This is a genomic window from Sphingobacterium sp. UBA865, assembly GCF_002295765.1.
In the GTDB taxonomy this organism is placed as follows: domain Bacteria; phylum Bacteroidota; class Bacteroidia; order Sphingobacteriales; family Sphingobacteriaceae; genus Sphingobacterium; species Sphingobacterium multivorum.
This window is the reverse complement of the sequence record NZ_DBGB01000002.1, coordinates 57,672-106,095: the sequence shown is the minus strand read 5'-3', so window position 1 is coordinate 106,095 and position 48,424 is coordinate 57,672. Positions and strand designations below refer to the sequence as shown.

Genomic DNA, 48,424 nt, shown 5'->3' with positions numbered 1-48,424 from the left:
CTTTTTGTAAAACAGGTGATCGCAGGGTTTGGAACGCCGGCTCCGGCAGCCCGGGCGAATGCGGGGAAGCCCAAGGCACCGTGAAAAAGGCTCCCCGGGGATTTCAGCACCGCCTGCAGCGGCAAACATAAGCAGCCAATACCGGGGACGAGATGCCGCGCGCAACTGATGGACGGAAGAATATCGGAAAATCCGGAAAACTGTGCCACCGGAAAGATCGCATCGGAAAGAAACCGCAACGCAGGATATAACAGGGGACGGACGGATATCGGTAAGGTCGAAAAGGTGGCAGCACACAGGTTTTGGAATACGCTCTTTTGCAACTATACTTTCTTACCTGTTTACTAGGTTTAGTTTAGGGTTTAGTTAGAGTTTGTTTAGGTATAGTATAGGTTAAAGCTAAACTAAACCTAACTTAATACTAAGCTAAATATAAACAAAAGCTAAACTAAAGAATAAAGCATCCTTAACTCTTCTTTATTTACTGGGGAAGCATGGCTCATTTAGGGAGAACTAGGGTTCCGCCTCGTGAAAATAACTCGGAAAAAGACGCTATAAAGGCACAAAAGAATGCTAGGGCTCAGCAACGCATAAATACACACTTAGAACTCGCCTCTCCCCTAAAAGTTTATGTCCTATCATAAGGTAGGTATCAAGGTATAATTGAATCACAGCTAAAAACATCTTATTCACTTTAAAAGAGGATAGAAAGAATTTCTCACAGGAAGTTCATTCAGTTTTTAAAACGTCAAGACAATAACGAGATCCACAAGCTATACTCACTAAACACAGAAGCTCCGAATCATTCACTGCGATTCGGAGCTTCATTTGCGCCAGTTTACCTATCCTAGTCTCTTAATGCTGTAAGATCAGCCTTAGGCTTGGGGTAGGTTCATGTTTTTAATTGCCAGACGACAGGCGTCAACCATTTCCTGCGTCATGGTATAGGTATACTTTCCATAATCGTCGTATTCCAAGGTACCAACGAAAAAGAATCCGTATTTATCAAAGAAATCCGTCAAATCCAATTTGGCCACTTCGCAGGCTGTTTTAACAAAATTCAGCTGATGGACGGCAGGATTACGCTCACCCATCATGCGATCTGAACTCCAATCTGAACGCTGTCTTCTTGGTTTATTCATATTCTGCTGACGGAAAGCCTCAAATAGATCAGCATAAAAATCGGGGCGTTTTCCCTCACTCTCAAAATAAAGCTGTAACTGCCAAAAAGGAATCAAACGATCGAATACATCCGGATCGGACAAATAAGAAATTCGTTTTTCAATAATATTGGTCCTCGCTTTCTAAAAATTGTTCTGCTCTGAAACCCGAGTTTTATTACCAAACGAACGTGTTACATATAAGGAGAACAGGTTGTTGCTCACCTCACCCAAACCACCCCAATTAAACATTGGACGTGTCTGGTGTACGTGGCCCACCTCATGACTGAAACCCCAGCAAGGATCTCCTTTAATCACCGATTCCGGCGTTACCACCATCTTCATCGCGTAACCAACTTTATCGCCCATATAGGCAACCCCATCACCATCACGAAACATGTAATAATTATAGTTCACCCGCGCGAGAATACGATTTTTCGGTACTTTATTATATTTCTCCAATCCCATTAAGCGATGTTGTCTATACACCAGTGAATCGTAATTACGAATTAGCTCCACGCCTTTTCCATAAGCATACTGCTTCAATGCCTCTATTGGATAAGCCGTCTGAATATGCTCACCTTTTGCGTCCATAATTGGATAAATAACGTTTGCAATAAATAATCTGCGAGAGAACAACAGTCAACCGATTGCGCAAAAATAACACAATCGATTGAGTAAATTTTGTGATGGAATTCGGCTACATCTGCTAGCTGCAAAATATAGTTAATGGATACCTTTAAAAATTCTATTCCAACGTATTTTGGAAAGTCCATTACCATCTGCATTCCAGCTCATCCAGGTAAACAATGCTTTTCCGACAATATGATCTTCCGGAACAAATCCCCAATCCCGAGCATCGAGCGAATTGTGCCTATTGTCGCCCATCATCCAATAATAATCCATTTTAAAGGTGTAGGAATCTGTTCGGTTTCCATTGATATAAATCCCATCCGATTTCTTTTCCAACTGGTTATTTTCATACACCCGGATAGCTCGTTCGTAGAGCGGAAAGGTCTGTGCATTTAGAGGAATAGTCATGCCTTTCTTAGGAATGACAAAGGGGCCAAAATTATCGTAGTTCCATTTGTATTGTGGATCGTTTGGAAAGGTGTTTGCTTGGGTAACTCCCGGTTTTTCCAAGTTCATTTGCATGGATTTGACATTGGACCAGGATTTCACCATTGCCGCCTGTTCTTGGGTTAAAAAGATGAGATAAGCGCCGGGCTGAATGGGAGAGACTTCTATTCCCATATCTTTCAAGCGCTGTTCGTCCAGACCAGTCTCATCGGTGGTCACAATATAATCCATTTGACTTTCCGGAGCAACAAAACCTGGCTTGTCGTTCACAAACAATACCCCTTCTTTCATACCGATTTTATCTCCCGGCATTCCCACACATCGCTTAATCAAATGTTCACGTTTATCTACTGGGCGGGTCTGAATCGTAAATTGTTGATGTACGGCTTCACGTCCCATGCTACGCACCAAATCATAATAGGGCAAATCCTGATTTTCCACAGCAACAGTATCACCTGCTGGTGCATTAAAAACGATTACATCATTCCGTTTGATCTCTTGAAATCCGGGCAATCGTTTATAGGGTAGTTCAATAAGTTCAGAAAAGGCTTTCCCTCCTATTAATGGCATCGTATGATGTGCAAAAGGAAAGGCTATTGGTGTATTGGGGATGCGGGGACCGTAATTTAGTTTACTCACAAAAAGATAATCGCCAATGAGTAAAGACTGCTGCATAGAACCCGATGGAATCATAAATGCTTCCAATAGAAATCCACGAATTAGCGTTGCAGCGACAGTTGCAAACACAATCGCGTCGGCCCATTCACGCACCATTGATTTTTTATAGGGATATTTCTTCTTATAATCCATATAAGATTGATGTGCGATCTCCAACTCAGCTTCCTTTGTCGCCCCGCGACCTTCGGCATGCGCTGCTTTCAGATTTTTGGTGTATAGCCCATTTAGAAATTGCACATTTTTATCTTTGCCCCAAAGTGGCAGAACGATGAAAGGGACCAGTACTGCGGCGCAGTTTTCCCAAAATCTTCTTTTACCAAAACAATGAATAAAATCGAGGTAGAGATTATAAAATACAAAAATATTAACGATCGGAACCAGCAAAAGGATCAGCTGCCAGGTCTTCTTGCCTAGGATACGTGATTGGATCCACTGACTATAGACGGGCACAACTCCCTCCCAGCCTTTGCGTCCTGCTTTTTCAAATAGCAACCAAAAGCCGTAAGCGGCGGCTATAGTCAGTACAATAAAGATTGTAAGTATCATAAATTCGTTTAATTGCAGAATCAGTAATTAAAAAAAATATCAATAAATAATAAGTTTCTTTCTCTCCTCGGAAGAGGTTTTGGAAAGTTGAAGCTCATTGTAGCGCATAACGTACTTTATAAAAAGATCATAATCGTACTTCTTTTCATTTTCAAACTCAGCAAATAGCTCCGGTTCGTCATTGATCAAACGCCCCAAAGCAATTGTCCGCTTCTTTTTGCTGTTGCTAAAAAGTCCATTCGTATTGCTATTTATTTCAATCACCTCACCGGTTGACTTTTTTAATGCATAGGCATATTTAGACTTACTGACTCCAATGGATAACATCGTACCTCCACCGCCTGTACCAAACATCATTCCGCCGCCACCACCGAGATTCAAATTAGACACATAATAAACCATTATTTCTCCATCAACCAACACTTCTGCAAAAGTTGGCTCCTCTGTATAATATCGACCTATTTGAAATACTTGTGGAGAAGTTCCCTGAACAGGTTCCAAGCCATTTTCGACATAAGAGGGTGCATAGACTTTTCTTTTTGATTCCCAGTAAGCACGAAATACCTGATCTGGGGTAAAAGTTAGTTTCTCTTTCTGTTGATTTTCAAATTTGAGTTTGTGATCCTTGATGGAGGAGATTTTTCCATAAAGGGTATCTGCGTTCATAAGCACTACGTAATCCAATTTTTTTGCGGCTTCCTGGGCACTGGCTGTCATTAGTATACTGGCGCAGGAAGACAAAATCAGAGCAGTTAAAATTGATATGGCTTTCATTGAAATCTGTTTTTGTCAATAGCTTTTGATCGCATAAACTCTTTGACTGTATTCACTTATACTTGGCACTCTCCGCCAAGCTTCACGTAAAACTACATAAAAATATGAAATTCAAGTTCAGCCTAAGGAGTTTTAACGTTTGTTAGCATTTTGTTTTGCTAGGTGCTGTCCTACGATACTGCGCAGAGATTTTAGGACCCCGTGTTTCTCAAGCAACAATAGCTGCACGGCAAAAAACAAAGCCACATCATTTTTGCTGATGTGGCTTACTGAACTGCGCATGCAATGATTTTAACTTTTATATTTACTTTCAAATGCTGTAGATGCTTTATTGACACCATTGCTCATATTTTCAAACGCTTTATTGATATTGTCAAGCAATGCAGACTCTTTGGTCGCATCTGGTGTTTTATTTTTTCGGAGCTCAATCAATTTGGGATAATCCTCCGTAACGATTTTCTTATACCCATTTAAGCCATCAAGCACTGCTTTTTGGAATGTCGCATCGCCTTTGAAATCTCCCAGATCTTCTACTTTCTTGATATCATCATTCAGAGATTTCTCCCAATCTGCACGTACCTTTTCGGCTTTCGTATAATCGGAACCATTCATTGCGGCATTCATCTCCGTCACATGTGTTTCACTACTGTTGATAACAGTAATGATCGAATTGTTGTACGCTGCAGGATCTTTTTCTCCCGAACTACAACTTGACATAGTCAATACCGCTACGGTCACCATGCCTGTAATAATTTGTTTAATCATTGTTGATCTATTTTTTCTTTATAATTCAGCATTAAATGCTCATTTACACAAAGATAATCTTCAAATCATCGGGATTTCATCACGGAAATCAGGGATTTCCGGGGCCATTCAAGCTAAAGGGACATTAACTGATTGCGAAAGTTGTGATTGCCATTGCGTTGATCAAAACGGTCTGCAAGTTGATCCGCTAGTTTCCCATAATGGGTCGCCAGTTCACTTGCGGTGTAGGTATTTTTCCCTTGAAAAAGATTATGCTGATTGCCGAGCTCAAGTATAAAAGGTTCGTCGGGACCGAAGTTCTTCATGGCTTCGGCGATGTAGCAGGCCAATTGAAACATGGATCTATTTTCGGGACCATCGGCCCAAGGTAAAAAACGTTCGATCCATTCCTTGGCTTTACCACTATCGGTATAGGAAAAATAGGTTGCTAGTTTAATTGTCGAGATCAAAATTGCGGAATCCTTTTCTTTCTTAAAAACCTCCTTTTCTGCCAGCAGCGCCATTTTATCCGCTTGTTCGGTATCACCTTGCTTAAGACCTTCATAAGCCAGGTTCACGGCCGTACGCAAAGGGACATGGGAACAGGTAAACTGGCCTTCAATTAAGGGCAAGGCTTTCTCGGCCGCAGGAGCATATCCATACTGTAATAGTGTTGCTGATACTTCGGCATCCATTTCACAGGCTTCACAGTCGCTCATGTCATCTCTCTGCACAGCATTTACATTCTTCAATGCGCGCTCGACAGCAGCTATATCCTTTTGCGCAAGGGCATCACTTAACTCCTCATTGTGTATGGCACGCTTTCCATAACCGTTACGAATCAAGCGTTTTTCAAAGTCGCCCAAAGCTGCTTCAATCTGCTCACGGCTGACAGCAGGATTATCGTATAATTCGGACATCATCCATTTGTATTGCCATAAGAAATCTTCTTCATTAAAGAGTTCCGGATTTTCATCGTAAGCTTGTAATATCCACGCAAATGCGGGTAACGACTCGGTTGAAAAAGCGAGGTCTATCTCTTCACTGATTAAATCTAAACGAAGGTCATATCCCCATTCAATATCTTGGTTTTCATCTGCAATCCGTATAGCCTGTGTCAATAGATTAACCTTCTCCAAGGTATTGTCTACGCGTGCAACCTGATTGCGCAGTTTCTGAATTTTAAGTGTATACATCTTCTTATTCTCTTCTTTTAATGAAATATTTCCTTTTTAAATAAGCTCTCTAAAAGGTAAAGGGAAATTCTGACCTGGTGTAGAAATCCCTCCACCGCGTTAAAGATTCACAAAATTATCCAGCCCCATTACAATGAGGCTCTTTAGGGCTTCGTTCATGACCTTCATTTCCCGTTCCTGGACCGGGTACTTTCCCAAAATGAGTGCCTGCACGTAAAGTACTTCAATGACTGAACGCAGCATGTAGGCATCTTTAATATCCATTAGGGTGCTGATCAGCTGATTATCCGCATTTAAACATAAGGTATTCTGGATCTTATTCGGCCTGGATGTCTTGAGGACCTGCGCAAAAGGATTTGCATTTTCCTTTAATTGGCTAATCGTACTCTCTACACTATTTTGGTCCATTTTTGTAAAAATAGCCGGTGTATCAATCGGTTTAAACCGCCTAATTTCCAAGATGCAGCTGTAATCGTCCAAAATGCGCTGCGCTTCTTTCTGAAAAGAAACATATTGATTTTGCTCATCCTCATGAATCGGCTGAAATGTTTCCAGGAGCTGATTTGGCGACATCTCTGTTATCTTATAGTCGGGGTATCGTTGTTTGATCTTGCGGAGCAACTCCGTATCAAAGGTATAAGAAGCATTCACAAGAATCATTCCCTGTGTATCGGCCATACGGTCAATCTGTTTGAAATCCTCAAAATCAGCACAGTAATAGAGCTGCTGTTGCTGATCGATGATATTTTGGAAACTCCGCTGTCCGCGATTGGTTTCAAACGGGATATCAGCTAAAAAAATAGCCAGGAAGTCGGGATCTTCGAGCGCAAAAGCTTTTAAATGGAGATAATGTGTCTGGATAATACGTATATAAATATCGAAGTCTATCTTCTTCAGTTGTTGCAGATACGTTTTGAGCACAGCTGCAATTTCTTTTCGCGCCTGCCGCAATAGATCATTTTTCATCAGAGACTCCCGTGAGGCAGTAGCACTAAGTTCCTCTGTATTGACAAGCATCCGGACAAAAAATGCCCAATTTGGCAAAATAGACTGATCTTCTTCGGCAAGAAACATGCGCTTCAAGTAAATTCGGTGACGCTGCTTACTGCTAAACTGCGTACGGAAAGGTAAAATATACAACACACCCTTTGCCTTGCCCGCCTTCGTTTCAAATGGAATTGCATCCAAAAAGTTGACATGAAAGAGTTCTTTGCCTATAGCAAGCAATTCCGTCTTCGAAACCGATGGAGCCAGCCATTTGGGTTCTTCTTTATGGATGACCTTTTCGGCACCTCCTACAACAATATAAATGGTTTCTCGCAGCGCATCTCCATAAAACTTGATTTTTTTCTCAAAATAATCCCCTTCAAAAATATAGTTGAATTGCTTTTTAGGGCTTAGGATAACCCGTGTCCCGACAGGAATATCTTCTGTCAGACGCTCGATTTTATAGTCCCCTTCAGCTCTGGCCGTCCAACGTAGAGGCAGTTGTTCTAGAGCGGACTTTGTTTCAACAATAATCTCATCGCTGACCACAAAACAAGAAAGCAATCCAATACCAAACTTACCGATAAAGTCCTGAGCATCCTTGATGTCCTTACTCTTTGAGCTCTCCCCGATAACCGACAAAAATTGATGAATATCGGCCTCTTTTAGGCCTATTCCATTATCGCTGAACAGAAACTTCGGTTGTTCAGTGCTTGGCAGCTCAATCGTTATTTTTCCTTGATGCTGTTCATCCAAGTGTTTCAATGCTGTAATTGCATCCACACCATTTTGAAGCAGTTCCCGAATAAATGTATTGGGATCGCTATACAGGTGTTCTGAGAGCAGTGCGATCATTCCTTTCAGATTGACCTGAAAGGAATAGGATTTTTCTTCTTGCATGTTTTTCTTACTTTCTCGTTTTCTTTGTCAATCGAATAGCATCATCATGTCCATTGTCTGCCGCCCGTTCAAACCACTCCAGGGCAAGATCTTCATTTTCTTCTATCCCGTCCCCCATGAGATAACAGTTGGCCAGTTTATATTGTGCGTCAGCATGATCGGCTTCGGCGGCCTTCATAAGCCATTCGACACCGTCTTGAAGGTCCATCGGTACGATATCTCCTTCCAGCAGTTGCACCGCAACAAAGTAAGTGGCATACACATTTCCTTGCTGCGCTACTTCCATAAAATACCCATAGGCGGCTGCTTTATCGATCTCGGTACCTATTCCAAAATAATAACAACGGGCCAATCGGTAGCTCGCTTGCTGATTTCCTCGCTCCGCAGCTTGTGTATAATATCCAAATGCTTTTGCTGGCTGTGCTTCCACGCCGATACCAAACTCATAGCACATGCCAATTCCCTCCGTCAGATAGCCAAGTTTTTCGGCACGCGTGTAGTAATCAAAACCTTTGTCGTATTCTTCCCGCTGATCATAGTCGAAGAAAAAGTAGTCGCCAAGCAGCACGAGTGCCTCAGCTACATTTTTTTGTGCGGCCTCTTCCAAAAGCTGAAGACCATGTGCTACATCCTGTTGCACCAAACCGGTCAAATAGTAACGTCCCAATACGTAAATTGCATAAGGGAACCCCAGATCGGCAGCTTTCTTAATGTTTTCCTGTGCTTTAAATGTATCTTGGTTCAATCCATAACCATACTCATAACAGAGACCCAGATCAGTCAAAGCCTGTACATGATTTCGTTCAGCAGCCTGTTGGTATAAAGCAATCATCCGGTCCAGATTTATCTCCGTACCTATGCCCCCCCGGTAACATCGCGCCAGTTCATATATACTATTTAGCTCCTGCATCCCGGCTCCGGTTTCAAAGGCAGTAAAAGCTGCTTTCGGTTGGGGAGCTCCGGACTGGTGATAATCATTTTCCAAGTAAATACCTTTTAAATAATAGGCATAGGGATAGCCAATATCTGCCGCACGCGAGAAATAATCAAAGGCCAATTTATAATCCGGTTCGGATTTTAATTCAGCAGCTAAACCCATTTCAGTCACCGCAGTAGCGTTATTATATACTGCCGCTTCCTCGAAGTAAGGCAATGCAGCTGCCAGATCAGGCGCATCATTATGGATTCCATACTTTAAGAATCTGCCGACTTGATATAAAGCTTGTGGCAGTTTATCTTTTGCGGCATCCTGATAATAATCAAAGGCGGCTTTATAATCCGGAGCCAAACCCTCGTAACCAGATTCGAGCATGTTGCCTAGGCGCAACTTCGCGTAAGCAATATTTTTTTCCGCCATTGCGCTGAAGCGCTGGAAGGCTGATGTTTCATTCTTTGGGAGGAACTGACCTTCGAGGAGGATTTCAGCAAGTTCAACCTGCGCTTCCACATAATTATCTTTCTCGTCGAGCAGATGCAATAAAGATAATCCCTTTTCGATGTCCTGCAACGCGTTCTGATAGAGATAGAGACAAGCAAGACGATAGCCCGCATAATTATTATTATAATCGTATGCTTTCTGGAGATACCACAGCGGTTCTTCGAAATCCTGTTTTTCCCTATTTTCATTGCCTAATACCTGAAGTTTGATAAGTGCTATTTGCACCGCAGCATCCATCATTCCGTATTCAAACAGCTCTTGATATTCCGGTATAAGAAGCTCCTGTTCAATTAAGGAAGTCGCCTCCGCACGTTTTATTTCATTCAGCACAAATCTGCAGTAACGAGATTCAGCCATCGCAATACCCTCTTCCAGGGTTTTCAGGCGTTTGCCCCTGTCCTCTTTACGCGCATAGTAAAATTGTAGCGCCTCATAATAATGACGCAGTAGTTTCCGCTCCGGAGACTGCTTGAGCACCTGTATACGGTCAAAGACTTCTTTGTATTTATCGGTCCAGACATCGATATGGGCAGCATAAGCTATTCCCCAGTGATCTCCGCCCAACGCGAGCTCATCAAGTTCGGCCTTGGCGCTATCGCAGTCGATAGCAGACAGCATGCCTAAATAGTTGTAGTATAAATAAAGAGGTCTTGCCCATTCAACACCCGCATCGATGCCTCTCTTCAAAGAAAGGGAAGCTTTTTCTTTATCCACTACATGTCGGCGGCATAAAATATGCTGTAAGCCAAGCTCCACCCATGCGTGAGGATTGATCGCAGCATAGCGCTCCAATATTGTCCGTATTTTATCAATAAAAAAGGAATAATCCTCTTCGTTCAGATATACGTTTGCTGCAAAATCAGTTCCTTTTTCAAATAATGCATCATAAAGTGCAGCCGCACTGGGTTGCTGCAAGTTGTGCTCAAAATAAATCAGGACATCAAGCCATATATCGGGCGTAATGCGTTTCGAAAGGTCAACTGTCAATTGATGTTCAGCCGATTGCAATGCGGCAACTTTAATAGAATATTCTTCACTTAACTTCATATATCATCGTATGTACTACTTGTAAAACATGCTTTTTATACTCTTCAGGCGCCAAAAAGCAACAAAAACTTTGCCACTGTATCGTACAGTCAATTCTGCCTATTATAATGCAACTATATTGCTTTTAAAATCTTTTCCCTATATTTGTTGCAACTTAATTGCAATACATACAAGTTGGAATACATATGGATTGCACGACTTACGCTTTACGAATCGAATCCAAATAGATGAATAGGTATATTATTTTTTCAATTATCGCAGCACAACAACTATTTTTTCCTTGCTATGGACAGGAGAAGAGCATCGAGCTTGAAGAAGTTAAAGTTGGCGGGCGACGTTATCACCGCGCAGCAGAGGGCGCATTATCGATCCAGCTGTTGACTGCCGACTCTATACAAAAATACCAAGGCGGGAGTTTAATGCAGACATTAAGCCGACTTCCCGGTGTCAGCGCCATCGGCATAGGTGCCAATCAATCTAAACCGCAGATTAGAGGGCTCGGATTTAATCGTGTGGCCACGGTAGAAAATGGCATTAAACATGAAGGCCAGCAGTGGGGATTGGATCATGGACTGGAAATCGATCAATTCAGTGTGGGAAGTGCCGAGGTGCTTAAGGGGGCCAGCTCATTTCTCTATGGCTCAGATGCTATTGGGGGTGTGGTTCGGTTAGCACCGCCAGCGGAACTACAGAAGACAGGTTTTAAAGGGCAGTTTAACCTATTGACAAAGTCAAACAACGCGACTTTTGGCGGATCGCTACAAGCACAGGGTAGAAAGGGAAATTGGGTAGTTGGAGGCGGATTCACGCACCTGGAATATGGCGATTACCGAGTGCCCACAGATACTGTCTATGTCTACAATTATGCAGTACGCCTGAAAGATCGGCATGTTCGCAACACAGCAGGACGAGAAACACATTTTCAACTACGTGGTGGATATCTATCGGATCGTTTTTCTTCGATTTTCTATCTGAGTAATTATCATACAAAGTTTGGCTTCTTTGCCAATGCACATGGCTTGGAACCACGGGGAGTAGACACGGCATTCTATGATAGATCCAGTCGTGACATTGGTTTCCCTAGCCAGACGGTCAATCACCTGAAGCTTATTAACCGCAACTTTATCGATCTGGATAAGCATAAGCTTTGGATAGACCTGGGTTATCAGAAAAACTACCGGCAAGAATACAACAATTACACCGCGCATGGTTATATGCCACCCGTTTATCCAAACGATATGACTGTCCCGATCAATTTGGAAAGGTTGTATGACAAACAGGTCTATAGTATCACTGTAAAAGACCAATTTGAGTTGGCCAGACATCGACTTACCCTAGGTGCAAATGGAGAGTATCAGGATAACCGGATCGATGGCTGGGGCTTCCTCATCCCCTCATTTAACCAAAAAGCAATGGGCCTATTCGTATACGATCAATACAAGCTCGCGGACCAAACGATGCTGTACGGGGCGTTGCGTTACGATTACAGCCATATTCAGACGTCACCTTATCGGGATTGGTTCGAATCACAGCTGGAAGACAATCAGTCGGGAAGAATAGTTCGGGCTTCAGCGCTCAGTCGCCGTTTCAATAGCCTGGTTTGGTCTTTAGGAGCGGCACATCAATTCGGAGATCTGGAAACAAAAATCAATGTAGGAAAGAGTTTCAGGGCTCCTATTGCACAGGAGCTCGGTGCTAATGGTGTCAACTATCACTACTTCAGTTATGAAAAAGGCAATCAATCCTTGTCCCCCGAACAATCCTACCAGCTGGATTTATCATTGACCTGGAGTCCCAGAAAAGTCTTTGTCGCCTTTACGCCGTTCTTTAATTACTTTTCCAATTATATCTACCTCAACCCCACGTCGCGCTACGATCAATATTATGGTGCCGGCAATCAAATCTTTGAATATATGGAAAGCCGTGTTCGCCGCTATGGAGCTGAATTGAAGCTCAGCTATCAGCCTTTGAAACAATGGAAAGTAGAATTATTGGGCGAATACGTCCGATCAGAACAACTATCGGGTGCAAAGAAAGGCTATACACTTCCATTCTCTCCGGCGCCTTCAGCGTTGATGGACATCAGCTGGACAGCAAAAAACAGCAAACATTTTAAAGAGACCTACCTTTCCGTCGATTGGAAATGGACAGCTGTGCAGCATCATATTGTTCCGCCAGAAGAGTCCACAGCAGCTTATCAGGTCTTCAACTTTCGAGCAGGCACACAGCTTCGGTTTTCGGGATCTGCCCTCCAATTACGCTTACAGGTTCAAAATCTATTTGATAAGAAGTATATGGATCATACCAGCTTTTATCGGCTGATCTCATTGCCTGAACAGGGAAGGAATTTTATGCTATCCGTTGGAGTTCCCTTTGGAAAACAGTCCAGATCGTAACATGAACGACCGCGAATGAAGAATAAAAATAACTTTTACCGAAATATAGCCACTTTAAATAAGCCTTTGATCGCAATGAATTACGTGAATCGAAGCGTACAGTGAACACTTATACAATTTGTAACGAAGACACCTGAATAACCGAACATCACAAAAGCATGCTAACAATAAAAGATATACGAATGAATAAAAATTTAAAAATGAAACGATCTCCTATGAAAACAGTCCAAAAATATACACTTATCGCGGTGTTACTTACGATGGCCGTTGCCTGTAAGAAAGATAAGGAAAGCATCGATACCGAAAAACCGGTCATCACCATCGATTCCGAAACAGCCTTTCCAAAACAGTGCAGCACCATTAAACGCGGTACAAGCTTTACTTTCCACAGTAAGCTATCCGACAATGTAGCGCTCGGAAGCTATAGTATTGATGTACACCACAATTTTGATCATCATTCGCATAGCACAGAAATCGGAGAGTGTACTATAGAACCTATCAAAACGCCTATCAAACCCTTTACTTTAGTCAAGACGGTCAATATTCCGGGTCAGCCACAGCAATACGATGCCGAATTAAAGATTGATGTACCAGCCGATATCGATCCCGGCAATTATCATTTTATGATCCAAGTGACTGACCTGGCAGGATGGAGCAGCCAAAAAGGAATCAGCATCCGTATACTCGAATAATACCATACATATTTATCAACTCAATTTAATTAAATCCATTTTACATGAAAACTAGAAACATTCGCGTCTTCTTCCTGTTAAGTACACTTCTTTTCGGTTTTTTATCATCCTGCAAGAAAGATAACGAGGAAATTCCAGCACTTGCAAAGCCCCAGATCAGCGCACTCGAAATCGGCAGTGGCAATAACAAAACTGTTCAGGCGGGATCAGACCTTCATCTTGAAGGTGATATTCTCGCCGAAGCACTCATTGCTAAGATCGAAATAGAGGTTCATCAGGAAGGTGGTGGTCAATATAAGTTCACAAAAGCCTATACGGATGGGAAATACATTGGTGTAAAAAATGCGACATTTCATGAACACATCGATGTTCCGGCGGATGCACCCGCAGGAGCCTATCATTTTCATTTTACAGTAACCGACAAAGCCGGAAATACAACTACAATAGAATCGCCATTAACCATACAAGGTACAGATGCCAAAGTTGCCTATAAGCTTATATTTACTGAAGTAGCCGGCGAAGCCCATGGAGACCATTTCCATGATCTTGCCGACAAAGAAAAGGTAGAACCAACTGTTATCAGCTTTGATGACAAGGGAACAGTATTGGCAGGAGGACATGCTCACCTCCATCCCGCAGGGATCTATAAAATTGAATTAAAACAATTTGATACTTCTTCAAAAGAAATCCAAGGGCAATACATTGTCAATAAAGCAACAGCAGACTACTATAAGGCGTTCCTTACAGGTGGTTCTTTTGTTTTAAATCCGAATAGCAGTACAGGAAGCGGAGCAATCTTTCAAACGAAAGAGGCGACCTACGGTGATGGCTCTGCAGTCAATGGAGCAACGGAGACAACAGGAATCATCACGTACTTTACAGCAGGAAAAGATAATGAAGGCGAGAAAAATGTAGTCTTTGTACTTCGCAGGTTTAATGATGCAACCACAAAAACAAAAGTTACCCGTGCTGACTGGAACCTATCGGATTATGCCACTAAGTTTGCTGGTCAGGATCTCATAAAACTATCTTTTGAACTTCATGCAGAGGAAGGAGAAGATTAGTCCCAAAACAAAAAACCGCCTTGCTATTCACAATTTGTTGGCAAGGTGGTTTTACACAGCTCATTTTCCCGATGTCCGCAGCTGGTAACATCATCAAAGCGTTATTGTTTACAGCAATTGGCTTAGTCCCTTACCTTCGTAAGCACATTTCCCTGTGGATCGAGTACCAGCTTCCAATCCTCTTTGCCATTTTTCACTTCAAACGCATAACTCACTTTCTGTTCAGCTGTAATCTTTTTTGCGTCTTCAATGCGATAGCCCAGAAAATCTCTCTTCACCCGGTCCAGCACACTCTTCGGCAATTCTTTTTTGTTGATTTCAGTTTCATACCGCAAAACTTTTCCGTTAGGTTGAAACCAAGCTTCCTGGTCTGTACCAAATAAGCCCGTTTCAAATTCCACTTCATACACATTACCTTTCACCTCCCACTCCACTTTTTTGGCTGTTGGAAATTTCTGTTGGAAACTGTTCACCACCACAGCGGGCACTTGACTTTGTGGTATATCTTGCGCAATAGCTCCTGTTGTTGTCAGTGCAAGCACGAATGCACTCCAGATTAATTTACAATTCATGATTCTATTTTTTAGTATACTACAAAGTAAAAAAGCGAATCTGTAAAGATTTGGGAACACATGCCTGCTCCTGAATATTTTCTAAGGGAACATATTTACCTGAAAGCTATGCTGGTTATTTTCATACTGGTAGACGATCGCAAAACCATAGAGGTGACAGATGGCCTGCACAATGGCCAGCCCCAAGCCAATACCTTTGGATGCTGCATCTGACTTATAAAAACGGGAAAATACCAGGTTAGCATCCAAGGCGGCATGTGTACTCGTATTGGACACGGTCAGTCCTTTGTTCGTTATACGGATATTCACCTCACCCCCCAGTTTATTGTGGAACAACGCATTCCGCAGGAGATTTGACACAACGATGTTGGCCAAAGCACTGTCCATTTGTACACTCAGCTGATCTTCTTGAACAACATTTATGCTTACCTTTTTAAACGCAGCAATAGCCTCCAACTCCGCCACAATATTCAGCACCAGGGCATTGAACGGAAGATCCGCGTTGTGCAAAAATTGTTTATTCTCAATTTTACTCAGCAGCAACAAGGATTTATTGAGACGAACAAGCCGCTCGGCAGTTGCTAATACTGCTGCCACAGTCTCCGCCTGTTCCTGGTTTAGCCCCCCCGTCTCCGCCATTATTTCTAATTTGTTGATCATAATGGCCAACGGTGTCTGTAATTCATGAGAAGCATTGCCAATGAACTGTTTTTGCTGTTCATAGCTTTCTTCGTTATGGTGAATTAAAGTAGCCACAGCAAGCTCGAGATCTTTAAATTCCTGGATCTGCGTATCCATAGCAGGCTTCTCCTTGGTTTTGCCCAAACGGAATCGTGTCAACTGATCCAAGAAAGTATATAATGGCCCCCATAAACGTTGTATGACGACTTTATTGATGGATACGATACTTATGACCAACAGAATAAATAAAATAACAACGGAATAAAAGAGATTCTTTTAACGGTACGGGCTCCTTCCTAATGAATAAGCAGCGTTCATTGAGGTCCAACACGATGTTGCCCATTTCCAACGTATGCTTACCTTCCCGTTGTTTCCTTCGCAGCACAGCTTTAATCCGTGCGGTCAGCTCCGCAATGTGAAAGGGTTTTGTCAAATAGTCATCGGCTCCAAGCTCGAGTCCCTTTAGCTTATCGTCCAAAGAATCCTTTGCCGAGATAATAATTACATTATCGGACTTGCCTTCATTTTTGAGCTGATCGAGGATCTGCAGACCATTTCCTCCAGGCAGCATAATGTCGAGCAATATACAATCGTAGTCATATACCGCAACCTTTTCAAGTGCTGCCTGGTAATCTCCGGCGGTTTCTACCGTATATTCTTCTTTGATTAATGACGCTTTGACTATTTCCCTTAACTCTTCTTCATCTTCAATTAGGAGTACTTTCATCTTACCTTCTTTAACGCAATGAGAACCTTTGTAAATACCAACGATATGCCAATTTTAAATGACAATTCAAACACACAATTGTTTCTGACAAAGATACCTTGAATTTGGGAAAGATTTAGGAATATACTGCTAGCCTCCTATTTTAAACTGACATCCAGGTAAACCGAATGACGTCCGTAGGTATCATAAAACGGTTTATAAAGCACATCATCAATATAAAATTCCAATGTTTCGGGATTCCCTTTAATCGACTTCGCAATATCGTTGGCGTTTAAGGTTACTTTACGCCAGTCTTTTCTTGCTGCAGGTTCCTGGGCTGCCAATAAGATCGGCCCATAAAATAGGCTGGCAATATTGGGCTGATCCATAACCGGGTCCAGATGAAACTGAAATGGCATTTTAAGGTTGATCACATCCCCATCTTTCCAGTTACGGTTTAAGGTCAGGTAAGTTCCCGGCTCAGCCTTGATTTTTTGATCGACACCATTGATTGCAACAAAAAATCCCTTTGTTGCCCAGCTTGGCACCCGCACATGAAGTTCAAATTTGCCATTCCCCTTTATCTTAAGCGATGTTTGATCCGCTTTCGGGAAACTTGTTTGTTGCTCGACTCTGATTCCGCGTTCCGTCCAATGTAAAGTAGAAGGAATATACAGATTGACATATAGCTCCTGATCATCCTTGCTCTTAAAATAGATCGTATTCTGCAATTTGGTACTGCTCTCAATAGCCGTACCGTTGCAGCAGGTAAAGCCTTTCATATCAGCATTTCCAAACTGCTTGATAGATCCCGCGCGTAAAGGCACATGATAGGTATTTGCTGGACTATTTTCTGCAACGGAAGCTAAGATATGATTGTATAATCCACGTTCATAATAATCCATCAACTCTGCGCGCTGATCGAACATAAACAGGTCACTTGTCAATTTCAGCATGTTATAGGTTGCGCAGGTTTCGTTCTGCCCGCCTGCAGAAAATCCATTTTCATATAATGTCGCCGGCTCGCTAATAAAACATTCGGCATTAGCCGGATTTCTTGCCCCAGCCACACCACCGATACTATACATATAATCGTTGGTGGCTTTATACCAAAAGTTGTCTGCTATTTTATAATATTCAGGCTCATTGGACACCCGATATAGTTCCATACTGCCCACAATTTGAGGAATATGCTGATTGGCATGTAGCCCTCTAAAAGTATCTACATTTTTGGCCAGTCCATGTGCATGCGCTGCATTGCCGTAGAACATATCAATATTGTCAAATAAACGGGCGGTTTTTAAATAGTTCTCTTCACCCGTTATACGGTATAACCTCGCCATCACTTCATTCATCCCACCAAATTCACCGGCGATATAGGTATTCCACATTTTGATCAGTGTGTCGGTCGGGACTTGATTTAAACGTGTATACACCCAGTTGCCCATTCCCTGCGCGATCTGCAATGCTTTTTTATTTTCACTTACCTCATAAACATCCAACAGGCCGGCCAAGATCTTATGCAGGGTATAATAAGGAGCCCAAATTTGGTTTTTCTGCCCGCCATATTTTGCACCATGCTCGAGCATAATAAACTGATCTGGGGGATAGGCGCTGATAAAACCTAGCCCCCAGTTCCAATAATCGGTGCGGATTCCTTCGTCACTCAGGTCAGAATCATAAGCCGATTTACCGGGACCATAAGGTACCGCAACAGGATCAGCGACATAGGCTTGCCCCGCTTCTTTCCCTTGCCTCGGCGCGCCCGACAAGTTTGACAAGGCATAAAGCACGTTGACCATGGTATCCATCTTCCCCATAAATTTTGACTGGAGCGCTTTATCATATCCTGTGCTCGCATACGCCTGTGCAATTGCCGTCAGGTAATGTCCTGTAGCATGACCCCGCAGTTTGATATCCTGACTGTCCCACACTTCCAAAGGTTTCGCACCTGCTGGTTGCTTCTGCCCAAACGCGTGACGAAACATATAAAGGAATGAATTGGGATCCGATTTTGCCAATGTATCAATGAATTTATCGCGATTTTCAATAAATTTGGTCTGCTGATGTTTTTCATCCGTATTCAGAGAAACTTGATCCAGGTGAAAAGGTGCCAGCTGCAGGCTGGGCAGGCTAGCTTTGGCCTTTCCTTTTACGGTGATGATTGCTTTGGGTTTCAGATCAGTCCCCGGAACTCGTCCGGTAATGGTGTAGGCCGTTTGTTGCAGGACGGTACTATTGTCTGTAGGTGCGGGCCATAACACACGTACTTTATGCCCTACCATACCGTCTTTGTAAGTCCCGACGACGTAACTCGGCAATCGGGGTAGCTCACCAACCTCCGTTTCTACGTTGACATCACTGACACTGGTCAGATACGCATTATAAAGCTGCGCTTTATTCATTGGAAAGCTAGGCAGATCGTCCTCGGCTTTACCTTTAGCACTACGGTCTTCGTGCACACCTTTCAGCGCATTTCCGTATACCGTGCTGATCTGGTTCCGGCTCAGCGGCACACGATAGATCCGAAAATCGTGGAGCAAAGCATTTAAATTCGAATTGCCACCTACCAAAGATTTTCCGATATACAACGTCCTTTTGCTACCCGTTTGTCCGAAAACCGCGCTTAGTTCCTGTGGAATATCCTTAGCTTCTCCAACTGGCACAGCATCTAAATACGTCTGCATAGAACCCGCAGCTATATCAACCACAATAGCCAGATGCACCCACCTGTTTAAAGGGACAGCCGGCGAAACTGCATTTTTCGATTCGCCCTTCCTCTGGGAGATTATTCCCTGATATCCCTTTTTCAGATCCGTTCCTGTTGCTGTTGCAGCAAAATGCCGGGCTATATCCTGTCCGAAATCGAAGAAATATTGCTCCGGCTGAGCTGCATGTAAGTATAGCCAGCCTGTTATGCTGATGGATTCCAAATCGGAGAGCGCCTGCGGTGGCAATACGATAAAATTATCCTTTCCGCCAGCAAGAGACAATACTTTGGTGAATTGCTTATCTGCAACAAATGAAGCTTTTTCGCCCTGAAACTTGCCATGGAGTCCGTTCCGTGACCAGTCCTTTAAATCACCATTAAAGGTATAGCGTACCACCATACCCGTTTCACCAATACCATCCAATATTTGGTCTCCCCCCTGCGCCACAGCAACATCTATCGTTTTGATAAAAAGTATAAAAAATGCTGCAACATATATCTTGTATCTTTTCATATCACTATCTTTGAGTTCGCCATAATGTTGTGTCCCCATCCTCTTTCCCTCAGGGTTTTCCCATCTCTAACCTACATTCAAAAATGGCTTGCGCTTTCTTATTCTTGTTAAATTGACATTTATAAAATTAATGACAATAGCGCATTATACATAGGTTTATTTTAGCCTATAGTCTCCAGATTTTAACTAGTGACCCTTTTTGCTACAATCTTAGAAGATCTGTCGTGTTGATTAAACCTTTGGGGAGAACGGTGAACTTGGCTGCTTCTTACCGAAAACATCTCCTATGAAAAACAAAAAGGTTCGGGGGTAATAATTACCTTCGGACCTTTTATGATTTAAACAACTTCATGATCCTTGGTTCAATCCGATCACTCAGGATATAAGCTATCGCGAGCATAAAGATGATCACAGCAGAGAGAAGCAGATATTTGCTCAGATACATGTACAGATGATTAAAAATAATAAAACCTATATGCTGATGAACCAAATAAAGCGGGTAGGTCAGCATGCCAATTTTAACAAATATGGGCGAATTGATCGCCTGGAGTTTTTTACAGGAAACCAGTAACATAAGCAGGTAAAATACAACGATGGAAGCTCCAATAATATAAGGAGAAAAGCCACTGTGAAAAGTACGCTCCAGCCAATGAATACGGCCTACGGCAGCATCGATGGAAATGTACAGGCACCAGGGTAAGGCGACAACATACTGCATTTTTGGCCCATGCAAAAAAATCTGGCAAAATATAATTCCCGCAATAAAGTAGGCACTCCAATCCAATAAGAAGAATTCGTGAAGTGCATCATAAATTTCCGATGGACCAACAAAAAAGCGTAGACTGGACAATAGCAGCCAAAAATAAACGAGGTAATCCAAGCGTATTTTTATAAAGCGGTTCAGGATCAAGAATAACGCTATTATCAGGTAGAATTTCAGCTCCACATAGAGCGACCAATAGGCGCCATCAACATCTCCTTGTCCCAACAGTTTTTGCACCATGGTCAAATTGGCCAATAGCTGTACACATGTAACATGATAACGTGGGGCTCCCCAAAAATAGGTCACCACAAAAGTCATCATCAGGCAGATCCAATACATCGGATATAGACGCTTAAAGCGGGAGTAGCAGAATTTACGCAGCGAAAGATGCTTCATGGAAAAGGCAATTACAAAACCACTGATGATAAAAAATAGATCAACACCTAGATAGCCATATTTAACATATTCACCAACTCCCTCAAACCGTAAAAGAGACATATTCCCAGCCGCATATCCCCGATACAGATAATGATACAATACCACAGCAGTTGACGCGATAAAGCGAAATAGATCAATTTGGTAGATTCTTTTTGACTCTGACATTTGGCAGTAAATATAATCAATTATCTTCCCTGTTTTTCCAGCGTGGTTTTACATTCTTGAAGTTCATTTTATTTAGTTTTCTTTATTTTACTGCTTTACTGAAACAAAACTAGCCATGCATCGTTTAACAAAGATTACACCATAGAAAAAAATGGTTAATTTAGAGCATTAGAATCCAACTGCTTAGCAGTAGAAAAAAGAGAGCTATGAAATTCGAGTTATCATTTACTAATCAAGAGATTACTCCTTGGGGCAAACCGTTTTCTTCATACGGAGATTACACGTTCAGATAGGGCTCTTGGTCAAATTTTCGATTGGAAAAAACACCGGGTCAAGATGCGCATAAGCGTTATTATCGCTTGCGTAAATGAGGTAAAAATGGTTGCTAACTTTTGGCTCAGGGCTATTTTGGAGCAGAGAGCGTTAACCTGAAAGCATTTTATGCAACAGAAGCTGCCTTAATATTCTCCAAGATAGCCTATAATCTAATGCCGCTATTCAGAATATTTATGATTTTACAGAAAACAACCTCCATCATCAACGTCATCTTGACGCGCTGAAAAATATCGTCGAAAAATACCCTATCCGTGAGATGCTGAAAACTTCGCCCATTTTAAATGAAACACTTCTTGATCATATCAATCAACATAAAGCCCAAGTCATTGCTGGATAAGCGATAAATGAAAGACGCGCCTGCCTTATAAAAAGGTTTTAAAATACGCTATTGTCTTGGAGAGCCCTTCTTCCAGTTGAACTGTAGGATTCCAGTCCAAGCTTTTCTTAGCTAGCTCAATATCTGGCTTCCTTTGCTGCGGATCGTCTTGGGGTAAAGGCAAAAATTTAATCTTTGATTGTGATCCCGTCTGCAAGATAACCTGCTCCGCCAATTGCAAAATAGTAAATTCATTGGGATTACCGATATTGAGGGGGCCAATAAAAGACTTTTCTGTAGCCATCATACGGATCATTCCTTCCACCAAATCATCTACATATTGAAAACTACGAGTCTGATTGCCATCACCGTAAATGGTAATATCCTTATGCTGTAAAGCTTGCATAATAAAATTTGAAACTACCCTCCCATCCCGGGGATGCATACGTGGACCGTAAGTGTTAAATATGCGAACAATCTTTATCGCAATATGATGTTGGCGATGATAATCCATAAAGAGCGTTTCAGCACAACGCTTTCCCTCATCATAGCAGGATCGAATACCGACAGGATTTACATTTCCCCAATAGCTTTCTTGCTGCGGATGAACCTGTGGGTCGCCATAAACTTCACTAGTAGAAGCCTGTAGAATACGAGCATTCACCCGCTTCGCAAGACCAAGCATGTTGATAGCCCCCATAACCGATGTTTTAATGGTTTTAATCGGATTATACTGATAATGAACGGGACTTGCCGGACAGGCCAGATTATATATTTCATCGACCTCAGCCAAAAAAGGCTCCGTCACGTCGTGCCGCACAAGCTCAAAATAGGGATTCTGCAACAGATGAACAATATTCGATTTATCCCCTGTAAAAAAATTGTCTATACAAACCACTTCATTCCCATCGTTCAATAAACGTTCACAAAGATGGGAACCTATAAATCCAGCTCCACCCGAAACCAGAATTCTCTTTTTTAAGTTATACATATATCAATTTATAATTTCGAGGTTCTATCGATTAGATGCTGCGTCCATTAGCGGAATACGAAAGCCGAAACGGGAGCCGACATTTTCTTTTGACTCAAAAAAGAATGCTCCACCACCACGCTGAATAAAATGATAAACTACCCACAAACCTAAGCCTTTACCTTTCTCACGCATAGGAGTAATCTCACTCTCCTCCTTCATTTGATCCAATAGCTGACGCTGTGCTTCCATACTCATTCCTACCCCCGTATCGATAATTTCGACCATAGCATCATCCCCGTGGCGAGACAAATTAAGCTTGATCAGGGAACCTTCGTGGCTAAACTTCACAGCATTAATTAAAAGATTTCTTAACATACTTTTCATGATATCTGCATCAAATAAGATCTGCAAACCTGGCTGTAATATTAATTGTATTTCGATTTTTTTCAATTTAGCTGTGGGTTGAAGTGTTTCCACCACACCTGTAATCATTTCATCAAACTCGATTTCCTGAGGCATATAACTTAACACGCCCAGGCTATTTTTCGTCCATTTGAGCAAATTGTCCAAGACACTAAAAAGCTGCTCGGCAATATCATTACCTGTATTGACCATATTGTCATATCCAATACTACTACCCTCAGGACTCATGGTCAAAATATTTAAGATCATTTTGAGTGAAGAAATCGGACTTCGTAGATCATGTGCCAGAATAGCATACATTCTGTCCCGATTTAATATTGCTTCCTGCAGTTGCGCCGTCTGTTTAGCAATTGTATTCCCCGATTCAATAAGGTTGATCTGATGTTTAATGCGTTGAAGCAATTCCTTTTTATTAAAAGGCTTTGGAATATAATCTACACCGCCACTGTCAAATCCCCGCACGACATCATCCGGAGATTTTAGATTGGTAATAAATAGCACAGGAATATGCTTATATTGATCCAAGGCTTTTAATTGCTTAGTGAGATCAAACCCGTTCGTCTCCCCCATCATGACGTCCATTAAAATAAGATCTACTCTATGCTTTTGCAAATTTTCAAAAGCCCCTCTGGCACCAGAAGCGGAGAAAACGTTGAAATGCTCGCGTTCTAAGATCTCTTTTAAAACAAAAAGATTAAGCTCAGAATCCTCTACTATGAGTATATTATACATTGAATAATCGATTTCCATAGATAATTAATAGCTTGTGTGGACATTAAAATTTATAAATCAATATTACAAGAATAATTACTTAGATCGTAGCAAAAATGTTATCTAACATCAATTTATTTTAAAATCAACCAATACAGGAAGATGATCACTGTAGTCAATATTTCCTGTTCTGTAATTTATAGCTTGTAATACGTCTCCAGAAAAGAAGACAAAATCTATGCGAAACAGCTTCATTAAATTACTGTAAGTATATCCATACCCATTACCTGCTTCGCGAAACGCATCCTTCAAATTTCCTTTAATTTTATGATAACTATATGAATTGGGGCTATTGTTGAAATCTCCGCACATAAGCATCGGAAAAGGGGATTTATCCATCACGCTTTTTAGATGATCTGCCTGAGGGCCTCTTAATCTAAAATTTCTTGATAAGGTATTGAGAGCACCCAGCCAATTTGCACTTCTGTTTTCCGCAGGAATTAGATCTCCTTTGACCTGATTCCAGTTTGTTGTCTGCAGATGGCAGTTGCCGATCCGAATTTTATGTTTCTTATAAGATAGATCTGCAAAGATCGCACAGTTAGGGCGTTCATCAAACGAAATGGTCTGTACCGAGTCTAACGGAAATCTACTTAAAATAGCAAGTTGACTGTGCCCTGAATTATTTCCTGTCATGATGAAATACTGAAACTGACCAAACGTACGCTTCAGTTCCGCCAGGGTACAATTAGCTGGAACTTCTTGTAAACAGAGTGTATTTATATGTTGTGCATCGATATAAGCTGCGATCTGATCCATAGATGATAGATTATAAACCATTTTAAACTCACGAACATTATACGTCGCTACACGTATATCCGTTATTTCCTCCGATCGTTCAGGATTGTTTTGAACGATTTTTGTAAAATAATGAAAGTTGGCCAATATCGCTATTAATGGGCAAATACTATACCAACTATGTTTATACAATCCAATAATTAAAAACACGAGATTACAGCATAAGAGGGCAGGCAATAACACACCGACCCATTGAAAGAAAACGGTCTTCTGTGGCGGGATATACAAGCCCAAAAACGAAAACGAAGTGACGAGTGCGACCAATACAACAATGCATCTCATCAATAATACCGAGATCTTGATCGGTTTATACGCTAGTTCTTCTGCCATATAGCAAAATTTAAACTTGCTTGCCAATAGGCAAAATTATAACAAAAGTAGTGCCCTGACCTAACTCCGACTCTACAGTTATCTCTCCATTCATCTGCTCGATAATTCCTTTACAAATGGCCAACCCTAGGCCAGTGCCCTTATCGAGGGGATTGATCTTATAAAATCGCTTAAAAATAGAATCCTGCTTTTCTTTAGCAATACCGATACCGTTGTCTTTTACATAAAACTCTATATGATCTTCTTTTAAACTATAACCAACATGTATAACACCATCCTGTGGTGTAAACTTTAAGCTGTTATTAATTAAATTGACAAGAACCTGAATGACTCGCCCACGATCCAGCCAAGCCACTAATTCCCTTTCGGGAATGTCAAAAATTATCGCTGGTTGATCATCATTTGGTAGAAAACTTAATGATAATTCATTCAGTATTCCTTTAAGGGAAACATCCGAATTCTTTAATCTTACTTTACCCGCATCCATCTGCGACATTTCCAGTACATCCGTTATCAACCGTAGCAGCTGATTGCTATTTGCATTGAGGAGCTCACCATACTCCTTTCGCAGCTCAGGATCTGGCGTATCGGCAATAATACTTCCAAATCCCATGATTGCACTGAGTGGAGTTCGAATTTCGTGATTCATATTGGAAATAAAGGCCGATTTTAAGCGCTCAGATTCCTCAGCCGCTTCTTTAGAACGCAACAGCTGCTCTTCGTAACGAAGCTGATCCGAGATATCCCGCTTGATGGTCCATACAATATCTTCGCCATTACCGTTTTTAATCATTAAAGAACTACATTCTGAGCCAATAATATCCAATTCCGGATACAGCGTATCACAACGAAATTGATAATAACCCGAAGCAGAAATTATTTTTTGCACAGATAGGTCCCAAGCTTCTTCCGTTGTGAACTCCCGCAGGCATTCAAAAACTTTTAAGTCAGCAATCACCTCTTCTTCTTTCAGACCATTTTGCTGTCGGCATGCCTTATTTGCAAAAGCCATTGTCCCATTTTTATGACAAGCAAAAATACTGTAGGGTGCTTTGTCAACAACAGCAAGCACCATTTCAAGTTCATTTCGATTCTTAATAAAATCGCTTACATTTTGGGAAAAACCATGTATAATATGAATATTGTTTTCAAGGCGTTTGGCATATTTTGTTGCCCGGACATAGGTAATGGGAGCATCGGCCTGATTTATACGATATTCGAGGGTTTTATGTTCAATTGCTTCATTATGCAAAAAGTTATACATCTCGTTTCGGTCATCTGGGTGAACGTGCGAGAGCAGCTCTTGCAAAGATATTGTTTCAGGATTTTCCAGATTTCTTTTTCGTAGATTCGAATAGCCATTGAATGTAAATTCTCGTTGTTGTAGATCATAAGTCCAATGACCGATCATAGCCACTTTTCCAACCTCAAGTTGTGCAGTCAATACCGATCTAAGGCGGTACTTCATGTTACTGCGTTGCGTAATATCCCGATATTGGCAAAGCAGATGTTCCTCGTCAAATTTATGAATGATGAACTTAAAATAGTACATTTGTTCATCTGTGGGCAGGTCGTAGTTTTGATTCGATGTCTCTCCTTTATGACGGCAAAAGGCAAGTTCCCGCTTAATCAGAGTCGATGTTGGCTGGGGAAATAGCGCCAAAATATCTTGACCGATTACATCAATATTAGGATTTAGAATGGGATTATTTGTTTTCATAATCGCGTCCACACAGATATTATCATTATTGATTAATAACAATGTATCGCAGGTTATCTTCAATACTTTCTCTAGGTATCCTAAATCATGTAATATTTTTTTCTCCATCATATTTTTAAAACTATTTCCTTTGAGATTTTTCCCATCCACCGATAAATCCTCTATTAAATAAGTAGTAGATACCCCGTATCACATTCATGTTCATAAACAGAAAGTAGTATGGAATATAAAATACTTTGTAACTATTCGGATCATCCTTCGTCGCATAACCCAAAAGAGCACAAATATAGAAAAGGCATTGGAGCCAGAAAATGACATTAAACACATTTAGCAATGATGAGCTCCAATATCCAAGAACTGCTGACAAAGGTAAAAGAGCGAATAGGGCAAAAGGTGTAACAGACCAACGCAACACACGATGTGAGATATATTGAAAAGTCAGCTTCCCAAATTTATATCCGTTTAATAGGGGCAGTAATCGCCCAATCGATTGCCATCCTCCAGCAGCGATACGCCTTTTCCGTTTTCCTTCCTCTTCCATATTCAGCGAACCATATTCAACTGCGTAAGCATCCGCTGTGTATGCAATACGGGAGCCATTTTGTGCGATGCGCATTGACAGCATAAAATCATCCAACAAGGTATCTTCTTCCATCACAGCGAAAAGAACTGTCCGTATGGCAAAGAGTTCCCCTGCAGCTCCTACAGCAGAATAAAATTTGAAGTCTAATTCTTTTAGTAGCGATTCATATTTCCAATACGCTCCTTCCCCTTTCGACGAAACTGTATCATCATCACTAAAAGCCACTCTTTTTTCACCCGAGACACAGCCAATTGTCGGATCATCAAATTGGCCTGCAATGATCTTCAACGCCTCTGCGTTAAGTAAACAATTCGCATCACTAAAGACCACAATTGGAGTCTTTACATATTCCATACCATGATTAACGGCGGCTGTCTTACCTTTCCTTAAGGGCGAATTAATAATTTCGACCATGGGATACTGTTTTAACAACTCATGACTATGATCAGTACTTCCATCAATAACCCACAGAATTTTTAATTTATCTGCAGGATAATCTAGTGCGAGGCAATTCAGCATTTTCTCTGGGATGACTGCAGACTCATTGTAAGCTGTAATAAACAAAGTCAATGAGGGAAGATTATTTTCGTCACTATTTTGATACGCTTCCTTCATTCTATTACGGTATGGAAATAACCTTGCCAATATAAAAATTACGATAGCATAACCGATATAGGTATATAGCACTAAGGATATACAAGTCCAGAAGACAAATTGAAGCATAGGCGGATAGAATTTAGACAAAAATAGACAATTATTTTTACTGAATCCTATTCGATTCCTCATCCTGGTAATGCTTTTTTCCCGAAAATAGCCCACCCATGGATGTTATCGCTTTGCGCAACCTAACAAAAAAGCTATTCGCAAGAGATCCGTCGGCAGAGATTGTATTCTGTCCCGTCATCGCCCGCGCCTTTGAACTTCTAATAAAATGAATCTTTCCATAGGCCTTAAGTCCCAAAGCCATTGACCCGTCTTCCCCACGTTTTATATCTGTCCGAAAATTAACCTTTCGCCCCAGCTCGGTCTTAAAGGAAAAAACCATCCCCCGCACGCATAATTCAGGCCTTTTTATAAATTGCAGGTTCAGGTAAATATCCCGAAGTCCTTCATAAAACCAAAGGAAAGTTCTCGACTGCCCAGCTTGGGGCAAGAAACTCCACAAACTGCATGTGGCTGATATACCTGGCCTATCTAATAATTTCACATGCATTTCAGCGTAGCTTGGGGGATACATGGTGTCTCCATCTACGCAAAGCATAAATTTACCCCGTGCTTGATCAAGACCACATTGCCTAGCAAAGCCCGGCCCCTGCTTTAGTTCATTGTGATAAGTCGCACCAAGTCGCTTTAAAAGTGATTCCGTTTGATCCGTGGAATTATTGTTAACGACAATTAATTCCATGGGCAAATGACAACGCTGTTCTGCTAAAGACCAGAGACATGCCAAAAGCTTCTTTTCTTCATTATAAGCGATGACCACAATACTTATAATTGGGTCAGAACTTGAAGAAAGCTGAATCTGTGCCCGAACCTTCTCGATAACATCATTATCTACAGAACCCACTTCTTGGTCATAGACCTTCGCATATTGTGTATACCATTTAGCCATCCTAGCGTCAATTATTTTATTAAACATTAAATTGCTTGCAGCACTTTATTCATCTGTTCGGCCCATGATAAGTCCAAAATACTATTTCGAATACAGGATGGGTCAAATTTTTCCTTCTTTAAAAATTCCAGTATTTTAGTGATATCAATAGCGGATTCATCAGGACTCGCTTTAAGTACATAAGGTTTACTGTCAAAATCAGCGTCAGATTCCGAATAGATAAAGGGAATTCCACGCGCGGCATATTCTCTATTTTTTAAGGTTTTTATGACCTGTATACCACTGCGATGACGGCCTAAACTACCGATTGCAAAGTTGGCCAGATTAAATATGGCATCCAATTCTTCTCCCCAAAGCGGACCGTGTAAGACGACGTGTTGCTGAAGATTGAATTGTGCTATCGGTTCCAAAATAGATGAGCGTTCACGTTCGCCGGTAAATTGCCCCACCAAGTGAAAGATAATTTGGCAATCAGGGTGACTTTGTTTATAAATACCAAGCCCGCGAACCAGCCGGTCAAATCCATGCCAATAATGTATTTCCGCAACGCCCAGCAAATGGATCGTTCGTTTTTCTGCTCCTTCCTGCGGTTTACGAACTGGAATGGCACTGAAGTCTATCCCATTGGAGATAGATATCGCTCGCTGCCCAAAAATTGTTCGAGCATCAGAAAAAGTGACAAAAGCATCCAATTGTTTTGCTAGCTTTTTACGATAAAGACGATCGACCGCCAATTCGAGGCGCATGCGCAAGGTGACATACTCCTGATCATAGGGATAAGTCGGAATCTCCATTAACACTTTTGCGCCCGAAAGCCGCATCATCTTCACCATGTTTAATGTGAAAGGATTGGCATTATGGTCAGACCGGATATAAATCAGTTGGAACTTATTTTTCTGTACGTATTCTGAAATCGCCCGATAGTCTATCCGTTTACGTATTTTGGCTATTGGCCCTCTACCGAAATCCACAAGAATCTCGTTTCCAACCTTCCATACGCGCGAACCGTCAGCCTCTACACTGTAATAACATAGTATAACATCCACACCGATAAATTTCAAGCCATTAATTTGACCCCATATTTTTTTACTTATACCATTATGTTCGCTAAAACCATGGAATACTAAAAAAAGTACCTTATACGATTTATCTTTCACTGGGACCTTCACGTTCGACTGTTTTTAAATACTTTTGATGCTGGACTGGAAAATACGAAAAGAATATGAATACAAGAAATTGGTTTCTTTTTATTATGTTTGAAAAAACGAAAAATCACATTCGTTTATTTAGCCAGATATTAAAAACACTACATGAAAAGTTTATTTTTTCTCATTTATATTTTTGTATTAAGTCTTTTTTTCGGCTGCGTGAAAAACAAAGATTTATATCATCCCCCTGCAAATTTAACGCTTTCAACTAAACGTCTGGAAATAGGATTTAACGAAGAAAATGTGTCTTTCACTATAAAATCAAATTATCCTTGGACAATTTCGCTCTCCAGCACAGCTTTAAAAGCAAATACACTATCAGGAAGTAAAGGCGAGGAAGCAACGGTTCTCCTTACAGTAGCGGAAAATAATGAAGAGGACAGAAATTTTGCTGTGACTGTAAAGTCTGATCGCGAAGAACAAACCCTAAACATCAGGCAGCTGGGTAAAAATTTGGCGAAGACAGCTAGCGATATTAACATCTCAAAATTCGATTTACTGCCAGACCATAATGAGAATATCCATATTCCAATTTCTTATTTTAAAGATGGACAGTTTTTAGGAGATCAGCAAATTAATTATTATCAGGCCGATCTTTCAGGTCTAGTGGCGTCTTGGCAGTCAAATGCAGTCAAAGTAATGGTAGAAGAAGCTGTTCAGGTGAGTGGTGAAACTAAAAATAACTTCTTAAAGCCAATTAATTTTAAGTTCTTTGCTAAAGATAACAGTTACAAAGAGATTCAAATCAAAATTAGGAATGCAGAAAAGCCATCAAGCTTACCCTTACTAATTTTGACAACAGATGATAATAAAGATATTACAAGCAAAGAAATTTGGAGCAAGGGTAAATTCAAACTTGACCCTCAAGGTCATACTAGCATCCATTCGTCGGCCGGCGTAACTGAAATTCGAGGCCGTGGTAACAGTACATGGGGATTCCCCAAAAAACCTTATGCACTTAAACTTCAAGATAAAGCGGTGGGTCCATTTATGGGAATGAATGCCCATAAAAGATGGGTATTACTAGCAAACTATGCTGACAAAACAAGTTTGCGAAATCGCATTGCCTTTGAGTTGGGAAAAAAAGCAGGCCTAGCCTGGACACCAGATTCAAAATATGTAGAGGTTATATTAAACGGAAGATTTTTGGGGAATTACTTACTAACAGAACAGATCAAGATTGACGCTAAAAGGATAGCTATTGAAGAAGTTGATAACAAAGAAAGCAATCCCGAGAGGATTACTGGGGGCTGGTTATTGGAAGTAGATCGTTATTATTCAAACGGTGAAACTCGCTACTTTAGACCAGCGATTTCTCAACTTCCGATCATTGTCAAAGAACCCGAAGATGCCAATGATCTTCAAATGAATTACATAAACGATTACTTCAATCAGCTCGAGAAAGTAATTTATCCGAGTTGGCCAAAAAACACACAATTCTATCAAGAAAATGCAGAGCTAGCGGGCATTCCTGATAGTAGTGAATATGGCAAATTGATCGATATCAACTCGTTCATTAATTATTGGATAGTCCAGGAACTTACCGAAAATAGAGATAGTCGTCTTCCTGGAAGCGTTTACCTATATAAAGGAATCAACAAAAAGTTGTGTATAGGCCCATTATGGGATTTTGACCAAACTACTTTCTTAGGGTCACAGTCCTGGCTGCATGCCGATTACATACCAACCTCATCAGAATACACAACATTAGAATATAGAGCACTTTATTATAAACAATTATTTCGGGATCCGAAATTTAGAAAGAAAGTCAAGGAGCGCTGGGAGACATTATATGGCGCTTTTTTAAATGGAATCCCAGCTTTTATTGATCAAGAACTTGCTAAAATATCCGAATCTTTGGATCAAAACTGGATCGACGTTGGCGAAGCAGAAACTATGGGCATCTGGGGTTTAACTGCATCTGAAAAAAGTAATGGCGGACGCAACCATGATAAAAATTTAAAAAGTAGCGAAGCAATTTTACGTTTGAAAAAGTACTTTTTGCAACGTTTAAATTGGATGGATACACAGATAAGAAAATGGTAGCCTTTATTCAAATGAACTATTTACGTAAAAATGCCAACAGCAGATTGCGATATCCTCCGAACCAAATCATTAAGATCACAGAAAAAAGATAAATAGCAGTTTTGAGCACTAATCGAAAAACTAAATTATCGGACCAATGGTACCCTACAACCAAATGAAAAATGAGCCCAAGCAGGAGTGCAAAAAAGATGGGTCGCCATAGGCTATTGAAAAAGCCAACCATACTCCGTTTGAAAACCACCCGATACATTAGCCAGTAGGCCTGTACAAAATTGACATTAAATGTAACCAATAAACACATGGCTACTGCGTCAATACTTTTAGCATAAAATACACCAAATAGTATTCCCGCAACATTCAATATGGCCGAAAACAAACCGCATATAAACAGACTTTTCGTATCTCCTGCTGTTTGAAAAATGGAGCCCGATGACGAGAGGACCAATTGGATCCCTACTGTTAGACTCAATATTTTAAAAGAAGGGATAGCTAATCCCCACTGCGGTCCAAAAAATAATAAAATAAGTTCATCAGCCGAATAAAACAAGAAAGCGGATAATGGAAATCCGATCAGCGACAATAGGCTGGTTAATTTTAGATTTGCTTCATAAAGATAGCCATTATCCTTTCCCTTCTGACTTAATATCGGATGGATTACCGGTGTAATTACCTGCGTAATATTCTGAAGTGGCAGGGACATTAATCGATAAGATTTATCATAGAACCCCAGCGGTACCATGCCCAAGTATTTACCAATTAATAGGGTATCCGAATTTCTGCTGAAATAGTTGATAATATTAAATAAAAACTGAAAAATAGAATAAGAAAATAAAGGCCGAAGAGGTTGAAATGGAAAACGTAGGCTAAATTTTAATGGATACTTTAAATATGAAATAATAAAAATCAATAGTGATGAGAATATCGGATTTAAAATAAGCGCGTACCCCCCCATTCCTTTAAAGGCAGCAATTATAGATAGACCGCCGCCGATAATTTGAACAATCAAACTTCGTAAAGCGATCGATTTAAATAACCTATCGCGAAAAAATAAGGCATTAGGAACTACAGTAATTCCCGAGAAAAATAGACTTAGCGCCAGTAATTGGCAGATTGGTTTCAATTGGGGCTGTGCATACCATTTTTCAATAATTTCAGCAGACAAAAAGAATAGTACTGACAAAGTGATAGCAATATATACAGACAGCGAAAATAAATAGCCTAATGCCTTTCGATCCAGCTCTTTGTGCTGTATAACTGCAGGAGACAGTCCGAAATCAGCTATTAAATTTAGAAAAGCAATCGCCACCGTAGCTATGGCCACTACGCCAAACTGATCTGGTGCGAGCAATCGTGCTAAAACCGCGGTAACGACTAGCGAAATCACCAAATTCGCATATTTGGCCAATGCCGTGAAAAATACCCCAGAAACGATTTCCTTTTTTATGTTATCCATGCAAAAAGCCTTTCTTAAACAGTAGAACTCCGATCGTTTTAAATGAAACATATCTTCGCCAATGCGTTAAAACCAACAGAAATACTTTCCAGCGTTCAGCGATCGATAGCACATGTGCTTTCCATACCACTGCGTCCAACATACGATGCAGATACAACTCAATAATTTGTCTGCTATCCGAATACTTTCATCCGTACTCCCTCAAACGCCGGGCAACTGTGAAGTAACATGTTATATTAAAAAGTTTTAATCGGCTTGTCATAATGGAATCCGACCTGACACGCCTCTGAAAAAATTGCTGTGGGATATAAGCAACTCGAGCTGCCGCTAGATACAATAAGACTGTAAATAACTCATCCTCATGCACAATACCTGGTTCAAATCCAAATCCATTACGATCAAGTATGTCTTTACGAATTAAATACATACAAGCTGAAGAGAAAAAGTCGTCTGTGTTCAGTTGCTGTTGCAATGCGTCCGGCCCACTAAAAACAGTATAAGCCGGCATTTTTTGTCGGGAATAATTAAAATCCTTTAGTATGGAGCTATCGGAATTATCCGCAAAAACCGAAGCATCAAAATAAACAAAATCGAGGTCTTTCTTTTCACAATAATCCAAACACATGGATAGTGCATCTGCACGCAGCAGGTCATCACTATCCATAAAATAAATATACTGGCCGTTCGCAAGAGAAAGGCCTCTATTTCTGGCAGCAGATAGGCCTTGATTTTCCTGGGAAAATAATTTGACACGGTTATCGCATGAACTCCATTTTTCCAGTATCGAGAGACTTTGATCGGTCGAACCGTCGTTGATCAGTATAAGTTCAACATCAGCATATTCCTGATGAATAATGCTCTGTATAGCCTGATCAACATACATAGCTGTATTATAAACAGGCATTATAATGCTAATCAACGGTCTTTCATTCATGGTTTGATCCAGGCATTAAGATTAAAATCGTACTTTTTCACAATTTTGGCCGGGTTTCCAACGACAACACTATATGGCGGAACATCTTTTGTAACCACAGAGCCCGCGCCTATTACAGCATGCTCACCTATGCTAATACCTGCTAAAATAACGACATTCCCGCCGATCCAGACATCGTCAGCAATCGTCACTGGAGCGGTGCTGACTCCTTGGTCTGCAATAGCTTTGGTCACATCTTCATATGCGTGGTTTAATCCTGAAATAAGAACATTTTGACCGATATTCACTTTATTACCAATCGTCACTGGCCCAATGATCGTATTCGAAATTCCTATTCGGCTATTGTTGCCGATAAATAAATCGCCGACAGCGTTATTCAACACAGCAAATGACTCGACCACGGATCGAGACCCTATAATACATGTACGAAAAGGAACCAGATCACGACGCACACTACCATAAATCACCGAACCCGTCCCCCGTTTAACATAAAAAAACTGCAGCATACGAACATACCATCGCGGCCGTGTACGCACAGGATTCATGATAAACCAGTGCAGTAAGCGCTTGAACTTAGGATGATTATGAATGTACGCTTTCATATATTGCTAATGTATGTTTCCCTGTATGTTGCCACCTGAAAGCTTCGCTTCGCGCCAAACCTTTACTAACAAGCGAGCCATAGAACTGTGGTTCATCTTCTAATTTCAACATGCCTGCTGCAATGGATTTGATATCCATCGGGTCCGTATATACCACATTATCCCCGGCTACCTCAGGAATAGCAGATGTATTGGAAGTAACTACAGGTGTACCACAAGCCATAGCTTCAAGCAAGGGAAGTCCAAAACTTTCCCGGACAGAAGGATACAAAAAAGCAAAAGCACCATTGTAAACCTCAACCAATTTGTCATGAGCTATATATTCTTCGACTACAATAAAATCTTTTATTGTCAACAAATCAAGTTCTTTTAATAGTTTTTCCAAATATGTATGATCTAAATCGGCCAGGAGCAACCTTTTCTTGTATTTGCTTCCCTCCAAATAAAAAGCATAAGCCATCAAGGTGTTCCTCAGATTTTTTTTGGGATCGGTATTACCTAAAAGAAGCCAAAAAGCCCCCTTCTCAAGCTTTAAAAACGTACTTTCCGAAGGTATATCCATCAATTTAAATCTTGAACTTACACCATTATATACTGTGATAAGTTTTTTCTGTAGATGCGGAAAGGCCGCTTCGATATTTCTTTTTTCAAAGTTAGAGACAGTGATGACGGTATGAACCCTTTTCAATACACGTGGCACGACCCAACGCCTATAGATACGGCCCAAGTTTTGATACATGGACGAATTGCTACCAATCTTTTTCTCCATAAAGATGATATCGTGCAACGTAAGTACCAAGGGAATAGATAACCCCAATGGGGCAGTGTTGGAGGTACAGTGCAGGATATCCGCATTGCTGGTTTTAATAAGGTTAGGTAAGAGAAGTTGCTCCCAAATAAAATAATTAGAGCTTTCCAAAACTTTAATCTCAAAATTTGCTGAACCTTCCAAACAGCGGTCCTCTCCCGGTCCAACAGCAATAATATACCGGTTAAAGGTATCCAACTTTTGAAGCGCACGGATTACTTCCAATGCCACAAAATCCATCCCGTGTTTATTAAGGCGAAAGATTCGTTGTGCCTCAATTACTATAGTCTTCTTTTTTTTCGCCATGCGGTGTATGCACAAAAGTATTACGTCCCGATTTGATTCCCATAAAGCTACGTAAGATTGCCATAAAAATAAATGGTAATTTTAAAAAGCAGAGCAGAGTCCTGCGCGTATAAAATCTATTAGGTATAGCCAGAGCAAGTGACACGATAAACAAGCCATAGAGTATAAGCCATTTATAGGCCAATGCTGGAGCTACCAAATAGACGATACAGCCCAAAATAGGAACCATCCCGAGCAAAATAATGCGGGGCGGAATCGACCATTGGATCAGTTTGTCGAGCATAGGCCAGTTGCGGGTACGAATTATCGTACGAAATCGCTTCAAAGTATTCAAAAAAGTGTCAATTTGAGCAGCAATCCATCTTTTTCGCTGATTGGATAGATCGCGACGGTTCTGTACTTTCTCGTCTAGTACATACACATCTTCCAAATAAACCGTAAATATCTTATCTAAGAGCAAATAATACTCCAGCTCTTTATCCTCACCCATGGAGCTTATTTTAGCCATCGTATTTTTAAACCACTTAATTTCAAACAACATGCCCGAACCCGTCAATGCGGCGGGTAACCCCAGGTTCACATGCCCCTGCCTAAAAATTGAATTATTTATTTCCTCACTGATCCCATCGAGATAGGCCGTATCGGTATTGCTATTTTTTGCTATGCGATGTGTTTGGATAGCAACCGCGCCAGATGCAAAGCAATCGTTGACAAGTGCTAAATAATTTGGAGAAACCAAATTATCAGCATCCAATATAACCACGCCATCAAAATCTTCTTCTTTGATAACGTTCATTGTCAGATTTAGAGCAGCGGCTTTGGATCTTTTTTCATACGTAGGAATAAGTATTCGAACGCCTAAATCTTCAAGTTCCTGGTTTGTCTCTCTCGTCATACCATCAGAAACAACGATAATTTCGAAAAGCTCTTTTGGATAGTCTTGTTTTAAAAAAGAACGTATGCTATCAACGATTACTGCATCCTCCTTATATGCTGGAAATAGGATAAGAAATCGATGTTGAATATTCGATCGTTCAAAGAATAATTTCTTAGGAATGCGAAAGCCGACTGCAAATACAAAGAAATACATGATCCAAACCAGGAAAGGAATAAAAATCAATGTTTCAATAATAAACAAAACCGTTCCCATCAGCTTAGATTCTTTTTAGAAAATAATTTAATCCCAGACCATGTACCTGAACATACTGAACCAACATGCCTCCACTTACCATAAAAAACAAATTTAATTAATCTTATGCTATTCGCTATCCCAATAAGATAAAAAACAGCCAAAATCCGGTTTATTCCCGACCTATTTCGATAAGCAAACAACAAGCGGTTGCGTGTCAGATAAAATGTTTTTAATGGGGAGTCCTGACCTGTCGAAGCACTTTCTTTATGAAATATATGAGCACCTGCAAAATATACTAACTTATATTTTTTATTAATCCGACAGCTCCAATCCAGCTCCTCATAATAAAGAAAGAATAGCTCCGACATTACACCAATTTCCTTGATAATTCTGTTTGGTACCAACATAGCAGCACCATGTAAATATGGAATCTCAGCACAGTTATTATATTGTCCTCTGTCCTGTTCCCGATAACCGATCTGTTTATTACGTAGGGTAATTGATGTCAGCGGTGTACACCCAGCAAATTGGATCATTCCCTTGGGTTGATAATACATTATCTTAGGTGAAATTCCACCTACTTGTGAATCGAGCGCAAATACTTCTAACATGCCCAAAATTTCGCTATCGGCGTTTTCTGGAAGCAGTGTATCATTATTTAAGAAATAAATAAATTCACCAGTAGCGATTTCCAGCCCCAAGTTATTTCCTCCTGCAAATCCCAGGTTCATTCGGTTATAATAGCCTTTGATATTAGGAAATTGATGTTTGATCAGACTATATTCATCTTTTAACGAACCATTATCGATGACAATAACCTCATATGCAAAAGATAGCCTCGCATTCCGAATACTTTCCAATAAGGAAATGGTATCGGCCAATCCATTGTAATTGACCGTTATGAAAGATATTTTATACGGTTCTGATGTCATCACTCAATTTTTTGTCCAAATAAGGCGAAAGCATAATAACCCCCATTAGAATGTATACGGTCTGCCCAGTAGGCATTTGATGGAGCACTTCATTCGCATACCCCGCGACCATAATTCCTGCAAGTCCGGCTACAGAAGCCATTGCAATAGACTTGATCCGCCTATCTTTCAGTCGAAATAGCACGTAATATGTGCCATATCCCAATATCGTGAGACATAAAATAATATAGCAAATAAGACCGAAGATCCCCGTTTCTACCCATATAAAAACGAAGGAAGAATCTGTTGCGATACCATGTATTGCATCTCCTTCATTCGCATGTTTAGACCCGCCCAATCCTATACCAAACGGATGGTCGCCCATAAAGGTTCGCATTTTTTTCTGGTTTTCCAAGCGAACATTAAAGGAAGCATCCTTTGAAAAAGAGAAAGCCGTCCGCATACGACGGATATCGGAACTGCTATTGCCAATGGTCGTTAAATTAAAGAAAGCAAAAGCCATTATTAATAAAGAAAGACCAAAGATTATCCACTTCCACTCCTTTACAAGGACAATGAAGAAAGCAAAGCCTGCAAAAGGAACAGCAATAGCGGCCCTTGTCCCGGATATCATTAGCCCGTAAGCCGCAAAAGCGACAACAAAAATGTAAAGAAAACGTCTTTTTGCCTGCTTCTCATAAATAGCTAAGATCGTAAAAACTACCACAGCCAAGCCCATATGGCAGCCAAAGTTTGCTGCATCACTGAAGAACGAAAAGTAGCGGATCCCACTATAAATAACATGCGTATGAGCGCCGAATGTATATAGCCAAGCAGACTCGAATCGGTCTAGTCCGATATATTTTTGGCCTATAGCCTTCAAAGCTCCCAAAAGAACAAGTATGCCCCAAACTTTAAAAAATAAGCGCAATTTGGAAATGTTATCCAAACTAATAAAGACCAATAATTGAAATAAGACAATATGCATTCCAATGCTACGGACTGTCGTAATCCAGTTCGCAAAAGTGGACATTGGATTTACAATCTCCAGCATGCAATAAAGCATCCAAAGGATGGAGATCAGGAGGAAAGAATTAAAGTAAACCTTGCCTAAAGGATTTCCCCGAATAAAATGTAAAGCAAGCGAGAGAAAATTAAATAAGATCAAAAGATCGAGTATGACCCCTACCGGAAGTGGGAATGTGATGTAGCGTCCAAAACCCATCACCAGGTAGGATACAATATACAATAGAAAGAAACAACTTATTGGCGAAGACAGCAGCACCATAACAACCAACAGAAATACAGGCAGCATATAGAACACCATAGCCGATGACACACCTGCAAAAATAAAAATGCAAGTTCCCGCCAGTCCCCCGAGTATGAGAAACAGCAAAAGCAAATGCCGACTGCTTATCATGGACTTTGTATGATCAAACTGCATCATAGCCCACTATTTTCCCAACGATGTCAGACCAAAATTACCCAATTGATATTCCAGACGTCTCAAAAAGGTAAACGGAGGCAACATTCCTGTAAACTCTTCCACAACATATTTTTCAGCGTTCATCAGGCAAATTACGATTGGTTTACCGGCAGAACGTTGCAATAGATCTGCAAACATCAACTCATCTTCTGTTTTCCATACCGAGTCAGCTCTTAATACCAATAGCGTAGCCATTCCTCGCTCTAGAAATAGAGAAGGGATAGGACGTAATGCCATAGAGCCATGCTTGACTAATGAAATATCATAATTGCCCAGTTTTTCCGCCCACGTATCATCCACTAGATATTCCCTCGATTCGGCACTAAAATCAGTTCCTTCTTTATAGGCTAGTACATTAATACCCAATCCCTTCCAATAGTTTGTTAAAATATCTGTCAGTGAGCCCAAATCTAGTGTCGAAGAGAACTTGACGATGTTGATAAAGTTTATCGGATTCGAGTTGTTATAAAAACCATATAACCTATTGGCCAAAACATGGATCGCTCTTTCTTCAATTTTATGCTGTTTTGCACCGTTATTACCAAGCTTTGGCAGCGCTGCAATCACTTTCCCTTTTGTAATACGTTCAGTTCGCGTTTTATCCCTTAGCGTACGGTCAAAAAGTTCAATAATAAGTAAAATACCGAGTATAAATGCTACAGTCCCAAAAAAGACAGCAAATACAATCAATTTTCTGCTATGCGGAAGTGCATTTAACGGAAAGCTTGCCGGATTGATCACTTTTAGCGTAGCCGAATTCATTTCCAAGCTCTTTAATCTCAACCGCGCGGCATTTAAACTGGATAAGATTGACAAATAAGACTGCTCGGTAAAGGATATACCACGTTCCTTACGTTTTAAGACAGAGCCAATAGGTGAATATTGGGTGTATTTATGATCCAGTTCCTGCTTAAAATCACGGGCGACATTAAGTTCCGCCTCCGAGCGTTTGAAACGTAGAAGTTCTTCTACCCATTGCTTTACATAATTTGCATTTGGATAGCCGTTTTTAGTATATTTTTCCGCTGTATATTGATCCATAAACGAACGGAAGCCCTTCTCCTTTTGATCCAATTCATGCGACAGTACATCTAGATCAGCTCCGCCCTGTTTTTGCTTAAGAGAATCTACACTCAACGTCCGTATCTTTGAAATATTATAGTTGATGTCTGCAATCTGATTCATGCGTGCCAAAAACTCTGTATTATTTTTGATCGCACGCATATTGGCATCCATTCCCGACTCCAATTGTTTTATAGCTGCTTGTGCACTGTTATAAACAAATAAAACATCCTGATGCCGTAGTTCATACTCTTTATCCAATAAAGCAATTGCTTCCGTCTGTTTATCGTAATTGATCACCCGGTTTTCAACGTTATACATTGTCAAAGAATCTTCCTGTCCGCGAAGTTCCCGGCCTATACGTTCAAGCTCAGCCTCGAAATACCGGATGACATTGTTGGTACTGCCGAATTGCAAATTGGTATATTCGATCGCAAAAACTTTACTCAAAATATCCAATGTCTGAAAAGCAACCCCTGGATCGTTTGCCTGATAGTTGATCTGTAAAATATCGCTATTGTCTACCCTGTTGATCTTAATATTTTCGCGGAGAGCATTATAGCTGAAATAAGGATGGTTCCAGTTGAAAAGACCGTAGACAAAATTATTACGGTCTGCTTTCTCATATTTTTCCAAATTCTTTACCGTATTCTCTTCCGAGCTCTTATCAATCAACTTCTGTACGTCTTTGGGGGTAATTGCGACAAGCTCCTTGTAATGTTTTGCGGTAATATATACATTATCTTTAGTAGGATCGCCGTGAATCATAAGCCGTGCATAAAGCTGCATAGAAAGCCTTTTGATCGTTTCCTTCGAATTAATGGTATTGATAATATTCTGGATCGAATTATTTAACACGTTCCAGTCTTGCGAAGCATTGGATTCTCCCGGATCACTTCCATAACTTGAAATAACACCTGTATAAATTGTAATATCAGTCTTATACTGCCGATCCATTTGACGAGTCAGGTAGATCGCCAGCAAGGCAAAACCTAGCGGCAAAATCAACAGCCACCACTTAATTCTGAAAATGGCCCGAAAGATATAATGGAAAATATTCATGATGCTATTGGCTTATAATTTTTGTCTTACTCAGGATTTCTAAGGTAAGGATTTCATTGGTAATAATAGATTCGTTGGTTTTCAGAATTTCATAAGCCTCTGTCTCCAACTTCTTTGCTGTATTAAGATCGCTTATATTTGCATTGCCTGACTTAAATTCATTCTCAGTCATTTTGTAATTCGCTAAGGCGATATTGTAATCTTCAATTTTTTTCTTGAGTGTAGAAAGAGCTGTTTTTACTTTCGTATAGGAGTTGACGATACGGATACGTTGCTCATCAAGCCATTTGTCCAATTCCAGCTGCGTAAATCGCTGTTCCATCTTCTGACGTTTGATTTTATTGCCTCGATCGAAGAGATCATCCAAAGGAATATTCACTCCGGCAGTTCCGTAATAGGAGCTTTGGGTTACACCAGAAGACTGATAGAAAAGAGGAGTATATTCATTCGTAAACGCTGAATTAATCGCGATATTGCCATACTGCCAAGATCCACCAACCCTGAAATATTTTAACCAGCTTCTCTTTTCTGTTATCAACTGATTAGCCTGAGCCTCCATTTTTGCCTCATACATTTCCACGCCGGGACTTTGTTTGGCATTTTGATAGAGGGTCTCCAAGGACGGCAATTTCAGCTTTGTAAAATCAACCATATCCGTTGGGTCCATCACAGATTGTGCTTTTAGCAATAGGCCGAATGCTACTAAACACAACAGCAAAAAAGCTCTTTTAAGCAATAAGTTCATCGAAATAAATATTTATGTTATTAAACATCCGCCTTTTGGATGAATGCGGAAAACGTCTTATATAATATTTTTAAATCCATCCAGACTGAATAATGCTGTGCATAATCAATATCCAGTTTTATTCGTTCCTGATCAGACATACTTCCATTATCGCCCCGCTTTTCAACCTGCCATAGGCCCGTTATACCCGCCGGAGCCATAAATCGCTCAACACTATCGTCTGTCGTCAGCATTTCGGCTTCATAGAGTGGCAAGGGCCTATTACCCACAATAGACATATCGCCTTTAAGTACATTAAACAACTGGGGCAGTTCATCAATGCTATATTTACGGAGAATACGCCCGACCTTGGTTACACGTGGATCTTTCTCAAGTTTAAAGAAAGCCGCTTTTTTTTGTCTTCCAGCACTATTAGTACTTTTTACAACAGTATCATCATCAATAAGTACATCACGTAGCTCATCTGTCGTAAAAAGTTGCGCATCACCATCGCTTATCATAGTGGCGACAGTGCTACGATTAACGCTCAACGATGCATCCGCATATTGATTAAGCGCCATATATTCCTTTAGACGCTTGTCAGCATCCGGGTACATGGATCTGAATTTATAAAAATCAAACATATAATAGCCAGATCCTATCCGTTTCGACTTATAGACTGCCGAACCTTTACTTTCCAATTTGATGGCAATATAAGCGATTGCCAGTATCGGAGAAAGTAAGAGGATTAAAATCGAAGAAACTGCAATATCAAACAATCTTTTTCCCAGCGGAATTCCTATTTGAGGAAAAGAAGTGTTTGCTGTTTCAAATTTTTCAGTCTGCGTTGTCGCCTCAAAATATAGCCTTATGTATTTTCTAATTGACTCAAAAACATCTGCATGCGCCCGTGGACTAATGGTATTTGTAATACCAGCCTCAAAATAAGATTGTTTCTCAAAACGCGAAAGATCATTTCCTATCAAGATCAGCAATGTATCTTTTCCATGTTGGACAAGCTTTTTCAACCATGATAAATCTTTACTTAGGCTTTTGCTTTTCTCGTAGAATACCACAGAAAAAAACTGCCCTTCTTGCTCTTGAAAATACATATCCATGGCTTCGAAAGAATCAAAAAACTTCAAGTCAACACCCAAGATATCTTGGACTTGTTGATGAAAATAATCAAAAGTTTCGAGATTATCACCAAAGTATATATAATCGCTATATTGAGGCATTATTTTAATGCTTTTTTAATCCGTAGTTTTAATTCAAGGGGATTGAACGGTTTTAATATAAAATCATCAGCGCCGGCTTCGAGTAAGCTTATTCGCGTATTGGAACTATCCTCGCCAGACAAAAAGATAACCGGAATATTCTTTAGAAACTCGTTTTGCTTAATCATAATGAGCAAGTCGTATCCATTCATCTCCGGCATGGTATAATCCGATAAAATTAAATCCACGACATTTCCTTCCTTCAGCCAATTATAGGCGTCCATCGCATTGCTAAAGAAACGAAAGTCATAATCTGCACTTAAATAAAGTGTAATCAACTGACCAATTGCTGGTTTGTCATCAATTATTAGAATCTTTTTTTTCATGACGTCTTCAGAATATAATGGTTTAGGCGTATGGATTGCGTTATTTAAGCGATCTCCATATACCAAAGTACTCCTTTCTAGTAGACTACTTTGGTACATGAAGATGTTGCAAATTTTATTATTTCCTATGTAGATACCAATCTGTATTTTGGCTACCACCGCTCGTCGCCCAAGATTCAAAAAGCGGGTACGCAGTGGTAATCGCCTGTCCTTCGGACGGATATACAAAAGATACTGGAACTAACAAACCAAATGGTTCATTCGCTTTTGTCTTAAACGGATCGGTAGCCGACAACAGGTTGCCTGTTTCCTTCAATACCAAACTTTTATTGATTTTATCGGTCGCTTTATAACCAACGAGGTGTACCTCATTTCGGCCAGCAAGGTTTTGGTTGAAGTTTACAATAAAGGCATTTAATGTCCCATAAGTAAAGTTATCTATTGGTGTATTAAACTCAACAGTTACGATCACCTCAACAGGCGAATATTGGCCAGATTGAGTCGAGATAAAACGTGTATCCGACACACCGAAAGCTTTATGCGCATCATCCCATAATGGAAGCACAGCATACGTTTGTCCGGATTCCGTACCATTTGCGCCAAGAGGCAAAGCGGTACCTACCAAATCTTTGCGTGAATACGTTACACTTTTGACATTTCCCGTTGCGATACCATCAAGCTGCACAGCGGTCGAAAAACGGATCGAAGCACCTATTGATCTTAATTTTGCTTTCAAGGCCACTTTAGTCACTTTATTCGCTGTATTTTGAAATTTGGTAATGTTCATATCCAACACACAGTCATTCATGTCGTAGTCACCTTTAGCGGGCCACTTATCTTCGAAGATGTAAGAATAAGTACCCAACTTTACTTCAGTAACCGTTTGATCATTTGGGTTACCACCAGAAGCATTATTACCACCAGCATTACAGGAAGTCCCTGCAATCACCACCGTCGACTTATCGTAAGGAACCAATTTCGCCGGACTATTGATCACATAAAAAGTATTCCATTGTCCATTAGCAGTATGATCTGAGCAAGCCACCTCTAGGTTACCACCATATGTAATAGCCATCCACTGATTTTCTACATCAACCTTTTTGAGACGAGCCAATGCTTGACCAGAAGAAGGCCCATTCATCGTACTCGCCCGACTGTTAAATTTAGCTAAAGTCTTTACATCTAGGATAGCTGAACTAGCCAAATTAATTTTTGTACCGCCAGCATCCAATTTATCTAAACTCAGTAAGGCGCCTTGAGCGATCGAAATCGTAGCCCCATTGGTTGTCAATGAATTGATCGCCGTATGGCAGACTGCCTCCAAAGTCGCATTTGTCAAAGTCGCATTTTGCACAGTAAGAGTCCCTTCATTGCGTATCACTGTAGCATTTGTTGTACTGCTCAGATTTTGGATTGTCGCTACCCCATAGTTGGTAAAGTTACCATTGGTGATATCCGCTTTATCAGCTGTAAGAGTACCATAATTCACATACAAGGTATTGTCTTTTGTTTCCATTTTGGAAAATGAAGCAGATCCATAATTAACAAAGCCACCCACTGTATTCTGCGTAACATTCACGAGGTCAATGGACCCCGCCTGTGTAACATACAATCCATTGTTGTTTCCGAGGTTTAGCTCAAAGCTTGTATTTTTCCAAGATCCCTGCACGTAGATCTTTACATTGCTCGTACCATTATTTGCATCTATTGTACCTGTAAAAGTCACGCCAGCTTTGACGACATAAGATTTATTGGACTCGACTGAAATTGTCGAGTTGCCCGATAGCGCGATCGCGTCCGAAGGGACCACTACTGGTGTAGCCTCAACCGCAGCCGCCTTTAAGCCACTACTAGCCAATACACTTGTCGTATTCGCAGCACGCAAAACACTCGCTTTGCTGCTTGATCCCGCTTTTGTACCGTCGACAGCGATTGTATTTTGTTGTCCAACTTCAATCATGCTGATAGCAGCAACACCCAGAGGACTAGTTTCTCTCAAATAGACATATTTTGCAATTGTCGGAATCATCAGCTTCCCAACAAAATCCTGACCTGATTTCGCCTGACCGGCAGCCAGCAGATTGGCTCCACTAGACAAAGTCGGATCATTATCAAAAATCTCAACACGATAAAAGTATTTACCGCTAAATTGATCGTCTACAGCAACGCGCACATCTACAGCACGTGTTGAATTCCACATAAAATCGGCTGAAATATTGCCTCCACCAGGAAGTAGGGTGGATGAATCAGATCCTTTTTCGGTTTCGTTGTACAAATCTTTCACTTTTGAACAACTTGCCCCGAAGAGCGCAATCCCTGCAAGACCCACCAAGAAGAGATTTAAGCTTTTTCTGTTATACATAATTAAACAATAATAATAGATCAATACCAAACAGCCCCATCGTAGACGTCACAAGACTTTAATACATGGCTTTGCGAATAGTATTAAGGTCGAACTGTTTAAAGCAAAGATATAACTAATTCAGCTGAGAATAAGGCAAAATACACAACTACAGTATAAATTACAAATCTTGTAGCGCTTCAACTACAACAGCACATCGCAAACTACAAAAAGAGTTTATAACTAACAAAAAGTTATTTAACTATAAGGGTTATTTCTGCCACCTTTTTCGGTACTCGGTCGGCGTCAGGTTGGTCTCCTTTGAGAAGAAAGTACTGAAGTTATTGACATCAGCATAACCAAGTTCCCAAGCAATCTGTTTAATACTCAGAGAAGATTCAACGATAAGCTTTTTACTCACACGCAGCAATTCTTTGATGATAAGTTCTTTTGGCGTTGCTCCCAAAATTTCTTTAGTTAGGTTGGTTAATTTTTTATTTCCGACATGGAGTTGTTCGGCATAGAAAGCGACCTGTTTTTCTTGTTTTACATATTTTTTGATCAGCTCCTGAAAGAGTGTTATCAGCTTTGCATCAGCACCTTGACCCACTAATCCATTTGACGGCCTATCTTCAGCAGAAATTGCCGCAAGCAGCACAATCTGTTTAACGATATTATGCGCTAATTCACGATAAATTGCAAGATTATAATTCTGCTTAGAGAGCTTAAGCTGCATGCTTACAAATTCATAATAGCTTGCATACTCTGCAGGAACACGCAGTACACGGTAGGTAAATTCGTTCTTATTGAATGATTTAAAATTATGCAGAAAAGCGGTATCTATCTCCGTACGTGCAAAAAAACTTTCCGAAAAATAAATAATAAGAAACGATCGCTGCTCATCTGGGTTGGCTTCAATTTTTATTCCTCTTGGAATTAGCACCAAACAGAATTCTTCGATTTCTGTAATCTGATTATTGATTTCCACGCTACAGCCACCCTTTGACACAAAAAGAACAACATAATTTTCTTTTGCTGTTGCATCCGTAATTTCGGAAGGCTCCTGCGCTACACCAATGACTCGATGAACTCCAAATTCCATAATTATTATTTACTGCGTATAAGGCCTGATAACCTTTTTATCATGCTGAAGTAGGGAACAATTTAGCAAATAAATCCCGAACACAAAAAAGGCAACAGCTGCACCATACCCCATTTCAGCCTTTCACTTAAAATCTAGTCCCACAATATCATGAAAAGGATACGTCCGATTAAAATCTATGAAAGATAAAAAGACAGATTTAGTGAGAAGAACGATGAAGAAGGATGTAAACAAAAGAATAGGTTAAACAAGCAATTATTATGTGTAAACACACCCTGCACGGCTCAAGGCCAGCCTGATTTACCTTGAAAAACAATTTAATCAAAAAGCATTTTCTGCCAAATGACACGGTAATTTTAAAAAATTCCTTCGCTCCCTACTAATTAAAATGTGGAAAAATTCAGCAAAAGTTAGTTGCATGCACAATTTTCCTAAAATGAAATAATTAAAACACTAAACTATAAAATAGATTTATCTACAAAACAGACATTATGTTAGTTTAAAGATACTATTAATAAATAAATAATATCT

General features: G+C 40.5%; 37 protein-coding genes and 1 pseudogene. 5 read left to right on the top strand and 33 right to left on the bottom strand.

From position 1 onward, the window contains the following. The 8 genes and pseudogenes from B2O97_RS01615 to B2O97_RS01580 form a co-directional block, all read right to left on the bottom strand. Window positions 1-323, bottom strand: a 323-nt coding sequence (locus B2O97_RS01615; protein WP_286766819.1) for a hypothetical protein, incomplete at its 3' end; no start/stop codon positions are given. A gap of 552 nt (window positions 324-875) precedes the next feature. Further along, window positions 876-1,754, bottom strand: a pseudogene (locus B2O97_RS01610) (M60 family metallopeptidase). Between the two features lie 132 nt (window positions 1,755-1,886). After that, window positions 1,887-3,464 carry a signal peptidase I gene (gene lepB / locus B2O97_RS01605; RefSeq protein ID WP_286766818.1) on the bottom strand — a complete coding sequence of 526 codons (1,578 nt, stop codon included), beginning with the start codon at window positions 3,462-3,464 and terminating at the stop codon, window positions 1,887-1,889. 39 nt (window positions 3,465-3,503) lie between these two features. Then, window positions 3,504-4,238 (bottom strand): hypothetical protein, encoded by a 735-nt coding sequence (locus B2O97_RS01600; RefSeq protein WP_286766817.1) that lies wholly within the window; start codon window positions 4,236-4,238, stop codon window positions 3,504-3,506. A gap of 291 nt (window positions 4,239-4,529) precedes the next feature. Continuing rightward, the gene (locus tag B2O97_RS01595; RefSeq protein WP_286766816.1) at window positions 4,530-5,003 is read right to left on the bottom strand and encodes an LIC11966 family surface protein; all 474 of its coding nucleotides are present in this window, start codon (window positions 5,001-5,003) and stop codon (window positions 4,530-4,532) included. A gap of 113 nt (window positions 5,004-5,116) precedes the next feature. Then, window positions 5,117-6,178 carry a hypothetical protein gene (locus tag B2O97_RS01590; RefSeq protein WP_286766815.1) on the bottom strand — a complete coding sequence of 354 codons (1,062 nt, stop codon included), beginning with the start codon at window positions 6,176-6,178 and terminating at the stop codon, window positions 5,117-5,119. A 99-nt stretch (window positions 6,179-6,277) separates the two neighbouring features. Continuing rightward, window positions 6,278-8,065 carry an HSP90 family protein gene (locus B2O97_RS01585; RefSeq protein ID WP_286766814.1) on the bottom strand — a complete coding sequence of 596 codons (1,788 nt, stop codon included), beginning with the start codon at window positions 8,063-8,065 and terminating at the stop codon, window positions 6,278-6,280. A 7-nt stretch (window positions 8,066-8,072) separates the two neighbouring features. After that, window positions 8,073-10,550 carry a tetratricopeptide repeat protein gene (locus tag B2O97_RS01580; RefSeq protein ID WP_286766813.1) on the bottom strand — a complete coding sequence of 826 codons (2,478 nt, stop codon included), beginning with the start codon at window positions 10,548-10,550 and terminating at the stop codon, window positions 8,073-8,075. 227 nt (window positions 10,551-10,777) lie between these two features. Between B2O97_RS01580 and B2O97_RS01575 the strand changes: the two genes are divergently transcribed. The 3 genes from B2O97_RS01575 to B2O97_RS01565 all read left to right on the top strand — a co-directional run bounded on the left by B2O97_RS01575 (window position 10,778) and on the right by B2O97_RS01565 (window position 14,702). Then, on the top strand, window positions 10,778-12,946 hold the full coding sequence (locus tag B2O97_RS01575; RefSeq protein ID WP_286766812.1) for a TonB-dependent receptor: 2,169 nt from the start codon (window positions 10,778-10,780) through the stop codon (window positions 12,944-12,946). Between the two features lie 215 nt (window positions 12,947-13,161). After that, window positions 13,162-13,638, top strand: coding sequence for a DUF4625 domain-containing protein (locus B2O97_RS01570; protein ID WP_286766811.1), 477 nt, complete (start codon window positions 13,162-13,164; stop codon window positions 13,636-13,638). Between the two features lie 44 nt (window positions 13,639-13,682). Then, window positions 13,683-14,702 carry a DUF4625 domain-containing protein gene (locus tag B2O97_RS01565; protein WP_286766810.1) on the top strand — a complete coding sequence of 340 codons (1,020 nt, stop codon included), beginning with the start codon at window positions 13,683-13,685 and terminating at the stop codon, window positions 14,700-14,702. A gap of 122 nt (window positions 14,703-14,824) precedes the next feature. Here the strand turns inward: B2O97_RS01565 and B2O97_RS01560 are convergent, their stop codons facing one another. The 12 genes from B2O97_RS01560 to B2O97_RS01505 all read right to left on the bottom strand — a co-directional run bounded on the left by B2O97_RS01560 (window position 14,825) and on the right by B2O97_RS01505 (window position 30,282). Next, complete coding sequence (locus B2O97_RS01560; protein ID WP_286766809.1) at window positions 14,825-15,274, bottom strand: PepSY-like domain-containing protein; 450 nt, start codon at window positions 15,272-15,274, stop codon at window positions 14,825-14,827. 81 nt (window positions 15,275-15,355) lie between these two features. Then, a complete protein-coding gene (locus tag B2O97_RS01555) occupies window positions 15,356-16,192 on the bottom strand; it encodes a sensor histidine kinase (RefSeq protein WP_286766808.1) in 837 nt (278 codons plus the stop codon). Further along, window positions 16,164-16,682 (bottom strand): response regulator transcription factor, encoded by a 519-nt coding sequence (locus B2O97_RS01550; RefSeq protein ID WP_286766807.1) that lies wholly within the window; start codon window positions 16,680-16,682, stop codon window positions 16,164-16,166. Before B2O97_RS01550 ends, B2O97_RS01555 begins: the two co-directional genes overlap by 29 nt. Window positions 16,683-16,819: 137 nt before the next feature. Continuing rightward, the gene (locus tag B2O97_RS01545; protein WP_286766806.1) at window positions 16,820-19,885 is read right to left on the bottom strand and encodes a beta-L-arabinofuranosidase domain-containing protein; all 3,066 of its coding nucleotides are present in this window, start codon (window positions 19,883-19,885) and stop codon (window positions 16,820-16,822) included. Window positions 19,886-20,216: 331 nt separating this feature from the next. Beyond that, window positions 20,217-21,251, bottom strand: a complete 1,035-nt coding sequence (locus B2O97_RS01540) for an acyltransferase family protein (RefSeq protein ID WP_286766805.1) — start codon at window positions 21,249-21,251, stop codon at window positions 20,217-20,219. A gap of 698 nt (window positions 21,252-21,949) precedes the next feature. Then, on the bottom strand, window positions 21,950-22,894 hold the full coding sequence (locus tag B2O97_RS01535; RefSeq protein ID WP_286766804.1) for a UDP-glucuronic acid decarboxylase family protein: 945 nt from the start codon (window positions 22,892-22,894) through the stop codon (window positions 21,950-21,952). 24 nt (window positions 22,895-22,918) lie between these two features. Next, window positions 22,919-24,031, bottom strand: a complete 1,113-nt coding sequence (locus tag B2O97_RS01530; protein WP_286766803.1) for a hybrid sensor histidine kinase/response regulator — start codon at window positions 24,029-24,031, stop codon at window positions 22,919-22,921. Window positions 24,032-24,139: 108 nt separating this feature from the next. Then, entirely contained in the window at window positions 24,140-25,198 is a 1,059-nt protein-coding gene (locus B2O97_RS01525; protein WP_286766802.1) for an endonuclease/exonuclease/phosphatase family protein, read from the bottom strand. Window positions 25,199-25,208: 10 nt separating this feature from the next. Further along, entirely contained in the window at window positions 25,209-27,029 is a 1,821-nt protein-coding gene (locus B2O97_RS01520; RefSeq protein WP_286766801.1) for a sensor histidine kinase, read from the bottom strand. A gap of 10 nt (window positions 27,030-27,039) precedes the next feature. Further along, the gene (locus B2O97_RS01515; protein ID WP_286766800.1) at window positions 27,040-28,287 is read right to left on the bottom strand and encodes a glycosyltransferase family 2 protein; all 1,248 of its coding nucleotides are present in this window, start codon (window positions 28,285-28,287) and stop codon (window positions 27,040-27,042) included. Further along, complete coding sequence (locus B2O97_RS01510; RefSeq protein WP_286766799.1) at window positions 28,262-29,113, bottom strand: glycosyltransferase family 2 protein; 852 nt, start codon at window positions 29,111-29,113, stop codon at window positions 28,262-28,264. Before B2O97_RS01510 ends, B2O97_RS01515 begins: the two co-directional genes overlap by 26 nt. A gap of 26 nt (window positions 29,114-29,139) precedes the next feature. Then, window positions 29,140-30,282 (bottom strand): hypothetical protein, encoded by a 1,143-nt coding sequence (locus B2O97_RS01505; RefSeq protein WP_286766798.1) that lies wholly within the window; start codon window positions 30,280-30,282, stop codon window positions 29,140-29,142. 141 nt (window positions 30,283-30,423) lie between these two features. On the opposite strand from B2O97_RS01505, the gene B2O97_RS01500 reads away from it, so the two are divergent. Next, entirely contained in the window at window positions 30,424-32,367 is a 1,944-nt protein-coding gene (locus tag B2O97_RS01500) for a CotH kinase family protein (protein WP_286766797.1), read from the top strand. Between the two features lie 16 nt (window positions 32,368-32,383). Here B2O97_RS01500 and B2O97_RS01495 read toward each other — a convergent pair whose 3' ends face one another. After that, window positions 32,384-33,820: a lipopolysaccharide biosynthesis protein gene (locus tag B2O97_RS01495; RefSeq protein ID WP_286766796.1), complete on the bottom strand. Its 1,437-nt coding sequence runs from the start codon at window positions 33,818-33,820 to the stop codon at window positions 32,384-32,386. A 42-nt stretch (window positions 33,821-33,862) separates the two neighbouring features. On the opposite strand from B2O97_RS01495, the gene B2O97_RS01490 reads away from it, so the two are divergent. Next, on the top strand, window positions 33,863-33,985 hold the full coding sequence (locus B2O97_RS01490) for a hypothetical protein (RefSeq protein ID WP_286766795.1): 123 nt from the start codon (window positions 33,863-33,865) through the stop codon (window positions 33,983-33,985). 22 nt (window positions 33,986-34,007) lie between these two features. On the opposite strand, the gene B2O97_RS01485 is transcribed toward B2O97_RS01490, so the two are convergent. The 12 genes from B2O97_RS01485 to B2O97_RS01430 form a co-directional block, all read right to left on the bottom strand. Continuing rightward, window positions 34,008-34,754, bottom strand: coding sequence for a glycosyltransferase (locus B2O97_RS01485; RefSeq protein ID WP_286766794.1), 747 nt, complete (start codon window positions 34,752-34,754; stop codon window positions 34,008-34,010). Continuing rightward, entirely contained in the window at window positions 34,751-35,356 is a 606-nt protein-coding gene (locus B2O97_RS01480; protein WP_286766793.1) for an acyltransferase, read from the bottom strand. Before B2O97_RS01480 ends, B2O97_RS01485 begins: the two co-directional genes overlap by 4 nt. Next, window positions 35,337-36,470 (bottom strand): glycosyltransferase family 4 protein, encoded by a 1,134-nt coding sequence (locus B2O97_RS01475; RefSeq protein WP_286766792.1) that lies wholly within the window; start codon window positions 36,468-36,470, stop codon window positions 35,337-35,339. The genes B2O97_RS01480 and B2O97_RS01475 overlap by 20 nt, the downstream gene beginning before the upstream one ends. Beyond that, entirely contained in the window at window positions 36,439-37,620 is a 1,182-nt protein-coding gene (locus B2O97_RS01470) for a glycosyltransferase (RefSeq protein ID WP_286766791.1), read from the bottom strand. Before B2O97_RS01470 ends, B2O97_RS01475 begins: the two co-directional genes overlap by 32 nt. Beyond that, on the bottom strand, window positions 37,620-38,534 hold the full coding sequence (locus tag B2O97_RS01465; RefSeq protein ID WP_286766790.1) for a glycosyltransferase family 2 protein: 915 nt from the start codon (window positions 38,532-38,534) through the stop codon (window positions 37,620-37,622). Before B2O97_RS01465 ends, B2O97_RS01470 begins: the two co-directional genes overlap by 1 nt. Then, window positions 38,515-39,960 carry an O-antigen ligase family protein gene (locus tag B2O97_RS01460; RefSeq protein ID WP_286766789.1) on the bottom strand — a complete coding sequence of 482 codons (1,446 nt, stop codon included), beginning with the start codon at window positions 39,958-39,960 and terminating at the stop codon, window positions 38,515-38,517. The genes B2O97_RS01465 and B2O97_RS01460 overlap by 20 nt, the downstream gene beginning before the upstream one ends. A gap of 6 nt (window positions 39,961-39,966) precedes the next feature. Then, window positions 39,967-42,123, bottom strand: coding sequence for a hypothetical protein (locus B2O97_RS01455; RefSeq protein ID WP_286766788.1), 2,157 nt, complete (start codon window positions 42,121-42,123; stop codon window positions 39,967-39,969). A gap of 4 nt (window positions 42,124-42,127) precedes the next feature. Beyond that, window positions 42,128-42,868, bottom strand: coding sequence for a TolC family protein (locus B2O97_RS01450; protein ID WP_286766787.1), 741 nt, complete (start codon window positions 42,866-42,868; stop codon window positions 42,128-42,130). Between the two features lie 20 nt (window positions 42,869-42,888). Further along, complete coding sequence (locus tag B2O97_RS01445) at window positions 42,889-44,085, bottom strand: sugar transferase (protein ID WP_286766786.1); 1,197 nt, start codon at window positions 44,083-44,085, stop codon at window positions 42,889-42,891. Further along, window positions 44,085-44,549, bottom strand: coding sequence for a response regulator (locus B2O97_RS01440; protein ID WP_286766785.1), 465 nt, complete (start codon window positions 44,547-44,549; stop codon window positions 44,085-44,087). Before B2O97_RS01440 ends, B2O97_RS01445 begins: the two co-directional genes overlap by 1 nt. A gap of 19 nt (window positions 44,550-44,568) precedes the next feature. Further along, window positions 44,569-46,812, bottom strand: coding sequence for an LruC domain-containing protein (locus tag B2O97_RS01435; RefSeq protein ID WP_286766784.1), 2,244 nt, complete (start codon window positions 46,810-46,812; stop codon window positions 44,569-44,571). 250 nt (window positions 46,813-47,062) lie between these two features. Continuing rightward, window positions 47,063-47,893, bottom strand: coding sequence for a helix-turn-helix domain-containing protein (locus tag B2O97_RS01430; RefSeq protein WP_286766783.1), 831 nt, complete (start codon window positions 47,891-47,893; stop codon window positions 47,063-47,065). Between the last annotated feature and the right edge of the window lie 531 nt (window positions 47,894-48,424).

Excerpts from the sequence above, each read along its gene's own strand:
- lepB (WP_286766818.1), bottom strand. The coding sequence starts at position 3,464 with ATGATACTTACAATCTTTATTGTACTGACTATAGCCGCCGCTTACGGC.
- B2O97_RS01600 (WP_286766817.1), bottom strand. The coding sequence starts at position 4,238 with ATGAAAGCCATATCAATTTTAACTGCTCTGATTTTGTCTTCCTGCGCC.
- B2O97_RS01595 (WP_286766816.1), bottom strand. The coding sequence starts at position 5,003 with ATGATTAAACAAATTATTACAGGCATGGTGACCGTAGCGGTATTGACT.
- B2O97_RS01590 (WP_286766815.1), bottom strand. The coding sequence starts at position 6,178 with ATGTATACACTTAAAATTCAGAAACTGCGCAATCAGGTTGCACGCGTA.
- B2O97_RS01585 (WP_286766814.1), bottom strand. The coding sequence starts at position 8,065 with ATGCAAGAAGAAAAATCCTATTCCTTTCAGGTCAATCTGAAAGGAATG.
- B2O97_RS01580 (WP_286766813.1), bottom strand. The coding sequence starts at position 10,550 with ATGAAGTTAAGTGAAGAATATTCTATTAAAGTTGCCGCATTGCAATCG.
- B2O97_RS01575 (WP_286766812.1), top strand. The coding sequence starts at position 10,778 with ATGAATAGGTATATTATTTTTTCAATTATCGCAGCACAACAACTATTT.
- B2O97_RS01570 (WP_286766811.1), top strand. The coding sequence starts at position 13,162 with ATGAAAACAGTCCAAAAATATACACTTATCGCGGTGTTACTTACGATG.
- B2O97_RS01565 (WP_286766810.1), top strand. The coding sequence starts at position 13,683 with ATGAAAACTAGAAACATTCGCGTCTTCTTCCTGTTAAGTACACTTCTT.
- B2O97_RS01560 (WP_286766809.1), bottom strand. The coding sequence starts at position 15,274 with ATGAATTGTAAATTAATCTGGAGTGCATTCGTGCTTGCACTGACAACA.
- B2O97_RS01550 (WP_286766807.1), bottom strand. The coding sequence starts at position 16,682 with ATGAAAGTACTCCTAATTGAAGATGAAGAAGAGTTAAGGGAAATAGTC.
- B2O97_RS01545 (WP_286766806.1), bottom strand. The coding sequence starts at position 19,885 with ATGAAAAGATACAAGATATATGTTGCAGCATTTTTTATACTTTTTATC.
- B2O97_RS01540 (WP_286766805.1), bottom strand. The coding sequence starts at position 21,251 with ATGTCAGAGTCAAAAAGAATCTACCAAATTGATCTATTTCGCTTTATC.
- B2O97_RS01535 (WP_286766804.1), bottom strand. The coding sequence starts at position 22,894 with ATGTATAACTTAAAAAAGAGAATTCTGGTTTCGGGTGGAGCTGGATTT.
- B2O97_RS01530 (WP_286766803.1), bottom strand. The coding sequence starts at position 24,031 with ATGTATAATATACTCATAGTAGAGGATTCTGAGCTTAATCTTTTTGTT.
- B2O97_RS01525 (WP_286766802.1), bottom strand. The coding sequence starts at position 25,198 with ATGGCAGAAGAACTAGCGTATAAACCGATCAAGATCTCGGTATTATTG.
- B2O97_RS01520 (WP_286766801.1), bottom strand. The coding sequence starts at position 27,029 with ATGATGGAGAAAAAAATATTACATGATTTAGGATACCTAGAGAAAGTA.
- B2O97_RS01515 (WP_286766800.1), bottom strand. The coding sequence starts at position 28,287 with ATGAGGAATCGAATAGGATTCAGTAAAAATAATTGTCTATTTTTGTCT.
- B2O97_RS01510 (WP_286766799.1), bottom strand. The coding sequence starts at position 29,113 with ATGGCTAAATGGTATACACAATATGCGAAGGTCTATGACCAAGAAGTG.
- B2O97_RS01500 (WP_286766797.1), top strand. The coding sequence starts at position 30,424 with ATGAAAAGTTTATTTTTTCTCATTTATATTTTTGTATTAAGTCTTTTT.
- B2O97_RS01495 (WP_286766796.1), bottom strand. The coding sequence starts at position 33,820 with ATGGATAACATAAAAAAGGAAATCGTTTCTGGGGTATTTTTCACGGCA.
- B2O97_RS01490 (WP_286766795.1), top strand. The coding sequence starts at position 33,863 with ATGAAACATATCTTCGCCAATGCGTTAAAACCAACAGAAATACTTTCC.
- B2O97_RS01485 (WP_286766794.1), bottom strand. The coding sequence starts at position 34,754 with ATGAATGAAAGACCGTTGATTAGCATTATAATGCCTGTTTATAATACA.
- B2O97_RS01480 (WP_286766793.1), bottom strand. The coding sequence starts at position 35,356 with ATGAAAGCGTACATTCATAATCATCCTAAGTTCAAGCGCTTACTGCAC.
- B2O97_RS01475 (WP_286766792.1), bottom strand. The coding sequence starts at position 36,470 with ATGGCGAAAAAAAAGAAGACTATAGTAATTGAGGCACAACGAATCTTT.
- B2O97_RS01470 (WP_286766791.1), bottom strand. The coding sequence starts at position 37,620 with ATGGGAACGGTTTTGTTTATTATTGAAACATTGATTTTTATTCCTTTC.
- B2O97_RS01465 (WP_286766790.1), bottom strand. The coding sequence starts at position 38,534 with ATGACATCAGAACCGTATAAAATATCTTTCATAACGGTCAATTACAAT.
- B2O97_RS01460 (WP_286766789.1), bottom strand. The coding sequence starts at position 39,960 with ATGATGCAGTTTGATCATACAAAGTCCATGATAAGCAGTCGGCATTTG.
- B2O97_RS01455 (WP_286766788.1), bottom strand. The coding sequence starts at position 42,123 with ATGAATATTTTCCATTATATCTTTCGGGCCATTTTCAGAATTAAGTGG.
- B2O97_RS01450 (WP_286766787.1), bottom strand. The coding sequence starts at position 42,868 with ATGAACTTATTGCTTAAAAGAGCTTTTTTGCTGTTGTGTTTAGTAGCA.
- B2O97_RS01445 (WP_286766786.1), bottom strand. The coding sequence starts at position 44,085 with ATGCCTCAATATAGCGATTATATATACTTTGGTGATAATCTCGAAACT.
- B2O97_RS01440 (WP_286766785.1), bottom strand. The coding sequence starts at position 44,549 with ATGTACCAAAGTAGTCTACTAGAAAGGAGTACTTTGGTATATGGAGAT.
- B2O97_RS01435 (WP_286766784.1), bottom strand. The coding sequence starts at position 46,812 with ATGTATAACAGAAAAAGCTTAAATCTCTTCTTGGTGGGTCTTGCAGGG.
- B2O97_RS01430 (WP_286766783.1), bottom strand. The coding sequence starts at position 47,893 with ATGGAATTTGGAGTTCATCGAGTCATTGGTGTAGCGCAGGAGCCTTCC.